Source organism: Streptomyces sp. NPDC101152 (genome assembly GCF_044768275.1).
Taxonomy (GTDB): Bacteria; Actinomycetota; Actinomycetes; order Streptomycetales; family Streptomycetaceae; genus Streptomyces.
The window spans coordinates 1-57,671 of the sequence record NZ_JBIWPO010000033.1; the positions used below are offsets into that span (position 1 = coordinate 1).

23 protein-coding genes and 6 pseudogenes (1 of these 29 running past the window's edge) are annotated in these 57,671 nt (G+C 71.0%); 22 read left to right on the plus strand and 7 right to left on the minus strand.

Translation table 11 applies throughout. The features are described from left to right. The 4 genes and pseudogenes from ACIRVK_RS31845 to ACIRVK_RS31860 all read left to right on the plus strand — a co-directional run. Positions 1-438: group II intron maturase-specific domain-containing protein (locus tag ACIRVK_RS31845; protein ID WP_404253202.1), on the plus strand; the 438-nt coding region annotated here is incomplete at its 5' end. A 135-nt stretch (positions 439-573) separates the two neighbouring features. Beyond that, positions 574-1,248, plus strand: a pseudogene (locus ACIRVK_RS31850) (RNA-guided endonuclease InsQ/TnpB family protein); the annotation flags it as partial. Positions 1,249-1,549: 301 nt separating this feature from the next. Further along, positions 1,550-1,729: pseudogene (locus tag ACIRVK_RS31855) on the plus strand (transposase domain-containing protein); the annotation flags it as partial. A 142-nt stretch (positions 1,730-1,871) separates the two neighbouring features. Beyond that, positions 1,872-2,711 carry a transposase gene (locus tag ACIRVK_RS31860; RefSeq protein ID WP_404253204.1) on the plus strand — a complete coding sequence of 280 codons (840 nt, stop codon included), beginning with the start codon at positions 1,872-1,874 and terminating at the stop codon, positions 2,709-2,711. A 264-nt stretch (positions 2,712-2,975) separates the two neighbouring features. Here the strand turns inward: ACIRVK_RS31860 and ACIRVK_RS31865 are convergent. The 4 genes and pseudogenes from ACIRVK_RS31865 to ACIRVK_RS31880 all read right to left on the minus strand — a co-directional run. After that, a pseudogene (locus ACIRVK_RS31865) lies at positions 2,976-4,096 on the minus strand (epoxide hydrolase family protein). A gap of 52 nt (positions 4,097-4,148) precedes the next feature. After that, positions 4,149-4,334 carry a hypothetical protein gene (locus ACIRVK_RS31870; protein ID WP_404253206.1) on the minus strand — a complete coding sequence of 62 codons (186 nt, stop codon included), beginning with the start codon at positions 4,332-4,334 and terminating at the stop codon, positions 4,149-4,151. Between the two features lie 57 nt (positions 4,335-4,391). After that, a complete protein-coding gene (locus ACIRVK_RS31875) occupies positions 4,392-4,547 on the minus strand; it encodes a hypothetical protein (RefSeq protein WP_404253208.1) in 156 nt (51 codons plus the stop codon). A 24-nt stretch (positions 4,548-4,571) separates the two neighbouring features. After that, positions 4,572-4,673, minus strand: a pseudogene (locus tag ACIRVK_RS31880) (MarR family transcriptional regulator); the annotation flags it as partial. Between the two features lie 431 nt (positions 4,674-5,104). Between ACIRVK_RS31880 and ACIRVK_RS31885 the strand changes: the two are divergent. Then, a complete protein-coding gene (locus ACIRVK_RS31885; RefSeq protein WP_404253210.1) occupies positions 5,105-6,016 on the plus strand; it encodes a hypothetical protein in 912 nt (303 codons plus the stop codon). 551 nt (positions 6,017-6,567) lie between these two features. Here ACIRVK_RS31885 and ACIRVK_RS31890 read toward each other — a convergent pair. Then, positions 6,568-7,007: pseudogene (locus ACIRVK_RS31890) on the minus strand (amino acid permease); the annotation flags it as partial. 120 nt (positions 7,008-7,127) lie between these two features. On the opposite strand from ACIRVK_RS31890, the pseudogene ACIRVK_RS31895 reads away from it, so the two are divergent. Next, positions 7,128-7,283, plus strand: a pseudogene (locus ACIRVK_RS31895) (metallophosphoesterase); the annotation flags it as partial. 877 nt (positions 7,284-8,160) lie between these two features. After that, a complete protein-coding gene (locus ACIRVK_RS31900) occupies positions 8,161-8,889 on the plus strand; it encodes a hypothetical protein (RefSeq protein WP_404253212.1) in 729 nt (242 codons plus the stop codon). Between the two features lie 147 nt (positions 8,890-9,036). On the opposite strand, the gene ACIRVK_RS31905 is transcribed toward ACIRVK_RS31900, so the two are convergent. After that, positions 9,037-9,672 (minus strand): response regulator transcription factor, encoded by a 636-nt coding sequence (locus tag ACIRVK_RS31905; protein ID WP_404253214.1) that lies wholly within the window; start codon positions 9,670-9,672, stop codon positions 9,037-9,039. A gap of 194 nt (positions 9,673-9,866) precedes the next feature. After that, entirely contained in the window at positions 9,867-12,737 is a 2,871-nt protein-coding gene (locus ACIRVK_RS31910; protein ID WP_404253216.1) for an AAA family ATPase, read from the minus strand. Between the two features lie 233 nt (positions 12,738-12,970). Here ACIRVK_RS31910 and ACIRVK_RS31915 point away from each other — a divergent pair, with 233 nt between their 5' ends. The 15 genes from ACIRVK_RS31915 to ACIRVK_RS31985 form a co-directional block, all read left to right on the plus strand. Continuing rightward, the gene (locus ACIRVK_RS31915; protein WP_404253218.1) at positions 12,971-15,880 is read left to right on the plus strand and encodes an AAA family ATPase; all 2,910 of its coding nucleotides are present in this window, start codon (positions 12,971-12,973) and stop codon (positions 15,878-15,880) included. 339 nt (positions 15,881-16,219) lie between these two features. Then, positions 16,220-20,188 carry a type VII secretion protein EccCa gene (gene eccCa / locus ACIRVK_RS31920; protein ID WP_404253220.1) on the plus strand — a complete coding sequence of 1,323 codons (3,969 nt, stop codon included), beginning with the start codon at positions 16,220-16,222 and terminating at the stop codon, positions 20,186-20,188. Positions 20,189-20,243: 55 nt separating this feature from the next. Next, a complete protein-coding gene (eccD, locus tag ACIRVK_RS31925) occupies positions 20,244-21,653 on the plus strand; it encodes a type VII secretion integral membrane protein EccD (protein ID WP_404253222.1) in 1,410 nt (469 codons plus the stop codon). A 13-nt stretch (positions 21,654-21,666) separates the two neighbouring features. Then, positions 21,667-23,004 carry a type VII secretion protein EccB gene (gene eccB, locus ACIRVK_RS31930; RefSeq protein WP_404253224.1) on the plus strand — a complete coding sequence of 446 codons (1,338 nt, stop codon included), beginning with the start codon at positions 21,667-21,669 and terminating at the stop codon, positions 23,002-23,004. Between the two features lies 1 nt (position 23,005). Further along, entirely contained in the window at positions 23,006-26,146 is a 3,141-nt protein-coding gene (locus ACIRVK_RS31935; protein ID WP_404253226.1) for a hypothetical protein, read from the plus strand. Continuing rightward, positions 26,143-29,505: a right-handed parallel beta-helix repeat-containing protein gene (locus ACIRVK_RS31940; RefSeq protein WP_404253228.1), complete on the plus strand. Its 3,363-nt coding sequence runs from the start codon at positions 26,143-26,145 to the stop codon at positions 29,503-29,505. Before ACIRVK_RS31935 ends, ACIRVK_RS31940 begins: the two co-directional genes overlap by 4 nt. A gap of 57 nt (positions 29,506-29,562) precedes the next feature. Next, positions 29,563-29,895 carry a WXG100 family type VII secretion target gene (locus tag ACIRVK_RS31945; RefSeq protein ID WP_404253230.1) on the plus strand — a complete coding sequence of 111 codons (333 nt, stop codon included), beginning with the start codon at positions 29,563-29,565 and terminating at the stop codon, positions 29,893-29,895. A gap of 83 nt (positions 29,896-29,978) precedes the next feature. After that, positions 29,979-30,272, plus strand: a complete 294-nt coding sequence (locus ACIRVK_RS31950; protein WP_404253232.1) for a WXG100 family type VII secretion target — start codon at positions 29,979-29,981, stop codon at positions 30,270-30,272. Position 30,273: 1 nt separating this feature from the next. Next, entirely contained in the window at positions 30,274-30,855 is a 582-nt protein-coding gene (locus ACIRVK_RS31955; RefSeq protein WP_404253234.1) for a hypothetical protein, read from the plus strand. A gap of 312 nt (positions 30,856-31,167) precedes the next feature. Then, positions 31,168-33,174, plus strand: coding sequence for a hypothetical protein (locus tag ACIRVK_RS31960; protein ID WP_404253236.1), 2,007 nt, complete (start codon positions 31,168-31,170; stop codon positions 33,172-33,174). 69 nt (positions 33,175-33,243) lie between these two features. After that, positions 33,244-36,201, plus strand: coding sequence for a hypothetical protein (locus ACIRVK_RS31965; protein WP_404253238.1), 2,958 nt, complete (start codon positions 33,244-33,246; stop codon positions 36,199-36,201). A 150-nt stretch (positions 36,202-36,351) separates the two neighbouring features. Then, positions 36,352-36,795 carry a YbaB/EbfC family nucleoid-associated protein gene (locus ACIRVK_RS31970; protein WP_404253240.1) on the plus strand — a complete coding sequence of 148 codons (444 nt, stop codon included), beginning with the start codon at positions 36,352-36,354 and terminating at the stop codon, positions 36,793-36,795. Then, positions 36,788-37,144 (plus strand): hypothetical protein, encoded by a 357-nt coding sequence (locus ACIRVK_RS31975; RefSeq protein WP_404253242.1) that lies wholly within the window; start codon positions 36,788-36,790, stop codon positions 37,142-37,144. The genes ACIRVK_RS31970 and ACIRVK_RS31975 overlap by 8 nt, the downstream gene beginning before the upstream one ends. Positions 37,145-37,300: 156 nt before the next feature. Further along, positions 37,301-38,080 (plus strand): type VII secretion system-associated protein, encoded by a 780-nt coding sequence (locus tag ACIRVK_RS31980; protein ID WP_404253244.1) that lies wholly within the window; start codon positions 37,301-37,303, stop codon positions 38,078-38,080. A 322-nt stretch (positions 38,081-38,402) separates the two neighbouring features. Next, positions 38,403-57,671, plus strand: the 5' end (the start) of a protein-coding gene (locus tag ACIRVK_RS31985) for a hypothetical protein (protein ID WP_404253264.1). The gene runs 24,153 nt beyond the window's last position; 19,269 of the gene's 43,422 nt are visible here — the first part of the coding sequence; its start codon is at positions 38,403-38,405; its stop codon lies beyond the right edge, outside the window.

Here is a 57,671-nt window from a genome sequence, read left to right on the forward strand (position 1 = left end):
GGGTGGCGTATCCAGCGTCATTGCAAGCGAGGTACTAACCAGCACTTCATCTACACCTACCCGGCCAAGAAGTCCCTTCACAGGGCGATGGCCAAAGTAAGGGCGATGTGCAGGAAAGCAGACACGAACGAGCCGCTCGACACCTTGCTGCGTCAGCTGAATCCGATGCTCAAGGGGTGGTGCGCCTACTTCCGACCGGGAGTCTCCAGCGCGACATTCGACTACCTCGCCAGTTTCACATGGTGGCAGGTAATCCGATGGATGAAGCGCAAGCATCAGGGGATCACCTGGAAGGAACTGCGCCGCCGCTACTGCGGTGGTGGCTGGACGATTCGATCCGGACAGCGGGAACTCTTCAATCCGGGACAGGTGAGCACCACGCGATACCTGTACCGAGGAGCGAGGATTCCGGCGCCGTGGAAGGTCGCCGTAGGGTGAAGATGATTCACCGCTGAGCCTCCAAGAGGGCTTGTGGAGAGCCCGTTGCCCAGAGATGGGCACGGCGGGTTCGGGAGGAGGCTCGGGGAAACCCACCGACGGCAACGTCGGCAGGGCGCCCCGGGCCGACCTCACTACCCCACCACCGAGCAGGCGGCGGAGCTGTCGCGCACGTTCGGCTGCGTCCGCCTGGTGTACAACAAGGCGCTGGAGGAGCGCACCCGGGCCTGGTACGGCGAGCAGCGCCGGATCTCCTACGTGCAGTCCTCCGCCGCGCTGACCCAGTGGAAGGAGACCGAGGAACTGGCCTTCCTGACCGAGGTGTCCTCCGTTCCGCTCCAGCAGGCGTTGCGTCAGCTGCAGACGGCGTTCGCCAGCTTCTTCGCCAAGCGGGCGAGGTACCCCCGGTACAAGAGCCGGAAGAAGTCCCGGTCGTCGGCCGAGTACACCCGCAGCGCCTTCACCTGGCGCGAGGGGAAGCTGACGCTGGCGAAGATGGCGCAGCTTCTGGACATCCGCTGGTCGCGTCCGCTCCCGCACGGATCGGTACCGACTACGGTGACCGTGTCCCGCGACGCTGCGGGACGCTGGTTCGTGTCCCTGCTGTGCGAGGACGCCGTCGCCCCGGCTCCCGCCACGCATGCGGCGGTCGGCGTCGACGCCGGGATCACGTCGCTGGTGACCCTGTCCACGGGGGAGAAGATCGCCAACCCCCGGCACGAGCGGCGGGACCGCGCCCGTCTCGCCAGGGCGCAGCGGGAGCTGTCGCGCAAGGCGAAGGGTGTAAGACCTCAACGGGAGTCCTCCCGGACGGGGCGGTCGTCGGTGAAGCAGGAAACCCAGCGGGCGACCGCTGGCATCCCCCGCCTTTAGGCCAAGGCCATGAAGTTACGGGTGGAGTCGTGTCCGCAAGTGGGGTCTGATCTGGAAAGACGCCGGACGCGAGGAGCGGAGCCCCGGTAGAACTGGCTCGTCCGCCAAGACAAGTCGTTCACAAAGACCGGAGGCTCCGCTGTCCGGACAGTCTGTCATCACGCGTGAAATCGCGGTAGCCGAAGGCGTCTTCGCCCCGGGACATCTGGGAGAGTTAACCCAGGTCGTGCCCTTCGAGATGGTCGATGCGGTCCTCGCCGAGTGCGGGGCGGTGCAGCAGCGGCTGCGGAAACTGCCGGCCCGGGTGGTGGTCTACCTGCTGCTCGCGGCCACGCTGTTCGAGGAATGCGGCTACCCGGCCGTGTGGCGCAAGCTGACCGGTGCCCTTGAGGCCCTGCCCCTGCCGACGGTGACCGCGACCGCGCTGTGGCACGCCCGCACCAGGCTCGGCACGCGCCCGATGCAGGCCCTGTTCGACCTGTTGCGCGGCCCGGCCTCGGCGGTCCGCACCGCCGGGGCACGCTGGGCCGGGCTCCCCGCAGGTCCTGCTGGTCGCCCTGGTGGCCTGCGGCACCCGCGCGGTCATCGACGCGGTCTTCGGCCCCCGCAAACCCGGCGAGCCCGTCCTCGGACACCGCCTGCTGCGCTCACTGCACCAGGACATGGTCGTGCTGCTGGACCGCGGTTTTGCCACCAACGCTTTCCTGCAAGCCGTGGCCGGCACCAGTGCCGACCTTCTGGCCCGGCTCTCCGCGCTGCGCAAACCGCCCGTCCTGCGCCGGTTCGATGACGGCTCCTTCCTGTCCCAGATCGGCACGGTCCAGGTCCGCGTCATCGAATGCGAGATCACCATCGCCACCACCGCCGGACGGCACAGCGGCGTCTACCGCCTGGCCACCACCCTGCTCGATCCCCACCGCTATCCAGCCTTCGAGCTGGTCAGGCTGTATCACGAGAGGTGGGAAGCGGAGTCCGCCTACTTCGCGATCAAGAAGTCGGTGCTTGGCCGACGCGTGCTGCGGGCCCGCACTCTGCCAGGCATCGCGCAGGAAATCTACGCCCTGCTGACCGTCTACCAGGCGATAAGGATCGCCGACGCCACCGGCACCGTCCCCGGGGCCGACCCGGACCGGGCCAGCTTCAGCATCGCTCTCCACACCGCCCGCGACCAAGTGGTCCAGGCAGCCGGCGTGATCGCCGGCACTACCATCGACCTCGTGGGCATCATCGGCCGGGCAGTCCTCAACAACCTCATGCCCGCCCGCCGACTGCGCCTCGGTCCCCGCGCCGTGAAGCGACCAATGTCCCGCTATGCCTACAAGAGCCTGCGCGTCGACCGACACACCTACAAGGCCACCGTCAGCATCGACATCGTGTTGACACCGTCCATCAGCCCGTAACTTCATGGCCTTGACCTTTAGGCAGGGGAGGAAGTCAAAGACAGGCGTTCCGCGGTGTGTTGTGTGACTGCCGGCGACCGCCGCCCGCCCGCGGGGCATGCCACCCGTGGTCGCCGAGCTGCGCGAGCGGACGCAGGAGCGGACGCAGGCGTCGCCGTTGAGGCCTGCATGACCGAAGGTCGACTCCTCGTTCGAGGGTGATGATCACCAGCGTCCGCTCGCCGAGCGCTGTGACGCGGGCTTCCCAGGGGGTGGCACGGACAGTCAGCGGAACAGGCGGAACAACCCGCGTACCTGCTCGACCAGCGACTCCGGCTGCTCCAGCGCGGCGAAGTGGCCGCCATGCGGCAGCTCCTCGAACCAGCGCAGGTCGGTGAACCGCAGCTCGGCCTCCCGCCTCGACGGGCGGGTTATGTCGCGCGGGTAGACCGACAGCCCGGATGGCGCGGTCACCTTGTCCCGGAAGTCGGCGAAGCTCTCCCAGTACAGGCGCGCCGACGACGTGGCCGACGCGGTGAACCAATAGACCGAGATCTCGTCGAGGATCGTCTGCCGCGACAACGCGTCCTCGGGATGGCCGTCGTTGTCCGTCCACGCCCAGAACTTCTCAGCGATCCAGGCGGCCTGCCCCGCCGGGGAGTCGGTGAGGCCGTAGCCGAGCGTCTGCGGCCGGGTCGCCTGGATCGCCGAGTACCCCCGGCCTGTGCGCTGCATCACCTTCTCGGCCTCGAGATTCACCAGCTCCGCGGGCGTCGGGTCGTCGAACGTGCCCGCCGCCACGGATCCCAGGTTCAGGTGCACGCCGGCGACCCGCTCGGGCGCCACCTCGCCCAGCGCGCCGGACACAGCCGAACCCCAGTCACCGCCCTGCGCGCCGTACCGTTCGTAACCCAGCGAGACCATCAACGTGTCCCAGGCTCGCGCGGTGCGAGTGACGCCCCACCCGGTCGTCGACGGCTTGTCACTCCAGCCGTACCCGGGCAACGACGGCGCGACCACGTGGAACGCGTCCGCCGGGTCACCGCCGTGCGCGCGCGGGTCGGTCAGCGGGCCGAAGACCTCCAAGAACTCGAGCACCGAACCCGGCCACCCGTGCGTGAGCACGAGCGGGAACGCATCCGGCTCCGGCGAGCGTACGTGCAGGAAATGGATGCCCAGCCCGTCGATCGTGTCACGGTACTGCGGGAACACGTTCAGCCGCTCGGCGAACCCGAAGTCATAGTCCTCGGCCCAGTGCGGCAAAGCTCCTGCGCATACGCCAGCGGCAAACCCTGTGACCAGTCGTCCACCGGCTCGCGCTCGGGCCACCGTGTCCGTCGCAGTCGTTCGCGCAGGTCCGCGATCTCGGCTTCGGTGAGGCTGACATCGAATGGCTCGGCGGACATGGCAAGCCTCCTTACTGGTCACGGCGCTATCGGAGCAGATGCAGGTGGACCGTCATCGCGGGCTCCCACGCGTGGCGTCGGGTTCGGGGCGGCGGTCGCCGGTAGGGCGCGGGGTCAGGCTGAGGACGAGTCCGGCCAGGGGGAGTGCCGCGAGCACAGAGAGGGCCACCGGCACCCGCACGATGCCGGACAGACCCGCGACACCGGCCGGACCGATCCCGCCACCCAGGGCGTTCATCGTCCTTCCGTCGTGGTCCAACATCCGGGGTCAGGCGCCTGCGGACCGCTCGGGCTGTCAGACGGGCTCATGCCGGTGTGCCTCCAGGGTTTTCTCCAGGAGTGCGTGGAGCTGCCGACGCTCGTCGGCGTCCAGTCCTGCCAGCAGTTCGGCCTGGGCCTGGTCGGCTTGGGACTGGATCTCGTCGAGGTAGTCCAGGCCCGCCCGGTTCACAGTGACGACATTGCGGCGTCGATCCTCCGGGTCGGCGCGACGGTCGACATGGCCCCCGGACTCGAGACGCTTGACGATGCCGCTGACGTCGTTGCGGTCCAGGCCGAGCCGCCTCCCGAGATCGGCTTGGCTGAGCGGGGCCGTACTCCTCCAGGGCGGCCAGCACGGCGAAGTCGGCGCGTGCGGTCAGCGGCATGTGCCGCGCCGTCATGCGCGCTCCGACCGTGGACACCTTGTTGGCCTGCCGGCTGGTGAGTGCCCTCAGTCGTGGCGGCGCCTGGTCACACACCGTTTCCCACGAACCGGTCGGGGCCCAGGCGCTGCGCTCCGCACATGCTGCGTCAGCCTGGGCAGCGGCGCGCGCGGCACCGGGCGGCGTCGGTACGGATGGGAAGACCTGCGGTCCTTCCGTGCCGCTTTCGCCCAGCGGCCCGCCACGAACCGCGAGCCCGCTCCTAGAGTCACGGCGGTGCCATCCAGCGCGGTCCGTTCAGCAGGTGCTGGACGGTGACCTTCCGCAATGCGCACCTATCCCCGAGAACTCCCGGGAGAACGCGATGAGCATCTCCGAATCGCTCCCTGGCCGCGAACAGGTCGTGTGCTACGTGCCCGCACCGCTGCGGACACACGGCGGTGCCGGCTACCGGGTGCAGCCTGTGCCGGACGCCGCCGCGCGGATCGTCCCAACGGGTGGACGGGGCATCGCCTGGGACCGGCTCCGGTTGAGGCGCACGTACGGAGACCGGTACCGCGAGGCGATGGCCGGCGTGGCACGGACGTTGCCCCAGTCCTTGGGCCCTCCGGGCGGCATCCGGCACGACCGTGTCAACGTGCTCGCCGATCTGGCGGCCGTCCACCTGTATCTGGCCGGGGAGTGGGAGGAACTCGACGAGGCGTTGTCCCAGGGAACGGTGGGCGGGCACCTGTCCCTCGCCCGGTGTCTCGCCTCGGGGCTGCGCCGGCTGGGCTCCTACCGCGGTCCGGCGATCGTACGCACCGGCACGGTAGGACCGGTGACGGAGTGGTACCGCGACAACCGGTTCGTCACGGAGCAGGGCTTCTGGGCGGCCTCGGCATCGGCAGCCATGCTGCGTGAGGGCGGACCCGGCTTCGTCGTGTGGTCGCTGACCGCACGTCGTACCGAGGTGGTCGCCCCGTACGCCCCGGAGCAGCTGGTCTTTCTGCCCGGCACGCGGTTCAAAGTGCTGCGGGTGATCGACGGGCGGCAGCCCCTCGTGCTCCTGCGCGAGTTGTTCCCGCCGGAGTCGGCCGGGCACCAGCCCGGCGACGCCGGAGAGGACGGAGCCACTTGGCTGGACGAGAGCACGCTGGCCGACCTGGAACGGATGACGGCCGACTCACGTACGGCGACCCGGTTCACGCCGCTTGCCCCTGTGGCCGCCGGGCCGCGGGGGCGGCCCCCCGGACTGATCGTCACGTCACCGACCGGCAGGCACCACACCCCCTGAACCGCGGCTTCACGCTCGGAGAAGAACAGACCGAGGGAGAAACGGACTTGGACGAACGAGCGGCAGCCCCGTGCGAAGAGGCCGAACCGGAGGAGTCGGAGGAGGTGATCAGGACCGCGTTGTGGGAGGCCTGGACGGCAAGGGGGTCGGCGGAAGGGACGGACAGGAAGTGGGGTCCCGTCGCGTACTCCGCCATGGGTCGTCGCGCGCTCTCGCCCGAGTAAGGCTGGGCCCGGCACCGATGCGTGGGCCGCTGAACTCCCGCCTCATGGTGGCGTAGCCGATGAGCGCGGCCAGGGCCGCCTCGGCCCGGGTGCTGTCCGCCGAGGTCGGCTCCGGGGCCTCGGCATCGCCCTCGCGGTTCCTCGCGCACAGGCCCGCCAGGTGGTCGCGCAGCGCGGTGTGCCGGGACACGGCGAAAGGCCGCCAGTTCCCCGGAGGTCGACGCCTCCGCCCAGATCTGCACGACCAGGCGTGCGCGGTCCGCGGACGCGCCGGGCGGCGCCACATAGGACATCAAGCGGCGCAGCAGGTCTCCCGGCGTGCCGCCGGCGCCCTAGGGTCCAGGGACCGGGCCGGTAGTCGCGACCCTTGCGCAGGGCCAGGAAGACGGGGATGCCGTAGGTGGGGATCATGCCGACCGCGTTGATCGCACCATAGGCCGCGGGCGACCACAAGGCTCCGGGAGGGCGAGCAGGAAGGGGACGACGACGGCGAACCAGACGGCCCGCGTCGGGGTTTTGGTCCGGGCGTTGACGCGCCGCCAGCTCTTCCAGCCGGGCAGGGCGGGGCTGCGGGAGAACGCGTAGATCATGCGGCTGGCCGCGGCGACCTCGGCGTTGCCGCAGAACAGCATCGCCACGATGACGATCAGGAGCAGCGCCTTTGCGCCAAACGGGCCCAGGACGTCGAGCAAGATCTGCACGGGCGGGACCCCGGTCGCGGTGTTCTGGGTGGCGGTGTAGTCCTGCATGGCGAACAGCAGGCCTGAAGTTCCCCCGCCACCGTGCTCTTCCCCGGTGGTGAGGAGCTGACGCTGGGTCCGGGCCGGTTCACGGGGCGACGACGCGTCGGCGTGCGGTGAGCTGCCTCGATTACGGCAGGTCTGCGGCAGGTCCCGGGCCACACTCACGGCGGGCGGATCCAGCCGCTCGACTACCTCGTACGCCTTGACTGGCCCGTGGTTTGTGCGGGCTGCCGGGGGCCGCCGTTACGGATCTTCGCGCCGAGCGAGGTCAGTCTCCTCATCCTGCGCTCGCCCACGTGACCGGCAGCTCATCCTGCCGCCTGCTCAGCGCGCTGAGCAGGCACTTTGCGGGAGGCGCCGATAGTCGAAACGGGCGCGTGCTCCGCCGGTGCGCATGGGCGGGCAGACCCGGGTGTACGCAAGGCCGTGATCAGCCGGGAGTGGTTGTAGTTGCGGAGGCCGGGCGGTTGACTCAGTCCCCCGGAGTGCCAACACAGTACTGCTGCTTGGGCGGATGACATGGTGCCGGTCCACGCGACCTCCGACGGCCTGCTGACGGCCCTCGACCGGCGGGCGGCCCCGAGTCCGGCAACCGTGACATCGCCGCGCAGGTGCGTGGGGTCGCTCGTGACCTCGGTCCGGTGATGGACGAGGTGAAGGCGGGGGTATGGCGCCTACCGCTGAGGGGTTCGAGACGTGTCCGGGCAAGCCGGGGAAGAACCTGCCGACGGTGGCGGGTGCTGCTGAACAGGTCACCGATGTGTGATCAGACGGTGGGGCAGGGATCGCTTGGCCGGACCGGACGAAAGCTTCAGGCGCACCCACAACGACGAGGAGACAACCGAGGATGCCACCTCAGCACGAACAGTCACACGAGACCTCACCAGGGACGGGTAGAGCCTCCCCATCGGTTCGCCGGGCCGTGCACATGACCGTTGCAGCCGGGGACCCCGGCGGTATGTTGTTGCCGCGCGCCAAGGCCGTCGCCCGGCCCGCGGGTGAGGCCGCTCCGGGGAGTCCTGCGGCCGCTCTGGCGAGTCCCGTATCCGCTCCGGCGACCGCGTCCGATGATTCAGCGGAGCCCGCCGCGGAGGAGGCGGCGGTCACCAGGCGCGGCTTGGTACTCGCCGCCGCGGCCATTGCCGGGACGGTGCTGGTCGGGGCTTCGATCGTACTGGTGGGACACACGGGTCACAGCGAGCAGTCCGGTGACCCTCTGGCGGCGCCCCAGGGCGTCACCGTGCCGACCACGCACAGCAGCATCCCAACCGACGGCCACACCTCCAGCTCTCCTTCGGTCTCGCCCACGCGCACCGCCACGGCGAGCGCGACGGCCGAGCACCGCAGCGCGCCGAAGGTGGCGGCCGAGGCCGCTGCCGGTCAGGGTGCGATCCCGGCCTCGTCCGAGAAGAGGACGTCACCGCCGACGACCGCCGCGGATGCCGTCGCACAACGGGCCGCCGCCCACCCGGGCCGGCACATCTGCTACCGGGCCTATGTCAGCGAGGTCGGCTGGGAGGCTCCGGTGTGCGACGGCGGCGTGGCGGGTGAGACCGGGAAGAATCGGCCCATCGAAGCTGTCGAGCTCTCCACGGCCGGTACGTCGGGGAACGAAGCCAACGCATACATGGCCAGCAGCGGTTGGCAGGGCGGCGGCGCCTGGAACTGGAAGGGGGCGGCGAACGGCCAGAACCTCGTCATCGGAAACCCTGGCTCGGGGGCGGCGATGAGGGCATTCATGACAAGCGTGAAATCGGGCACCATCTGTGCCAACACCTACGTCTCCTCCAACGTCGGCTGGCAGAGCACCCAGTGTGGCAGCAGCGGCGCCAAACCCGACTACCTCTTCTGCGGCTCGGCCGACAAGACGGCCAAGCTGATCGAAGCCGTCGTCTTCAGGGTGTGAGCACCTCGCGCCGGGGGGCCGTACCACCGACGTGGTACGGCCCCCGTTCCGTTCCGGCCCTCGCCCGCTGCCTGTCGAGAAGCGCCGTCCGGACCAAATCCCCTTCAGGATCAAGCCAAGCGCCAAGGAAACTGGCCCGAGTCGCCGTCAGATGAGCCCCGTACGTATGGCGTAGGAGACGGCGTGGGCGCGGTTTCGCAGTTGCAGGCGTTTCATCAGGCCGTACAGGACGTACTTCACGGTCCTCTCCGAGTACGAGAGCTTCTCCGCGATCTCGGACAGTTCCCGGCCCTCGGCGACCAGGCGCAGCACATCCACCTCGCGCTGGCTGACCCCGGACGCCGTCAGCCCGCGGGGGGTGAGGACCTCACGATGCGTTCGCTGGACCTGTTCCATCAGCCTGCCCTGGAGCGTTGGCGGAAGGGATCCGCCGCCCTGGGTGACTGTCATCAGTGTCCGGGTGAAGACCGCGGGAGTGAAGGAGTCGCGCCACAGCACGGCGCGCACCCCGTGGTCGACCGACGCTGAGACCTCGGCATGCCACCGTCTTCCCGCCACCACCACGAAACGGGCGTCGGGGCGGTTGCACAGGCCGGGCAGCATGTCCAGGACTGAGACGTCCATGGTGTCCACGGCCACCACGGTGACGTCGGCATCCTGGCTGCTGCTGATCTCGGACAGCCTCCGGTCATGCTGAAGGCAGCTCACCAGACCGACCCGGACAACGGGGTCGGGTGCGTACACGGCGACCTGGACCACGTCGCTGAGCATTTGCTGAGGCATCGGCCCTCCCTCACGGGAAACGGTGTTGCGTATCCACGGCGATCAGGAGGGCGATGTTGTCATGGACGTATCCTCGGTTTCCGCTCCAGCGACCCCCTCCGGTCTAACAGCAGGGAAAGCTGCCACGAGTCGCACCCGCCGTTCCGCGCGGCCGCGACCATGCGCGGCGCCGCTCCGGAAAGGGCCCGTCGCGATCAGCGGGCCGCGGTGAGCACGGCCGTCGCGACCTTGGTACGGGACCGAAGACCGGTGCGCGTGAACAGCCGGGTGATGCGGTGGGCCACCGCATTTTCGCTCAGACGTAACACAGTGGCAACCTGCCTGTTGGTCAGCCCCTCGGCGATGAGCGTGGCCAGCAGGTGGTCGTTCTCCGTGGTCGCCTGCTTTCGGCCGGGCACGGCGAGCCCGGCGTCACGCAGTGCGGCCCTGGCGCGGTAACGCCACAGGGCGGCGCCGGTCTCGCCGAACAGCTCGTACGCCTCGTACAGCAGTGTCTTCGGCCCCGCGCCCGCGATGGCGGCGGTGGCCAGCGTGATGCCCGTCTCGAACGGCTGGCTGCGCGACCGGGCCAGGTCCACCGCTTCGCGCAGGCGGTCGCGGACATCCTCGGCCGGGTCGCCGCCCAGCACCCGGGCCGACGCCAGCAGATACAGCAGCCGTGACCGTCCGCTGCCCATCCGCTCGGCGAGCGTGTGCAGTCGGCTGAGACACGCTGACGCGTCGGCGTGCCGCCCGGCTTCCTGCGACACGACGGCCAGCGTGGCCCACAACTCGTCCGTGGCGTAGACGCATTGGCGTTCGTTTGCCGCTTCCAAGCCGCGCCGCAGAATGCCGGCCGCTTGATCCAACTCGCCGAGGGCCCGCAGCACCTCGGCCTCGCAGTGGTCCAGGGTGTGCTCCAGCGGCCCGGGTTTGCGGCCGCGCACGCTGTCCAGCAGGCGGCTGGCGCTGGTGGTGCGGCCCCGGGCGAGCAGGATGGCCGCGGTTCTGGCGGCCAGCAGATGCTGGTTCGGCGCCGCGTCGAATGTCCGGTCGTGCGCCAGTGCCGAACGCGCCGTCTCCATGGCCTCGTTCCAGCGGCCCTGTAAGTGGCAGAGCAGGAAGCGGCTGGTCGCCCACAGCACCTCGGAGGTCATACCGCGAGCCGACAGCAGGTCTTCGGCGCGTCGCAGATCGCCCGTGCCGAGGAGATGATCCAACTGCATGACGGTCATCGAGTAGACCCGTTCCGGGGGCAGGCCGTCCAGGTCAGGGGCGTCCAACGAGCGCAGGAACCTCTCTGGACGACCCACCACGTATTCGCAGGCCGCGCGGCACAGCTCGGGGTGGAATCGGTAGGCCGGATCGGTATTCCACACCGCCTCCGTCCGGTCGAGCAGAGCCAGCGCCTCGGGCCACCTCTCCAGCAGGCACAATGCAATTGTCCGGCCCGCCACTTCGGTGAAGGCAGGCAGCGGCAGATCGTCCCACCAGCGCTGCTCGGCCATCCGGGACACCCGCGCCCAGTTGTCGTCGGCCGCTGCGGCGCTCACCGCCAGCACGCCCGTCTCCTGGAGGTCCAGCACGCTGAGGCCCTCGCCCGGGTTGCGCAGGATCGCCTCGGTCTGTGCCGTCGAAGCCGCGTAGTCGCCGTTGAGGTAGGAGACCTTGGCGTACTGGAACAGCGCGAGATCGCGTGCGGACGGCTGGTCGGTCAGGAGCGCGGCGGTCCCCAGCCACCGTGCGATGGCCTGCGTCCCGGGGGCGGGGTGCAACCGGTCGGCGGCCGCTACCAGTTCCGTCGCGGCGCGGCTGCGGTCGAGCAGGGTGCCCGCGTCGGCGATCCGGTCGGGCAGGTACCACACGGCGTCCGCCTCTTCAACGAGGAGGGCCGCCGTGTGCGCTGTCTCACCGGCCGCCCACAGCGCCTCCACCGCGGCGGCCGAAAGGCGCCGGCGCTCAAGCGGGCCGAGCCGCTCCCGGACGGCGTGCTCCACCAGCGGTACGCGGAACCGCCAGCCGAGTGCCGGGCTGTCGGCGTCGTGAGAGGGCAGTTCGTCGACGATCCCGGCGTCGGTCAAAGCGCGGATGCCGGCCTCGATGTTCGCGTCGGACAGCCCACTGGCCGCCGCGCCCAGTTCCACCGCCGCCCGGCCGAGCGGCCACAGGATGCTCAGCGCCGCGGCCGCCGTCCGGTGCGGCTCACCCAGCGCGTCCAGGGCCGCGATGAAACGATCGTCGTCCGAGAGCACCGGTACCGGGGCAGTGCTGTCCAGATATCCGTGGCCATCGACCACCCGTATCGCGCCCTGGTCGGCCCACCCGGTGAGCAGGGCGTCCACAGCGCCCGGAATCCCGCGGCTGAGGGAGTAGGCCAACTCGCTGAGTCGGCGGTCGGGCACCGCCTGCAACTGCTGACTCACGGCGGCCGTGACGTCCTCGGGACCGAGGCGTGCGAGGCTGACGGTGAGCACCGTACGGTTGCGCGCCAGCCGATCGACCGCCCGCCCGGAGCCGGAAGACCCGCCCACCGGGCCGTGGTCGACCGCCGTGAGCACCAACCGGGCACCGCCCGCGCCGCGTTCGGTCCTGACCCTGCCGAGCAAGGCGATGGAAGCGGAATCGGCGAGGTGGACGTCATCGACCACCACGACCACGGGAACCGGCTGCGCCAGCGCGGCGGCCAGGGACTCGCGAACCGCCGCCCGGTCGCCCTGTTCCACGGCGGACAGCACGTCCGCGGCCGATGTGCCGGACGGACGCCACCCGGCGGTACGGGCCCGGTGTTCCTCCAGCGCCGTCACCATCCGCAGTGTGAGCAGCAGGGGGTGCTCGGCGTCGCCGGGCACGCAGGGCAGGAAGATCACTACCACCCCCTCCCCGCTCAGCTGTTCGGCGGCGGTTCGCACCAACGCGGTGCGCCCGGCACCCCGCTCTCCGCGGACCAGCACCGGACGACGGTCGATCGGATCGCGGACGCCGCCGAGTACCGCGTCCAGCTCTGAGCGGCGGCTGGTCAGGCACGAGCGCACCAGACGCGCCGCCGTACCGCCGCGGACCATCTCCACACCTGACGGACCGTCCACTGCCGCACCGCACCTTTCACTTCACTTGTCTGGCCGACGAACTCGCCGTACAACCCACCGCGGACCCGGTGGGTCGGGGCCTTGCGCCGTCGGCCATTATGGCTGCCCTCGGCGCGGGTGCTCGGGTCCCTCGTCCGACCGGTCGGCGATCGCCACCGCGGCGGCAGCGGCCGACGACGCGGTCCGCAGGCCGCGTCGCCGGAACGTCGAGCGGCGGGACGGTACAGGGGCTGATGAATCTCCCCGTACGCCCGTGCAGTCCCGGCCAGTACCGAACACACCAGGAGGGGCTTGTGCAGCAGCACTCCTTACCTCTGATCGGCAGGAAAAAGGAAGTCCAGGAGGTGGCCGGGGTTTTCCGCGCCACCGGCACGGACACGGCACGGACTCTGCTGGTCACCGGTCGAGCAGGGAGCGGTAAGACCGCCGTGGTGCATCAGGCCCGGCAGACCGTGGCGGCCGAGGGCGGCAAGGTCCTGCGGCTCGACTGGGACGCCGCCGAGAGCCCGCCCGGCCCCGCCGCCTTGGCCGACATGGTGTGCGGTGTGCTCGCCAAGATCCATGACGGCCGGCTACCGGTCCGCGTCACCACCGTACGCAGGGTGCAGTGGCGGTCCTCCGGACGCGGCGGTGACCTGCCACTGTTGTCCGTCATGGGCGAAGTGCTTGCGGACGCGGCGCACTTCGTGCCGTTCGCCCTGCTTCTTGACGGCGCCGAACGGATGCCGCAGCCGACCGCGTCCGCTCTGGCGCTGCTGCTGCGCGCGTTCCGCCCGGCGGGGATCCCGGTGGTGATCGCAGGCCGCTCGGCGCCCGCCGGGTTCGGCGGTGGCCCGTACCTGTCGGCGGCCGCCGACCAGGTACTCGATCTGCCGCCGCTTTCAGCGTCCGTCATCGGCGGGCTGATCGCCCGGCGACTGGGCCGACCCGTCGAACCGGGTCTGGTGGCGGCCGTATCCCGTTCGCTGGGACCGCTGGCCGGCAACCCGGGGGCCGTGCTATCCGTACTGGCAACGCTGGAGGAGCGCGGCGGGCTGCTCGAACTGGACGGCCTGCTGTGTCTGTCCGAGCCGGAAGGGCGGCTGCGGCTGCGCACCGACGTGGCGGAGCTGGGCCGGCTCGGGTGGCCGGACGCCCCGCCCGACGCCGAAACGCTGGAGACGGCGAGCGTGTTGGCCCGGCTGCTCGGCCGGGCGCCACTGTGGCTGGAGGATCTGAACCACGTGACGCAGCCGGCCGGCCCCCAGGCCGAGCCCGTCGGCCGGACGGTGGACCGGATGGTCAAGGACGGGGTGCTGGCCGTCGACCGGGTCGGCCGGATCACCTTCGCCGTCCCCGCGCTCGCGGCCGCGCTGCGTTCCCTGCCCACCAGCCTCGACGCGCGGGTCGTGCACGCAAGGATCGTCACCGCCGTGACCGACCGGCTGGGCGCCGCCGCCGCCGGCACCTGCCATCCGCGGCTGAGCGACCACGTCCACGCCGCGGGCCGGATCCTGGACGACACGCTCGCCGTGCCGCTGCTGGTCAACGCGGCCCGCAGGTATGCCAGGGCGAACGGGCCGCGTGCCGTCCGCGCCTGCCTGTCGGCGCTGCGCCGACTGCCGCCGGGCGACCACAGAACGCCGGGCATACTGCGTGACGCCGCCGCGATCGGCCTCGGGTACGGCGGCCATGCCGAGGTGCTGGCGCTCGCCGAGCCGCTGCTCGCCTGTCTGAAGGCGCCGCACGGCGCGGACCGGGGCGGCCTGCAGAGCGCCACCCGGGCGTGGGCACTGGCGTCGCTGCACGAACATCGGTTCGGGTACGTCGACGGCGCGGAACGCCTATACCGTGCGGAGCTCGGCTGGATGCCCGCCGCCGCCCCGTTCGCAGCGCTGAGTGGCCGGTACGGGATGGGCCCGGTGCATCACTGGCACGAGCCGGAAGACGGCGACGCCGACGAGTCCGGCGGCCCACTGCCCTCGGCGGCCGAACTTCGACTGCTGGCCGCCGCAGTGGGCGACGGCGCCGGGATCGAACGCGCCCGGCGCGCTCTGCCGAAGGACGCCCTCGACGAGACCGCCATGGACCGGCTGCAGGGGGCCGCCGCCTACGGTGACCTGGCGGACGCCCTCAAGGCCGTGCTCGGCGACCGCTATGTCGGCGCCGGCGCCAGCACCGCCGGCCGCTACCACAGCTTGGTGCGCGACTACCTGGCGGGGCACTGGGACGACGCGCTGTCGGTCGCCCTGCGCATCGAGGCGCGTGGCCGGTCCGAGGGCATGGGCGAGGTGTGCCAGCCGGCCAGGGCGCTGGCCGCCGAGATCCATGGCGTACGGGGAGATCTGGCACAGGCCCGCGAATGGCTTGGTCTGATCCCGGAATCCGTCACCCATCCGCTGATCGCCCGGGTGCGGCTGGGCGTGATGTACCGGTCGGGCTGGGCCGACGAGGCCTTCGCAGAGGCATGGCGCGGCGTGAAACAGGCGCGCCAGGACGGGCTGCTCGCCGGCCTGGACGGGCTGCTGCTGCGGATCATCTCCTTCGGCATGCTGGAGGAGAGCAGCGTCCCCGCCGCCCGTCGGGCGCTGGAGGAGCTGGAGGCCCTCAACGAAGAGGCACCCTCGCTCATAGCCCGGGAAGCGCTGCTCATCGGGCGCGGCGCTGTGCTCCGCGACGCGGACACCGCGCTGGCCGGGCACCGGCTGGTACTTCAGCGCGGCGACCGGTTCCTGGCCGTCTTCAGCGCCCACAGCATGGCGAAGGCCAGCGACGACCCCCGGCCCTGGCTGGCCGAGGCGGCGCGCGACGCGGGACGGCTGAAGGCCGGACGCAACGTCCGCGCCATGCTCGGCCAGTCGGCGCGGCGGCACAACATGCCGTTGCCCAGGAGCCGTTCGACCAGCGAGGAGTTGAGTGAGCGGGACATCCGACTACTCGAGATGGTCAGCGACGGGGCCACCAACCGGCAGATCGCCGCACGGCTGGCATGCAGCGAGAAGACCGTCGAACAGCGACTGACCCGGCTGTACCAGCGCACCGGGTGGCGCTCCCGGGTGGAACTGGCCGCCGCCTGGCTGGACGGCACCCTGGCCCGGCTCGGCCCGGTGCCGGACGCGCAGCCGAGGCCTACCGCTGCGCGGTCCGCCCCGGGGGAGACCTGAACGGGCAGGCAGGATCCGTTGTCCCCACGGACAACGTCACCGCGCCGGGGCCGGTGCGGCCCCACGCCGTTTCCTAGGCTGGGTGGGCAATCCCCCTGCGGCCTTGTGGACCAACAAACCTGGGGCCTGTCCGGAGTTTCCCCGTGGGGGAAGGAGCGGCGTTCGGTGCGTGCGATCGGCGTGCCGGGCGAATGCCCTGGTAGCGGAGTTACTCGGGCGTTCGGCCGGTGCGGCGAGCGTGCCTGCCGGGCGTCGCGACGCCGCGGGGAAACTCCGGACAGGACCCGAAGGCCGTCCAAGGGCGGCACGGAACACCAAGAGCCCGCAGGAGACGGTCCGATGAGCACTGTGGTCGTGAAGCGCTCACCGCGTGTGCCCGCTCCGGAGGCTCCGGAGGGCCGGATCGAACTGGCCGAGCCACCGGTCCTCGGCGAGCCCGCGACCGCGGACTTCACCTCCGTGCTGGTGTACCTGCCGATGGCACTGGGCATGGGCGCCATGGTCATGATGTTCACCGTCGGTACCAGTTCGCCGTCCACGTACATGATGTCGGGGATGATGGGCGTCGCCATGATGAGCATGGGGCTCGGTCAGGTCGGCCGACGCGGCGCCGAGCGCAAACGCCGGATGCGTGCCGAACGCCGCGACTACCTGCGCTACCTCGCCCAGTTGCGTCAGCAGGTCCGGCGGGCCGCGGCCGAGCAGCGGGCCGCGGCGTACTGGGACAACCTGCGCCCGCAGGACCTGTGGGCGCTCGCGTCAGGGCCGCGGCTGTGGGAGCGCAGGGCGAGCCACGACGACTTCGCGGCGGTGCGTATCGGCCTGGGCACGCGCCGCGCCAACCTGGTGCTGGTACCGCCGGAGACCAGGCCGGTGGAGGACCTCGAACCGCTCTCCGCGATCTCGCTGCGCCGGTTCACCAAGGCGTACCAGTCGGTCAGGCACCTTCCGCTGCCGGTCCCGCTGCGCCGCTTCACCAGCGTGGAGTTCGCCGGCGAGGGAGGTGCGGCGCTTGCCCTGCTGCGGGCCATGATCGCCCAGCTGGCGGTGCTGCACTCGCCGGACGAGCTGCGCATCGCGCTGCTCACCGACGCGGTGGGCCGTACCGAGTGGGACTGGCTGAAGTGGCTGCCGCACAACGCCCACCCCCGCGAGGAGGACGCCGCGGGACCGCTGCGGCTCGCCGCCGACGACCACGAGGCGCTGCTGGACCTGCTCGGCCCCGAGATGACCGACCGCCCCGACCACGAGCCCGACGCCACACCGCGGGCGGGGGAGCCGTTCGTGGTCGTGCTGGCGTACCGGGTGCACATCCCGGAGACCTCCCGGCTGCTCGGTGCGGGTCTTCGTAACGTGGTGCTGCTGGACGCCACCGGCGCGATGACGGGCGGACCGCAGGTGCTGCGGCTGAACGTGCGCGACGGCGAGGTGGAGTACCCGGCGGGCGAGACCGTGGTGACCGCGGAGGCCGACGGGCTCACGATCCCGGAGGCCGAGGCCCTGGCGCGCGTTCTTGCCCCGATGCGCACCAGCGGCGGCCTCGACTTCGTCGAACAGCCCCTGGAGACCGACTTCGACCTCAGCGCACTGCTGGGCATCCGTGATCCGCGCTCCTTCGACGTGGCCGCCCTGTGGCGGACCCGTACCCCCCAGAGCGCCCGGCTGCGCGTGCCCATCGGCATCACCGAGGACAACGAGGTGCTGGAGCTCGACCTCAAGGAGTCCGCGCAGGCCGGCATGGGCCCGCACGGGCTGCTGATCGGCGCGACCGGCTCCGGCAAGAGCGAACTGGTGCGCACCCTGGTCATCGGCCTGGCGGCGACCCACTCCTCGGACGTGCTGAACTTCGTGCTGGTGGACTTCAAGGGCGGCGCGACGTTCCTGAACATGGACCGCCTGCCGCACACCTCCGCGGTCATCACCAACCTGGCCGACGAGCTGCACCTGGTCGACCGGATGCGCGACTCGCTGAACGGCGAGATGATGCGCCGTCAGGAGCTCTTGCGGGAGAGCGGCTACTCGTCGCTGTACGAGTACGAGAAGGCCAGGCTCGGCGGTGCCGCGCTCAGCCCGCTGCCGTCACTGGTGATCGTGGTCGACGAGTTCTCCGAACTGCTGGCGAACAAGCCGGAGTTCGTGGAGCTGTTCGTCAGCATCGGACGCCTGGGCCGCTCCCTCGGCGTACACCTGTTGCTCGCCTCGCAGCGTCTGGACGAAGGCCGTATCCACCGCGTCGAGGGCCACCTGTCGTACCGCATCGCGCTGCGGACGTTCTCCTCCATGGAGTCCCGCAGCGTGATCGGCGTGGGCAGCGCCCACGAGCTTCCCTCGGCGCCCGGCAACGGCTATCTGAAGGTCGACACCACCAACCTGGCCCGCTTCAAGGCCGCCTACGTCTCCGGGATCTGCCCGGTGTCCGCCACCGCCGCCCTGCCCGCCGAGCTGGTGCGGGGCGCAGAGGAGGTGGTCGCCTTCGGCATGGAGCAGCGCGCGCCCCACTTGGCGGGCGCCCTGGCCGCCGCCGAGGAACACCTCGCGCAGCAGCCGGAGCCCCGTTCGGTCGAGCCCGCCTCGGACGACGAGGAGAGTCTGCTCGAAGTCCTGGTCAACCGGCTGGAAGGGGCAGGTCCGCCGGCCCGTCAGGTATGGCTGCCGCCGCTGGACTCCTCACCCAGCCTCGACCAGCTGCTGCCCGGCATCGTCCCGGACGCGCAGCGCGGCATGAGCGCGAACGACTACCCCGCGCTCGGCGGACTGCGGGTACCGCTGGGCATGGTCGACCGGCCCTTCGAGCAGCTGAGGGAGCTGCTGGTCGCCGACCTGTCGGGCGCCGACGGCCACCTGGCGATCGCCGGGGCGCCGCAGACCGGCAAGTCCACCATGCTGCGCACGCTGATGCTCTCCCTGGCCCTCACCCACACCCCCGTGGAGGTGCAGTTCTACTGCCTGGACTTCGGCGGCGGCGGTCTGCAGTCCACCGCGGGACTGCCCCACGTCGGATCCATCGCCACCCGCATGGAACGCGACCGGGTGCAGCGGACCGTCGAGGAGCTCACCCAGCTGCTCGAGGCACGCGAGCAGCGCTTCACCCGTTTCGGCCTCGAGTCCATGACCGCCTATCGTGAGCTGCGCCATCGCGGCGAGATCGACGACCCGTACGGTGACGTGTTCCTCGTCGTCGACAACTGGTCCACACTCAGGCAGGACTTCGAGGAGCTCGAGCCGCGCATCACCGATCTCGCGGCCCGCGGACTGTCCTTCGGACTGCACGTGGTCGCGTCCGCGGTGCGCTGGTCGGAGCTGCGGCCCCGGACCCGTGACCTGTTCGGCACCAAGTTCGAACTACGGCTCGGCGACACCGTGGAGTCCGAGGTCGGCTCGAAGCTCGCCGCGAGCGTCCCCCACCAACCGGGCCGCGGCCTGACCAAGTCGGCCAACCACTTCCTGTGCGCCCTGCCACGGCTGGACAGTTCGCCGAAGACCGACAACCTCACCGCCGCGACCAAGGCCGCCGTGGCCGAGATCGACACCTTCTGGACCGGCCGCCCGGCCCCCGGGGTGCGCCTGCTGCCCGCCAGGCTGCCTCTCGACAAACTGCCGGCCCCCGACGGCGACCTGCGGGTCTGCATCGGCTGGGACGAGCAGCGGCTCGCGCCGGTGTGGCACGACTTCAACGCCACCCCCCATCTGATGGTGTTCGGCGACAGCGAGACCGGCAAGACCAACGTGCTGCGCCTGGCGATCAACGCCATCACGCGCCGCTACCCGCCAGAGGAGGCCCGCATCCTCCTCGCCGACACCCGTCGGGCCCTGCTGGGCGACGTGCCGGAGGAGTACCGCGTCGGGTTCGCGGTGGACGGCGAGGCGCTCAGCCAACTCGCGGGCAGCGCCGCGGTGTCGGTCGGCAAGCGTGTTCCCGGCCCCGACATCGCGCCGGAACGCCTTCCGCGACGCGACTGGTGGACCGGGCCCAGGCTCTTCGTCCTCATCGACGACTACGACCTGTACTCCGCCGCCCCCGGCTCCGGCTCCCCCCTCAACGCCCTGGCACCGATGCTGGCCCACTCGGTGAACATCGGTATGCACATGGTGATCTCCCGCTCCACCTCCGGTGCCTCCCGCGCCATGATGGACCCGGTCCTGCGCCGCATCTGGGAGCTCGGCAGCCCGGCCCTACTGCACTCCTACCCCAAGGAGGAGGGCAAGTTCATCGGCGAGGCCAGGCCACGGACCCTGCCACCCGGGCGCGCGCAACTCGTCACCCGGCGTGGTGTGCGGCTGATGCAGGTCGGTTACGCCGGACCGTGACGGCCCGACAGGACACCCGCCCACGGCGCCGCACTCCACGCCCCTCAGGAGCACCATGACAACCCCCGTATCCGCTCCCCGCACCCCCGGGGCGGTGAGCACCGAGGTCTGCCGGCTGACCATCGCCGGACCGGCCGGCCGTGCCGATCTGGCCGTCCCCGTCACCACCCGTGTCTCGGCCCTGCTGTCGGTGCTGATGCGCCACATCCCCACCGATCCGGCCCGCCCGGCCGGCGCCTGGGTACTGCAGCGTCTCGGCGAGGCACCGCTGGGCCTGGACGCCACACCGCAGAGCGCGGGCCTGTACCACGGCGACGTGCTGTACCTGCGGCCCGCCGACGACCCCATGCCCGAGCTGGAGTTCGACGACGCCGCCGACGGCGTCGCGCACGCCGTCGGCTCCGAGCTCGACCGCTGGCGTCCCGAGCTGACCCGCAGGCTGTTCCTGGCCCTCGCCTGCCTCGTGCTGGCGGCCCTCGCCGCGGCCGTCCCCTGGGCCGGGCACGGGTCTTCGGTGCCGGTGCTCTACGGCGTCGCCACCGTGGTCCTCGGTGCCGGCTGCGCCCTGGACCAGCGGCGTCCCGCCGACCGCGCGACGGGGCTGATCACCGGGATCGGCGCCTGTGTGTTCGCCGGACTGACCGGGCTGAGCGCCGTGCACGGCACCGCGGGACTGCTGTCTCCCCGGCACACCGACGTCGTGCTGGGAGCGGGCGCCGCGGTCCTGGTCTCCGCCGCCGTGCTGTCGATCCCGAGGCTTCCGCTGGCGGCGACGGGCACGACGCTGCTCACCGCGGCCCTGGCGGCCGTCACCGGATGCCTGGCCGCCTCCTCCGGCTGGAACGCCGCCCACAGCACCAGTACGGTGGCGGTCGTCTTCTTCCTCTTCGGCCACCTCGCGCCGCGGGCGGCGCTGCGCCTCGCCCGCATCCGTGTCCCGCAACTGCCGCGCAACGCCGAGGAACTCCAGGAGGACATCGACCCCCTGCCGGAGCACCTGCTCACGCGGCGCGCCGCGACCGCCGACGCCATCCTCACCGTGGTCAGCGTCTCCAACGGGCTGCTGTGCTCCACCGCGTTCGTCCTGCTCGCCGGGGAACGTGGCTGGATCGGCTGGTTGTTCCCGCTGGTCTTCTCCGGCGCATTGCTGCTGCGCTCGAAGAGCCTGCAGGCGCCCTGGCAGCGGATCCCGGAGGCCTTCGGCGGAGTCCTGGGCCTGCTCACCGTGGTCCTGTCGTGGTCGGCGTCGGCCTCGTCCCTCGCAACCCGGTCCGCGCTGCTGCTCGGCCTGCTGGTCGCCGCCGTACTGCTGCTGGTCGGCGCGTGGCGGCTGCCCAGAGTCCGGCTGCTGCCGGTGTGGGGCCACACCGCCGACATCCTGGAGCTGCTGACCGCGCTGGCCCTGTTGCCGCTGCTGTTGCAACTCCTGCACACCTACGCGTACTTCCGCGTTCTGGTCAGCTGAGGAGACGACAGCGGTGCAAAGCCGACGCGACCACCTGCACGCCTACCAGTTCGCCACCGGCCGGCTGGCCTCGGCGCTGGTGTCCGGCGACCCCGGAACCGGTGAGGCCCCGATGCGCCGGTCCGGGCTCGGCGCCGCCTTCGGTGTCATGGCCGCGGCCCTGCTGGTCGTGGTCGCCGTCGTCTACGGACTGCTCAAGCCGGTCAACACGCACTCCTGGGCGCGAACCGGCGCCCTGATCGTGGAGAAGGAGACCGGCACCCGCTACCTCTACCTGCAGGGGCAGCTGCACCCCACGGCGAACTACTCCTCCGCGCTGCTCGCCCTCGGCGGCACCCCCAGCGTGCAGGACGTCTCGCGCGCCGACCTGGCGGACGTGCCCCGCTCCACGCCCATCGGCATCCCCGGCGCCCCCGACGACATCGCCCAGCCCTCGGCACTGCTGACCGGCGCGTGGACGGACTGTCTGCATCCCGGCTCCGGATCCGGTGAGGTACTGGACTTCGACCCGCGCTCCGCCCGGCCGATGCCGGCCAACGCCCGGGTCCTGGTGTCCGGTCCCGGCGGCACCGAGTACGTGCTGTGGCGGGCCACCAAGTACCCCGTCGGCGGCCGGACCGCGCTCCTGGCTCTCGGCCTCGACACCGAGGAGCCCGTCAAGGCCCCTTCGGCCTGGCTGGACGCCCTGTCCACCGGGACGGCCATCGCCCCCGAAGCGATCCCCGACGCCGGCAAGGGATCGCGGACCGTGGCGGGCAGCCCGGCGTACACCGGACAGTTGTTCCGTACGGTTGTCGGCGGCGACATCCACCACTACGTCCTCGAGAGCGACGGCATGGCTCCGCTCACCGCCACCGAGGCGGCGCTGATCGCCGCGGCGTCGGGCGGCCGGCAGCTGCGGCAGGTCTCTCCCGCGGACATCGCCGCCGTCCAGGCCTCCGCCGACGACTCCCTCCTGCACCGCATCCCCGACCTGCTGGCCGACACCGACGTCACCGCCGACGGCGGGGCGGCGCTGTGCCTGCTGCAGTCGGTGCACGGCTCCCGGCTGAGCACTTCCGTGGTGCGGGAGACCGGCAGGGCCACGGCCGCGGGTTCCGCGATCCTCCTGCCGCCGGAGCACGCGGTGCTGGCCACCCCTCCGAAGAACCCGTCGGACCTCCACACGCCCGACCCGTACCTGATCACCGACCGGGGGCTGAAGTACCAACTCGTCGGCCAGGCCGCGGATGCGCTCGGGTTCGGCAGCGTGACACCGAGAGTCCTGCCGCAGTCCACGCTGGACCAGATCGGCAGCGGCCCGCGGCTGAGCCGGGCCCAGGCCGCCCAGGCCGTTCCGGGGGCGAACTGAGATGGCCCGTCCGTCCGGGGAACGCCCCACCCTGCGCGCGGAGTTCGGGCACCGGCTGTCCGCGAGGCTGGCCCGCGCGGCCCTGCGCACCGGCGGCCCCGCGCTGGAGTCCAGGAACGTCGGAAACGCGCTGCTGGTCCACCCCCGCGGCTTCGTCGACAGCCGGGCCCTGAGGTTCACACAGCGCCTGGCCGCCGACCCCCACCACACGCTGGTCGTCCTCGACCTTCCCGCGAGCCCGCAGGACACGGTGTGGGAGACCGTCGCGCGGACACTGGACCGCAGGGGCCAGAGCTTCCGGCTGGTCCCCGGCCGCGGCACCCGGGACGACGTCAAACACGCCGCGCAGTGGCTCGCCGACCGGCTGGAGCGCATCGTGCTCGCCCCGGACGGCGCCGTGCTCCCCGCGGCCGGCGGCGCGCTGTTCGTCCCCGCCCACCACGGCCTGGGCTGGCTGCGCTACCGGCCCAACCTGCCGTCGGTGCCGGAGGCCCGGCGCTTTCCGAAGCCGCAGTGGGAGTCCTCCGTCCCCGACCAGCCGCGGCCGACCGGGGCGGGCGGCATGGTCGAGCCGCTGCCCGGCGGCGTGTGGATCCGGGGCACCTGGGAGGACGCGGCGGCCTCCGCTCACCGGCAGCAGCTGATGAACCTCCTGGCCGCGCGCCCCGACGTGCTCGGGGTGGCGATCGGCAGCCCGGGGACGTCCGCCCTGCCGATGGAGGAGATCGCCGCGTTCTGGCACACCCTTGCCCCCGACGTCCGGCGACGGGTGCGGTTCATCCCCTACGGCCCGGTGGCCGTACCCGAGGGGGAACCGCTCGGACAGGCTCTCGCCGACCTGCTGGACCAGCGGATCGCCGTGTGCGCCGGTATACCGGTCCCCGGCGCCGACAACGAGGTGCCGCAGGTGCGCACCCTCCAGCGCGACGGAACGCTCGGCTGGCGCCCGTACGCCGACGAGTTCGGGTTCACGCCGCGTTCGCGGAGCGGTGGCCGGGCCCTGGCACCCGTCCCTCTCAACACGCGGGCCCCGGTGGGGGCCCTCCCCGCCGTCGCGCCCGGTGTCTACGAGTACGCGCCCGATGTGGTCCTGGAGGTCGTACAGAGCGGTCTGTGGGTGCGCTCCCCGGCCGAGCCCCCTGACGGCAACGCGGTGCGTTCCTCGCCGGCCGACCCGGCCTACCCGGCTGTCCTGTACGACGGGACCGATCCGGTGGCGGCCGAACGCCTGCGGTTCACCGCCTACGAGTTGCTGCGCGGCCTCGACCCGTCGTTCGGCCGGCACAGCCGCGTCATGCCGTCCAGCGAGGCGGGCCGCCTTCCCGACGGGGGCCACCCGCTGCCCGTGGCCGGCGTGACGCGGAGCGGGTCGGCGTTCACCGCGGCCGGGTCGGTGAGCGGCCGCGGCCTGGGCGGCTCGTCGAACGGTCGGGAGTCCGCCCCGCTGCCATCGGTGGACGCGGCCACCTGGGCCGATCACCGTCCCGCGCCCGTGTCGGCGCCTGCGCCCGTGACCGTGCCGGCCCCGGAGTCCGGTTTCGCAGCCGGGCCCGAGTCCGCCCGGCCGGGGCAGCAGCCGTCTCTCGCGCCGAGGCCCGGCCCCCCGGACTCACAGCCGCGGACCGCGCAACCCAGGCGGGAGGTTTCCGTTCCCGACACCGAGCGGCCGGTGCCACCTCCCGTGGTGTCCGCACCCGAACGCGTGGCCACGAGCCGGGACACCAGCGCGCAGCCGTCCGTCCCGCCGAGCCCGGCGGTGCCACCGGTGTCGTCCGCCTCGCCGGTGCCGGTTGCTTCCGCCTCGCCGGTGCCGTCACCTGCCGTACCGCCGGTGCCGGCTGCTTCCGCACCACCGGTGCCGGCTGGCTCCGTGCCCCGGGGGCCGGCTGCTGCCGCGCCTCCGGTGCCACCAGCCCCCGAACCGACGGCGCCACCCGCCTCCGTGCCCTCGGCGCCGGCGGCTCCCGTGCCTCCGATGCCACCCACCCCCGTACCCCCGGGGCCGGCGGCTCCTTCCCCGGCCACGCGCCCTGAGCCGGCGCCGGGACCCGCGGTGCCGAACGAGCCGGTCGCCGTGGCCGCGCCGCCCGGCGCGCCCCGCATCCGCCTGGAGTCGCCCACGCCGCAGCCGGTGCGGCCGAACCCGCAGCCGCCCGCCAGGCCGGCGGACGTTACGCGGGACAGTGCCCAGGCCGACGGCGGTCCGGCCCCCGAACCGGCTGCCGTCCCGACGCCGGAGGGACCCACACCGAGGGCCGGCGACGCCGTCCAGACGCAGCCCAGACCGACAGCCGCCGCCAGCGTGGTGCCGCCACAGACGGGCGTCGACCGCGAACGGGACTGGGTGCGGCGCTCTCTCGGAGAGCGCTACGACACCGCGGCGGCCTTCGTCTCCCGGGTGCTGTCCGAGTCGCCGGGGCTGCACGGCGGGCCACGCAGTTCCGTGGCCGACGCTCTCACCGACCTGGCGGCGGTCCGCCTGTACCTGTCGGGAGCGACATCGGCGATCGATGTCGCCATCCGGGCCGGCACGACCGGACCGCACGTCCCGCTGGCCCGCTGCGCCGCCGGCGGGCTGCGCCGTCTGCCGTCGTACCGGGGCGCCGCCATGGTGCGTGCCACGCTCACCGCGGCGGAGCGCGGCTGGTACCAGGAGGGCAGGCTGGTGGCAGAGAACTCGTTCCTCATGGCTTTGTCGAGCGTGCGCCGCGGTATGCCGGGCAACACCGATGTCCTGCTGTGGTCGCTGACGGCGCGCCGGACCGCCCTGGTGGCGCCGGACTTGCCGGACCGGGTGCTGTTCGCGCCCGGCACCCGGTTCAAGGTGCTGCGCGTGCAGGGTGGTGACCGGCCTGCCGTCATGCTGCGTGAGCTGGCCGCCTCCGAGCTCGACGAGCACGGCCGCGCCGATGGCAGGCGCGTGCCGCTCGACGAGATTGCGCTGACCGGGCTCGAACAGTTCCGCGGCCTGTGGAAGGAGGCCGAGAACGGCCCCGAGGGGCAGGCGGGTGAGCCACTGTCCGAGGAGGACGCGGACGCGCTGTGCGCCGCTCCCGGGTTGCAGATCCCAACCGGTGGGCCAGGCGGGCGGCAGCCCGCACCTTCACCCGGTACCGTGCCACAGAAAGGGGCGAAGCCGTGAACCGGCAGGTCCTGCGCGTTTCCGCGACTCAGTCCGGCGCCTACCGCACCGTGTCCCAGGCGCTGGCGGCGGCCGGGGACGGTGCGTTGATCGCCATCGCGCCCGGCACCTACACCGAAGCGGTCACCCTCACGCGCGCGGTCACGCTGTCCGCCGACGGAGCTCCCGGAAGCGTGCGGCTCGAGTCACCGGTGGGCAGTACGGTCACCGTGGACGCCGAGGCGGTGCAGCTGTCCGGGCTCACCCTGTGCGGTTCCGACGCGAACGTGGCGGTCCTGGACGTCCGTCGCGGCCAGGCGGCACTCGACGGCTGCATCGTGGTCGGCAGCACGGCGTGGGCTGCGGTGATCGCCTGGCAGTCCGGCCAACTGGCCGTCCGCGACTGCGCGATGAGCAATCCCGGGGGAGCCGGGATAGTCGTCACCGCCGCCACCGCCAACACCGTCGAATGCACCAGCGTCACCGATCTGGGCTCCTCCGCCGTCGTCGTCGCCGAGAGCGGACGCCTCACGGTGCGCGGCTGCACGCTCGAGCGCATCCGCGGAAACGGCATGTGCGTCAACGGCCAAGGCGGCATTACGGTCGAGAACACCAAGGTGACGGCGAGCGAGAAGCCGGCGATCGTCGTGGAGCAGCAGGCCAGGGCGGAACTGACGGGCCTGACCGTCACCGCGTCCACCAGCCTCGACGCGTACCTGACCAGTACCGGACTGACCACGCTCACCGACTGCGCCCTGAGCCGATCGGGCGGACAGTCGGTGCACATCAGCGGCGGAGCGGGTCCACTGCTGCGCAACTGCACGATCGCCTCGGCCGCGACCAGCGCACTGCAGGTGACCGGCGGTTCCCGACCGCGCCTGGAGAACTGCGAGATCAACGGCACACCAGTTGCCGTCCTGGTCGAGGACAGCAGCCAGGCCGCGTTCCAGCGGCTGCGCGTCCAGGGCGCGGCGCGGACCGCCGTACAGCTCAGCGGCGGTGCCACCGCCACCTTCCAGGAACTGTCGGTCTCCGGTGGTTCCGCCGGGCTGCGGGTGACCGGCTCCGCCCGCGCCGAGGTGCGCGACAGCGACATCGACGCCGACCAGGGCACCGCTGTCGAGCTGAACGACGGTGCCACCGCCCGGTTGGAGGGCGTGCGGCTGCGTACCGCGGGCGACTGGTGCATCACGGCGTCCGGTGGAGCACGGGCCGAGGTGGAGTCGTCCGCCGTCGCGGACGCCGGCGTCCTCGTCGGCACCGACGGCGAGGTGGTGCTGCGGGACAGCGAACTGTCCGGAGCCCGCGGGGACGGGATACGGGTGCTCGGCGGCGGCACCGTCGCCGCGACCGGCTGCCGAGTGCACGACGCCAGGGGGCACGGCGTCAACGTGCAGGCATCCGGCCGGGCCGACCTCAGCGACTGCAGGATCACCGACAACATCGGCGACGGCATCCGCAGCAACTCCGAAGAGCCGGTCGGCGTCCAGCGCTGCGACCTCGCCGGCAACGGCGGCTCGGGCGTCAACCGGCTGCGCGGCGGGGAGGACGCCGACGAGCCGGTGCAGGCCGGCCTGCGGTCGCAGCGGCCCGGCGCGGACGCGCAACGCGCCCCGGCTCCCTCGGGCCGCGAGCGCCGCGTCGCGTCCGGCAACAGCACCGGGCCGCTCGCCGAACTCGACGCCCTCGTCGGACTGGAGAGCGTCAAACGCGAGGTCACCGGTCTGATCAACCTCAACAAGATGACGCAGCGGCGCGAGGAACTCGGCCTGTCCATGCCGCCGATGAGCCGCCATCTGGTCTTCGCCGGCCCGCCCGGCACCGGCAAGACCACCGTGGCCCGGCTCTACGGCGCCGTCCTCGCCGAACTCGGCATCCTCACCCAGGGCCACATCGTCGAGGTCTCCCGGTCCGGGCTGGTCGCCCAGATCATCGGCGGCACGGCGATCAAGACCACCGAGGTGTTCAACAAGGCGCTCGGCGGCGTGCTGTTCATCGACGAGGCGTACACCCTCACCAACCAGGCGCGAGGCAGCGGCCCCGACTTCGGCCAGGAGGCCGTCGAGACGCTGATGAAGCTGATGGAGGACCACCGCGACGAGATCGTCGTCATCGTCGCCGGATACTCCGAGCAGATGAACCAGTTCCTGGAGTCCAACCCGGGAATGGCCTCCCGCTTCGCGCGGACCGTCGAGTTCCCCAACTACGAGGTTCCCGAACTCGTCACCATCGTGCGCGGCCTGTGCGTCAAGCACTACTACGAGCTCGACGAATCCGCGGAAGACGCCCTCACCCGGTACTTCGAGAACATCCCCAAGGGGCCGACGTTCGGCAACGGCCGTGTCGCACGCTCGGTGTTCGAGACGATGATCAGCAACCAGGCGTCGCGGCTCGCCGGCGACCCGCCGCACGACACCGCCGCGCTCAACCGTCTTGAGGCGGTGGACATCGGGCCCGTCCCGCAGGCCGAGCGGGGCACCACTGCGGACGCCGAGCCGGAACCGCCCCGGCGTGCGCTCCCGCAGGCGCCGGCGGACCCGCCCCCCGCCATGCGCCGGCTGGCCGCGATGTGCGGCCTTCGCGACGTACGCGCCGCCCTGCTGAAGCGCACCAACGAACTGGTGGCATCATCCCGCGACGGCAAGCCTCCCGTCCCGGCCGCCAACGTCGTCCTGGCCGGCGAGCAGGGCAGCGGCCGGCGCGCGGTGTCCACGCTGTACGCGAAGTGCCTGGCGGAGACCGGGGTGCTGGCCAACGGTGTGGTGTACCGGGCCGGCCTCTCGCAGATCCCCACCCGCTGGGCCGAACAGGCGGGCGTCTACGCGGCCACGCTGTTCACCGAAGCCGAGGGCGGAGTACTCGAGTTGGAACTCGACGAGCCCTTCGCCACCCGGCCGGACCAGGAACGTTCCGCGGTGTGGGAAGCCGTGGCCACGGCGGCGGCTCGCGCACCGCGCACCGTACTCCTCCTCCGCGGCGCACACGCCCGGCTCAGCGAGGCACTGCGGGAACGCGACGACGTCGCCCGTTGCTTCGCGGAGTACCTGCACTTCCCCCCTTACACCGCGCAGGAGCTCGCCGACCTGGTCTCCCGCCGGCTCGGCGCGCGTGGTTTCGACGTCGACGAGGCCGCACAAGGGGCCCTTTCCGCCCGACTGGCCGAGCGGCCGCCCGCCGACGGAGCATGGGGCGCGCACCGGTTCGCCGACCGGCTCGCCGAGCGGGCACCGTCTCCCGTGCTCCGTCTGAGACAGGCTCCTGGCGCCGCCGCAGGGTCCGGATCCCCGACAGCACCGGACGCGCGGGCACAGGCGCGTGTAGCGGAAGGCAACGAATCGCACGCACCGTTCCTCGCCGGCACGGCGCCGGGCCAGGCTTGAACCACTGTCGGCCGCGAGTGAGGCGGCGGCATTCCATCCGTACGGAAAGGACGAGCGATGGCCAATCAGCAGACGCAGGTAGACATCGCGGGCATGAAGGCCGCGCATCCTGCCTTCGAGGGTGCGGTAGGCGAGGTCATGCGTGTGCACGACGGCATGAGCGAGCATCGGGACACCCTGGCGAGCAGCTGGCACGGAGACGCCGCCCAGGGGTTCACCGGGGCACTCGACGACTGGCTGGCCCACTGCAGGACCGTTCACCAGCAGCTCAAGCTCGTCACCGACAAGCTCGGGCACCACACGGGCGTCTACGAGGGGGTCCACTCCGACACCCTGGACCAGGCGCAGGCCCTGAAGCAGACCATGGCCGCCGGCCTGCCCGGATTCTGACCGGGACGCGGTAATTCGCGGCCCGTCCACCGGCCGTCCAGCCCAGCTCCGGAACACACCTCGTCGACGAAGGGAAGCACGTAATGACGACGTACTCGGTGAACTTCGAACACATGCAACACGTCGGAAACGAGATGGATTCCATCACCCGGCAGATCCATCAGACGCTCACCGACCTGGACACCCATGCCAGGCAGAGCCTCGCCAACTGGACGGCCGACTCCCAGGAGGCCTACCACCGCGCGAAGACCAAGTGGGACGCCGCGGCGGCGCACATGCACGAGCAGTCGCGCGCCGCCCGCTTGGCCCTGGGACAGATCCACGAGCACTACCACAACGGTGAGAGGACCGGCGTCAACATCTGGGACGGGAACTGACGTGGCTGCGGGAGGCGCGAACATCGTCAGCCCCCAGGCAAGCCCCCAGTCCAAGACGCCGCAGCAGTACAACGGGGGCACGTACACGGACGGCAGCACCGGCCAGATCGACCAGAGCACGTTGCCCACGGTCCCGAGAGTTCCCGGCAATTCGGCACAGGGCGCAGGCGGCCAGACCTCGGTGGACACTTCGTCTCTCAAGCAGTTCGCCGACAACATGGACACGTTGGCCGGAACGCTTGGCGTGGCCAGGACGCGCGTCGAGAACCTCCAGCCGGTCGCCTGCGGCACGTTCAACGAAGCGAAAACCCTGGCGCAGGCGGTGACGGGGGACAACGGGCTGCAGCAGAACTACAGCAAGTCGCTGCACCTTCTGCGGCAGGCCCTGATGGACACGGCCGACTCGATGAGGACGCTGGCCGGCAAGTACTCGTCGATCGAGGAGGTCAACCAGAAGGCGGGCAGCGACCTGCAACAGCTCATTCAGAAGGCGCAGAGCGACACCCAGGCGCTGGGACAGGGGCAACAGTCCCAGGGTGCGAACGGGAGCAGCTACTACTCCGGGCAGCAACAGAACCCGTAGGGATCATGACGGGCTGTGCTGTCCAGACCAGGCACAGCACAGAGCACACCACGGGCAGTGACTCCGGCAGCGCGTGGCCCGGTGAGACGTCACCGGGCCACGGCTCGTGGGCCGGACCTGCCGTTCCCCGGGCCCGCGAACACCCGAGGAAGACGTTACGGATCGAAGGCATCGGCGACTTCGGAAGCCGAACGGCACGACGAACAGCAGATGCCCCCAGCACGCGGGGCTCGACACAGGGGATGACGGCGCAACGTCCGTAAGACGGGCGGTGCGCCTTGCGAGCGTTGGGTGGACGGGAGCGCGCACAGCATGTCAAGCGGCAACGGCGGGAACGGCAACGGGAACGACGGAACCGGGAACAGCAACGGCGGAAGCGGGAGCGGCAGCGGCGGAAGCGGGGGTGGCAGCGGCGGAAGCGGGGGCGGCAGCGGCGACCCCGCCGGTGAGTACGGCGACTGGACCTGGAAGCAGGTGATGAAAGCCGTCGTCGGTGAGGACGCCGACAATCCTGGCCAGAACCAGCCCTCGAACCCGCAGACACTGCAGAACGCAGCCAACACCTTCTGGTACGTGGAGCAGGTACTTCAGGAGGTGGGTCAGAGTATCGCCGACCAGACCGAGGCGCTTGCGGGTCAGAACGGGCCGTGGCAGGGAGAGGCAGCCCAGGCCTTCAGCCAAGCGATGCAGGCGCTGTCCAAGGATGTCACCAACATGGCCGACGCCTTGTCCGGCGGCAAAACCGGCGACTACAACGTCCCACAGCAGTTGGCGAACAACGCACAGCACCTGTGGGAGGCGATAGCGAAGCTCCGGGACATTGACAACTGGTACGCCCGCCAGGCCCAGGAGATCAACCCGAACGCCGTCATGGATGACGGCCGGGTCATGGTGAGTAAGATCAAGGAAATCCCGGACATGATGGGCAAGGACATGCGTCAGGTGCTCATCGCGTTGGCGCGCCATTACAAGCTCAGCACGGACAATGTCGAGTTGCCGCCTCAGCCCACAAACCCGGCCGGCAACGGCTCCGGTCAGGATCAGGGTCAGGCGACGCCCCGTCAGGCCTACGGTCAGGATCAGGCGACGCCCCGTCAGACCTACGCCCAGGATCAGGGTCAGGGTCAGGCGACGCCCCGTCAGACCTACGCCCAGGATCAGGGGTACGGCCAAGGTCAGGGCTACAACCAGGGTCAGGGTCAGGCTGGTGGTGATGCTCTGGCTCCGAATCCGGATGCGCAGGTTGAGCAGGGTGTGCCTTCGGATGGTCCGTATGTGTCGGGTGAGGGGCAGTCGGGCGGGTCGGCGGTGGGTCAGACTGGTGGTGATGCTCTGGCTTCCAGTCCGAGGGCGCAGGTTGAGCAGGGTGTGCCTTCGGGTGGTCCCTATGCGGCGGCGGGGGGGCAGTCCACAAGTCAGGGCCAGGGTCAGACTGGTGATCTTGCTCCGGCTCCGCAGTCGTCGGTCGAGCAGGGTGTGCCTTCGGGTGGTCCCTATGCGGCGGCGGGGGGGCAGTCCACAAGTCAGGACCAGGGTCAGACTGGTGATCTTGCTCCGGCTCCGCAGTCGTCGGTCGAGCAGGGTGTGCCTTCGGGTGGTCCGTATGTGTCGGGTGAGGGGCAGTCGGGCGGGTCGGCTGTGGGTCAGACTGGTGGTGATGCTCTGGCTTCCACTCCGAGGGCGCAGGTTGAGCAGGGTGTGCCTTCGGGTGGTCCGTATGTGTCGGGTGAGGGGCAGACGGGCGGCCTGGCTGTGGGACAGACAGGTGGGCAGGGTCTTGAACAGCTCACCTATCCGAACAGCAGCCCCTATGGGTATGGGTCCTACGCTGCGGGACAGTCTTCCCCGGCCGGAAGCCAATACAGTGGCGAGACAAGTCGGAATGAGCTCACGCCGACGTACGCCAGCAGTCGGCCGAGGATGCTCTACCGCCAGGAGACGGCTCAGCCCACTGGCGAACAGCAGTTGAGCGCCCGCGTTCCCGCCAGGCCGAGGATGGTAGTGGAGGTGCCTGCGTCAGCGCGGATGGAGATGGCGCAGCAAGTGGTGCCCGCGTCGCCTCGTCTGGAGGCGGTGCAGCAAGTGGTGCCCGCGTCGCCTCGTCTGGAGGCGGTGCAGCAAGTGGTGCCCGCGTCTCCCCGGATGGAGATGGCGCAGCAAGTGGTGCCCGCGTCTCCCCGGGTGGAGGCGGTGCAGCAGGTGGTACCCGCGTCGCCCCGGGTGGAAGTTGCTCAACCGGAGGCGCTGCTGCCGCCGTTGAGGCCGGAGGAGCGGACGGTGCGTGAGGAGAACCAACCCGCGGGACTGCCTGGTTTCTGAGCAGTTGTCCCGTACGGCACGTGACATGTCACGTTCATAGGGTGTGCGGCGAACGGGAGCACGGACGGCATGGCAGACAGCAGCACGAACGGAAGCGGCGGCGGTGGGTCCACTGACTACCAGGACTGGACCTGGAAGCAGATCAAGAAGGCCGTCACCGGTAAGGATCCCGACCAGCCGGCGGACGATGCGTCCGCCTCGCAGCTGTCCAATCCGCAGTCGCTCCAGGACGCTGCGGACACCTTCTGGTATGTGGAGCAGGTGCTGCAGCAGGTCGCCCAGAACCTCGACGGTCAGACCCAGGCGTTGAGCGGGCCGAACGGGCCGTGGCAGGGGGAGGCGGCGCAGGCGTTCAATGCCGCCATGACGTCCCTGTCCAAGCAGGTGACCGACATGGCCAACACGCTCTCCGGCGGAATCACCGGTGACAACAACGTCCCGCAGCAACTGGCCAACAACGCGCAGCATCTGCGAGAGGCCATCTCGAAGCTCGACGACATCGACGTCTGGTATGCGAACCAGGCTCTGAAGATCGACCCGAGCCTGAAGATGTCGAACGGCCGGGTCGAAGTCCACAAGCTTCCGCAGGTCGTCAACATGATGACCAACGACATGCGGCAGGTGCTCACCACCCTGGCCGGCCACTACAAGGTCACTCAGGACTCCGTCGCCCAGCCGAACATGCCCAAGAACCCCACCAACGGCAACCCCTCCTCATACGACCCCAGCTACACGGGTCCCAACTCCTACAACGGTTATCCCCCTCCGAACTACAACGTCAACGACCCCTATTCCAACGACAACTCGAAGTACAACTCGCCGAACTACAACCCCAGCGACCCCTACTCCAGCAACAACTCGAAATACCAGGCGCCGAACTACCAATCCGGCGCACCGACCCCTTATGGCGGTGGCGGCACCCCCAGCTACAACGACCCCAGTCTCAACGCGAACGGGCCCAACGCCGGAGGAGGCATCCCCAGTTACAACTCCAACTCCCCGAACGACGTGGGCGGCCCGCAGCAGTCGGGGGCGAAGACCGATCCGAACGTCCAGCCCTACAACGCCCCGACGGACCCGTCGGGGGCGGGGAGCCTGGGCAGCACACCGGGGAACAGCCCGCTGGACCAGAACGCCGCCCAGTACCCCGGCGACACGTCGACAGGGCAGTCCGGTGCCGGCACCGGCACACTCAATCCCGCGATGGACGCGGCGCTCAACCCTGGCTCGTCCAACGGAGCCACGGACAACGCTGCTGCCGTCGCTCCGTACCCGAACGTGGGATCGACCGCTGACTCACCTGCGGGCTCGACGGCTGATCCCAAGCTGTCCCAGAAGAAGGCCTCCCCGTACTCCGGCGGCCTCAACCTGGACTCTCCGGGACTCGGCGACAGCGGGCAGAACAGTCCCGCGAACGCCGACGTCGCCGCGTATCCCGGCGGGAGCATGCCCAAGGTGGACACGTCCGGGACGTCGGCACCGGGCTCGCTCTCCGGTTCCCCCGACACGGGCCTGGGCTCCAACTCGCCCGCGCTCTCCAACTCCGCACTGGAGACCGGGGCGCCGGCACCGAGCGTGAGCGGGTATCCGGGTGGGTCGGCTCTTGGCGGAGACAGCATGCCGTACATGCCGATGGGCGGTATGGGTTCCGGTGGTGCGGGCGGTGGCGGATCGCAGGGATCTCCTTCCGGTGCGTCCGGGTTGCTGGGCGGGGACGCCGCGCCGTGGCGTGGGTCGCCCTCGTTGTCGGCTGCGCCGGGTGACGTGACCGGTGGTGCCGGCCAGGGGGGTCCCGGCCTCAGCCTGCCGCAGGACCAGCTGGCGGCGAACGGGGTGTCGCCTTCGCAGGCGAGTCCTGCCGAATCCGGTATGCCGATGATGCCGATGGGCGGCATGGGAGCCGGCGCAGGGAACGGCGAGCGGGAGCACCAGCGTTCCGACGCCTCCGGCCTGCTGTCCGGCACGTCCGAGCCATGGTCGGCCGCGGCGGTGGGAGGATCGGCCGAGATCGGCTCCCCGCAGGGCGCGCCGCATGAGGAGGGGCACCTGCAGCTACCCGACGCATATGGCCTGTCGGGTGACCTCTCCCCGGAGGGGTCGGCACAAGCGGCGCTGTCCGGCTCGCAGTCTTCCGCTTTCTCGGCGGAGGAGTTCGCCGCCGGAATACTGGAGGGGATGTCGTTCGCCGCGGCAGCGGGAGCCGCCGGGGCAGGCACGGGAGAGGGGACCGGAGGCAACGGCAACCACGCGCCGCAGGCCGCCACCTCGGCGTGGGGAGAACCGGAATGGGGCGTACCGGACTGGGGAACGGCCGAGTACCTCCTGCCGGCAGGACCGGCGGAAGGCGGGCAACAGCCGGCCCGGGGCGCCCGGAAGGCGGCCGAAGATCCCACGCTCGAGGAGCGGGCGGTGCCGCAGGCCGAGGAGGTCGCCGGGACTTCACCCGAGTCGGCTGAGCGCCGTGGTGAGTCGGGAACGCACGGGCACCACCAGGCGCCGCAACCTGCCTGGCAGGAGCCGGTCCACGAGGCACCGGCGGGGGACCCGGCCGCTGAGGCAGCGGTTCCCGAGGGCGCCGGGGCAGACGACGTGACGACGTGGGATTCGGCGCCGGGCTTGTTCCTTCCGCTGTTCGGCGTGCACCGGCCGGGCGCTGACGGTGATCAGGGCGCGTCGACCGAAGCGGACAGGCAGGGTGCCGCCGCCGTGACGACGGTCGCGGCCGGTGCGTTCGCGACAGCCCACGCGATCGGCGGTAACCGGGTCCCGGACGAACCGGTACGGCCCGCTTGGCGGCCCAAGGCGTCCGGCAGCGCGCTGGTGGAGCTGACGTGCGCGTTGGACGAACCGGAGGAGGAATCCGGTGCCCAGCAACCTGAGTCCGAGGACGCAGCGGTGGCCGCGGCCAAGGGCAACGGCAAGGGCAACGGCAAGGGGCGCGAGGACGAAGAGGAGGAGGTCCAGAGCAGTTTCGCCGACCTGTTGCGCCAGAGCGAGGACGCGTGGGGTGGGGGAGTCTTCGGCTGACGGCACGGTCAGCGCCTTCGGTCCTGTTGCCCAGGCAGGCAGACGCGGCTGTACGTGAGTCCATCGAGGGCCGTCCGGGCTTGGCCTGCGGGTGCCGCCTCGGCTTGACTCGGCTGTCCAGGCAGCGGCGCGACGTTGGGGAGAGCCAGGATGTCGTCACCGTACGACCAGCAGATCGAGGAGTTGCTGGCCGAGTACCGCGATGCGCGTGAGCAGGCGGTCGAGACTCGTCGCCGGATCAACGAGGTGCAGGCGACGGCGACCGCCCCGCGGCAGGTGGTGAAGATCACGGTGGGGGCTCAGGGCCAGGTGACGGCGTTGGAGTTCCCCACGGCCGCGTACCGGGACCTGCCGCCGAAGGAGCTGTCGAGAGTGATCATGGCAACGCTTGAGCAGGCGCGTGCACAGGCGATGGCGAACGTCTCCGAGGTGACGCTCGGTCGCCTGCTCGGCGGGGTGTCGCCGGCCGATCTGCTGCAGGGGCGTGTCGATCCACGCTCGCTGCTGCCGGAGGAGCTGGAACTGCCGGAGGTCGTACGGGCGTACGTGGAGCGCGGGCTTGGTATGGCGGAGGGAGACGGCGACCGTGGGTGAGCAGCAGCAGTCGTCGTGGAACGGAACGCTGCGCGTCGACACGGACCTGATGAGGCATGCGATCGGCAGGCTCCAGGGGCTCGCCGATCGGCTGAGGTCGGCGGGGGAGCAACTGCAGAGCACCAGCGAGTCGCTCAGCGGATGCGAGGGTGACGACAAGACGGGAAAGAAGTTCGACGGGCAGTACCAGGGGCCCCACCACGACGTGGTCACGGCCGCGTTGCAGGGCGGCTCGGTGCTGCAGGACTCGACGGGGCAGGTGGCCGACATGGTGAAGGCCTTCGAGGCGAGTGAAGAGAACGCGGCTGCCACCGGTAACGCGCTGAGGTCGCAGGTGAATCCCGGTTGAGCTCCTCGCCCGTGACGCACCAAGCGGTGGTCCGGCTGGTGTGAAGGACCCGGCAGGAGACAGTGGGGCAGGCCACAGCAGGCCTCTTGGGCCCGTGGGCAGCGCACCGCCCCGTGCGGTCGGACCGATAACTGGCAGGAGTGGACGGTGGAAGAGATGAGCAGCGCGTCGGAGAACCAGGCGCCGCCGCGGGCGCAGGTCCCAGCGGCAGGGGAGGCGGAGCCCGGCACCGAGGAGGCCGCTTCGCGGGACGAGGGGGCCGGTGACGAGATGCCGCCCGTTCCCGACCACATCCGCGAGGCGGCTCGGCAGGCACCCGACCACTGGTTCGGGATGATCGACCCCACCTGGTCGGGGGACGGGGTGCCGCCGGAGTGGGCCATGGTGGGTCAGTGGCGCTCCGACCTGGACGGCGAGATCGTGGAGTGGCGGGACAACGAGGACTACCGTCCTTCGCCGGCCGCGCTCGGATGGCCGGAGCCGACCGACCCGGTGGACGCGGCGGTGCAGCTCGCGGCTACGGGTTACGGCCCTGCGGAGGACGTGACACGCGCTCTGGCCAAGGCCGAGGTCGCGGTGTTCGTGGCGCCGGGCGGTGGGCTGCTGGCCGCGGTGGCGCCGGACGACGAGTCGCCCATCGTGCCCGTCTTCACCTCGCCGGAGTACCTGCACGCCGCCGGCCGCCTGTCCTTCCGCTCCCTCATGGTCCCGGAGTTGCTCGATCAGCTCCCCGAGGGCCATCTGATCTACCTGAACGCCTCGGGTCCGGTCAGCATGACGGTCGAGTCGGACGTGCTGCGCGAGGCGGTGGAGGCCGCTTCGGACGGCGACGGGGAGGACAGCTGGCTGGGTGACCTGGACGACATACTGCCCGCCGCGGAGCCGGCAGGCGGCAGCGTCGGTGTCACCGATGTTCCGGCCGGCGACGCCATCTGACGCCGCGCCGCCGCACCACCGTGAGCTGCGGCGCGGGCCTGCGTCGGTGCGCACGGGCGGGCAGACCCAGGTGTACGCGAGGCCGTGATCAGCCGGTAGGGGTTGGAGTTCCGGCAGCCGGGCGGTTGAGTTGAGTCCCTCTTGATGCCAACACACGTACTGCCGCTTGGACGGATGACATGGCGTGGGTCCACGCGACCTCCGACGGCCTGCTGACGGTGCTCGGTCGGCGGGCGGCCCCGGGCTCGGCTCGCGACCGCGCACCGGTGCACGGTCGGCCTCGGCCATGTGACATGTCGACGGGTGGTGCCGCGTGAGCATCATGTTGCCGTCTGGTCTGCAGTGGGTGGCCAAGCTCGCGGGTGGGGACTGGCCGAAGGCCGACGAGGACAAGCTGTGGGCTCTGGCGCAGGCTCACCGTGACTTCGCCGCGCAGGTGCGGGGGGTCGCCGGTGACCTCGGTCCCGTGATGGACGAGGTGAAGGCGGGGATCACCGGGCCTACCGCTGAGGCGTTCGAGGCCTATCTGAGCAAGTTGGCGAACAACTTGCCGGCCGTGGCGAAGGCTGCCGACCAGCTTGCCGACATGTGTGACCAGACGGCGTTGCAGGTGCAGTACGCCAAGATCATGACGTTGATGACGCTGGCGTGGATGGCGGCGGAGATCGCGTTTCTGGCGTGGTGGGCGCCGGAGGCGGTGCCGGGGATCGTTGCCGCGGGGCGGGCCGCCGTGGGGATGATTCTGCGGCGGTTGCTGGCGGCGGTGGCGATCAACACGGCGGCGGCCGCGGTGATGGATGCTGTCACCCAGTTGATCCAGTTCGCCGAGGGGCGTCGTCATCACTGGGATCTGAAGAACAGCGAGATCGCCTGGGGTTCGGGGGCGATCAATGGGGCGATCACGGGGGCGTTCTTCGGAATCGGGGGTGCGGTGGCTCCGAAGCTCCTGGACTCCTTGCTGGGCAAGATGGTCACCGGTGGTGCCGGTGGCGCGGCGGGCACGGCGGCGTCCGACTCGGCGTTCGGGCTGGACGGGGATCCGGGGTTGGGCTTCCTGGCGGGTGCGCTGGGCGGTGCGATCGGTCATATTCCGGCGCTGCGTGGGAGCAAGGGCCGGGACGGGGCGGGCGGGGAGGCCATCGACAAGGTGCCGGACCTGTCGGGGGGGCCGGGGCTTGCGGGTCTCGGCGACGGGGCCTCCCGGGGACTGGGCGCTTCGCAGGGCGGGGGAGACAACGGGTCCCCGGACGTTCGGTTGGAGGAGTCGGGGCCGGGCACCGGCGGCGTGCAGCCCGCCTATCAGGAGGGCGGGTTCTCACTGGAGAGCGGTGGCGGCCTGCCGACGCAGGGGCAGGACGGGGCCGGTGGAGCGTTCCGCGCGGGCAGCGGACAAGATGCGCCCTCGGAGGGTACGGCGGCCCCCTCCGAGGACGGGTACGGCGGAGCCGAACCGCCGTCCGTCCGGACAGAAGGGGCGAGCACGCCGCCGGACAGCAGCACCGGCAGTGAATACTCGAGCGTCCCTCGCGGCGGGAACAGCTCTGCCGGGCCGGAGCAGGGCGGTGGGAGCGACCACTCCTCGGTCGGTGTGGCGGCCGGGGACGGGGAGCGCCGGGCGCCGAGTGTGTCGGATATGTCGGATGTGCCGAACGGGGCGCTCTCGGACGGTGGGATCTCGTCGATCGACGCGGCGGACGCGCCCCCGCCCACGACCCGTACGGTGGTTGAGCAGGGTGCGGGTCGTGGGCTGTCGCAGGACGGTCCCGGGGGCAGGGCCGTGCGCGACGGCGGGCAGGGGACCGGCACTTCCGGTGTCTCCGAGCCGCCGGCGTTGACCTCGGGTGCGCTCAGCCGGGTGCCCCGGCTGGAGAGCGGCCCGGTCGAGAACTGGCTTCGGAGCACGGAGTCGTCCGGTCCGGCGGCGCCGGACACCGGGGTCCCGGGCGAGCATGTCACGCTGCCGCCGCCACCGGCCCCTGAGAGCAAGGGGCTGCCGGGGTTCGAAACCACTTTGACCGGGGGGCCGTCGGGTCCCTCGGATGTGTTCCACGAGACTCCAGCCGTGCAGGAGCCGGCCGTCCATCACGTCGATGGTGCTCAGCAGCACCCGCAGGAGACGCCAGTTGCGGCGTCGGCGGCGCCGACGGGGGGCGCCGAGCCGCCTGTGCCGGTCCGCCCGGCTACCGAGGGCGCTTCCGCCCCTGTCGGGCCGGAAGGCGGTTCTGCCGCCGTGCCGAATCTGCCCGGGGTGCCGCGTGGCGAGGTGCCTGGTAGTGGGGTGGGACATCAGCCGTCGGCGGTCGGGGAGAGTTCTCCTGCCGGGGTGCCTGGTGGTGGGGTGAGGCATGAGCAGCCGCCGGTGGTTGAGGAGGGTGCTGCTTCTGCTGGTGGAGCGGGACACGAGCAGCCGCCGGTGGTTGAGGAGGGTGCTCGTGGCGGTGGGCAGTCGTTGCCTGAGGTGCCGCGTACCGAAGTGGTGAGCGGGCAGCCGCACACGGAGCCGCAGGCGCTCGGGGGCCCGGGGGGCCGGGGGCCGGAGGGCGCCCCGGAGTCCGGCGTCGTCCCGGCACCTGGGACATCCGGTGCCCCCACGGCAGGTGCCCACACGACCGCTGCCCCCACGACCGGTGCGGCGCGGCCCCCGGCTGCGCACAGTGAGTCCGGCGGCGATCCCGGCGCCCAGCCGGTGCCCCGCGCCACGGCTCAGAGCGACACGCCGTCGCCGCGCGTGACGGAGGATCATGAGCACGGCGGACGGCCCGTCGTCACTGAGCAGTCTCCTGTCGCTGCCGCCCCGGAACCCGCGCCGCGGGGCGAGGTACCTGTTCCGCCGCGCTCGGCCGAGGGGACGGCGCCCACCGCCGGTACGGTGACGGCCGGCCGGCCGCCGGAGGCCGGGCCGGGGCCCGGGGGGCGGCCGCAGTCGGGGCTCGGGGCCGGGCGGTCCGAAGACGTTTCCGATCCAGGCGGGACGCAGGTTCCCTCCCGTTCGGTGGAGCAGCCCGGTGGTGCGCTGAACCAGGTGGCGCGGCCGACGGGGACGCCCCAGGCCACCCACCAGGAGCCGACCCAGCGGATCGAGGCCGCGACCGACGCCAACGACGGGACCCAGGCGACCCGTCACCTGGGCGAGTTGCCCGAACGGGGTGACACGTCCGCTGCGGCGAAGGCCGGCGAGGCCCAGTCCCCGTCTGCCGAAGCAGTGCGGCGCGCGGGGCAGGAGGACAGGGGCACAGGGAGTGGTGTCGTCGGCCATGGGGGAGACGACGTCCGCACGCCGTCCTCCGGGCACGGAACGTCCCCGCACGAGACCGGGGCCAATCCCGCGCACGAGAACCACAACCCCCCGCCCGGGAAGGACGGGCCGACGGATCACCTGTTCACCACTGCGGGCCCCGACCCCCTCTTCGTCGCGCGGGCCGACCAGTGGGACGCCTACCGCAGCAACCGCGACGCCCGTACGGACAAGTTCTTCCGCCTCCAGCGGGACCTGGGCAGGCCCGACGAGGCCCTGAGCCACGGCTACGCGAACTTCGCGCAGAAGGACCTCTTCGGCGGCCGGTACCTGCCCAAGGACCACCCGCAGGCACAAGCCGATTTCCACCGCGCCGTCCTCGACGACTTCAAGCAACACTGGCAGGCGAAGGGTTCCGGCCCTCTAGACGCGGCGAAGTGGGCCGCCGCCTACGAGAAGCACATGGCGAACGCCGACCGCTTCTTCGCCAACGCCTCGTCACGTCACCGCGAACTGGAGAACATAGACAAAGACTTCAGCAAGGCGGTCGACCAGGCGCGCGAGGGCGACGTGTTCGGCGGGCGGTATCTGCGCGAGGCGGAGGGTCTGCCCCGCCGGGAGGACTACGAGACCGACCACCACAGGGAAGCGACCTACGACACCGACAACGGCAAGCCGCGTCCCGGCGAGGCCGGTTACGTACCGACGTCCCTGTCCCATCTGCGCGCCGACACCTTCGCGCAGGTCCGCTCGATCGTCGACAAGGCGCACAGGGAGTTCCCCGACGACCCGGTGGCGCGGCTGGGCTCGATCGACCGGCAGATCACGGCACTGCGCGAGCACCTGCCGCAGCGGATCGCCCTGCTCGCCGACTCCTCCAGGGAGGTCGAGCACGCCACGCGGCGACTGGACGACCACCTCTTCCCCGATGACCACGAGGACCGGTCCGACGGGCGGGGGGCCCTGGACGAGGACAATCTTGCAAGGCTCCGCGGGGAGTTCCAGGACGACCTCCACACGGCCTACCAACGGGGCCGCAACGCGGCCGACTCGGGCACGCGGGCGGAGCGGGCCAGGAAGGACTTCGAACACACCTGGCAGCAGCACCTCGACCGGGTCTTCGAGACCCTGGACAGCCGGATCGGGCACGCCGAGTTCCGGCAGTTCAAGAACGCCGATCTGCATCGGCAGCTGAAGGACGCTTTCGACCGGTACGAGGAGGGCTCTTTCCGACCCGTCGGCCAGGAGGCCCGGGACCGCCTGACCAAGGAGCTGACCCACGCCAACGAGAAGGCGGTGGACGAGCACTGGTACGACCACTCCAACAGCCCTGACAGCCGATCTCACGTTCAGCCCCGGTGGGACGGCGACGGGAACCGGCCCGCCCGCTCCTACGACGACAACCGCGCCCTGCTCGATGCCCAGATCGAGGCGAGGATCGACCACGAACTCGCCCTGCGGGACAATCTCGAGCGCGCCGCCAAGGCGTTCCATCCGCTCGGTGGAAAAGCGGGATCGGACGCCCCGAAGGGGGCGAGGCTCGCACCGGCCGACGCGGTCGTCAAGGACGACTTCCGCAACGAGACCGTCCGCACCTACGACAAGATCTTCGCGCCGCACGAGCACAACATCGACGCGTGGTCGCACCACGAGAAGGACCACGGGGACACGTTCGGGAACACCCTGAACTCCCTTCCGTCGTCCGAGCCCCCGGTGGCAGGGCCGCACTCGCCCGAGCCCGGAACCCGGCCGGGATCGGGACCGGAATCGGCACCCGAGAGCAGGACCGAGACCGGACCAGGGCCCGAGGACCATGCGCAGGTGGGACCCGAGCCCGGACCCCGGCCTGGAGCGGAATCGCGATCGGCGCCCGGGACCGGCCAGGATCACCCCGGCGGTGGGCAGCTCGCACAGGCGACGGTCCAGCGGCCGGCCCCGTCCCGGAACGCGCCCGTCATCAGTCGATCCGCCGACCGCACCGAGGAACAGGCCCTCCACGAACCCGTGGAACAGGCCCTGCACGAGCCCGCCTCGCGGGAGCAGCCCACCTCCGCCCCGTCGCAGAACCAGACGGCGGGCCACGCCGAACCGGAGCCCCGCACCACCGAGGCGGGGGCAGCGGGCGCCCACGCCGACGCCGACCAGGTACGGCTCACCTCGCAACAGGAAGAGGCGGTGGCACGGGCGGGGACGTCCGGTACCGCGGAGCAGCGCATCGCGGCATGGCAGGACTACCAGCGGGCCTCGGACGCGCTCAAGAGCGCCCAGCAGCGCGCCGACGAAGCCGTGCGGAACCAGGACCGGCCGGAATGGCCGCAGTGGAAGGTGCGGCAGGCCATCGTCCAGGGGGCTTTGTCATACTTCGACCAACAGCGGGCCACCGGTGTTCTGAACAGTCTGGGCATGCCCCCGGAGCGGGTCCATGAGTACATGGCGTCCGGCGCTTTCGACTCGCCCCGTGAACCCCTTCCCGAGCAGCCGCACATCGCCGGCTTCCCGCTGCCCGAGGACGCCGTGCACGGTGAGGGTCCGCAGAGCGTCGACGCCCTGCTCGGTTCGCCGGTGCCGCAGGATGCCGGTGCCCGGGAAACGAGCGCGCCGCCGGTAGCGGACACCCCACGCCCGCAGCAGGAGGAACGGGACCACCCCGCGGCCGATGCCGCTGCCCTGCCCCATCTCGCCGAGGTCAACGAGAGGATCTCGGCGCGTGCCCAGGCCTACGCGGACTTCGAAACCCGGCGCGGCGCCTTCCCCGGTCTGTGGGCGTCTGACCAGGTCGGGCCCATCCGTGAGTGGTACGCCGACGCCCGGGAGGGGAACCCGGCCGGGGGCGGGGAGCCGCAGTCGCACGAGCAACTGGACCAGCAGCTCGGTCAGCGTCTGGGACAGCTGAACGACCAGGCGGCCCTGCGCCAACGCACCCGCGCCCTGTTCGACGAGGAGATCCGCACCTCCTACAACCCCCTCCTGCTGCCGTCGGAGTTCACGAGTTCCACCCGGTTCACCCAGCTCGTGGACGGCTTCCACCACGCGGTGATGGACAGCGCCGGTCCGCAGTCCGTCGCCCCGGTCCCGGACGTCCAGGCCTCGCCCGACATCCTCGAGCGGTTCCGGCAGGAGTACCGCCGTGCGGCCATCGACGCATGGAACGAGGAGCGGTCCTTCGCCCAGGCCCTTGGTACCCGGACCGGTACCGGCTCGGAGGGCCGGACGGACCAGAGTCAGGAACCCCCGCACTGGGATCCTCTGACGCGGTCGTGGTACCGGCGGCAACTGGCGGAACTCCAGAAGCAGTACGTCGCCGACCGTGCCGCGGCGACCGCCTCCGCCGACGCGGCGGCCGAGCAGCAGCGGCTTGATGAGCAGACTCGCCAGACAGCCGAGTGGCTCAAGGGCCGTGCCGAGCAGACCGTCCGAGCCACGCAGCTGTTCGACCGGCACACGCAGACTCAGGGGCCGAACAGCGCGTGGGGCCCGCGGGTGTCGTCCTGGTACGACCGCCAGAAGGCCGCGATCACCGAACCGCTGATGCGTCGGCTCACCGTAGAGGGCCCGGCCGCTCTGCCCGATGTCCAGCGGGAGTTCGACCAGCGTGCGGCCGCCCTCCAGCGGATCGCCCAGTCCAGGGACACTGTCAGTCAGGACTTCGACGCACTCCTGGCGCAGCAGGGCCTGCGGACCGGGCAACTGCACGACAGGATCACGTCGTCGCCGCTGTGGACGGCTGACTGGGCCGGGCGGCAGATCGACGCGGCGTGGCAGAGCTACCTCCAGGCGCGCGAGGCCGCCACCGCGACGGATGGGGCGTTCGTTCCGGCGCCCTCCCACATTCCGGCGGACGACTGGCGCGCCGAAGGCTGGCGCGGCGAGCAGGAACGGCGGCACACCGAGTACGGGCAGTGGCTGGACCAGGCCGCAGCGGCGGCGGCCGAGGGGGAGCAGCACGCCGCGCAACGGCAGGAGTTCGACGACGCCTTCGACGCGTGGGCCGCCGACGGCGACCACGGGCTGCGGGGGTCCGAGCTCGACCAGGTCCGGGAGCGGGTCTGGGAGCACCGGGGACACGGGCACATGACCGACCCCGGCGACGAGGGCGCCCCCCAGCAGGAGCCGCGGGACGCCTTCGACGAGGAGGCCGTGCGGCAGACCGCGCTGGCCCGGGGCCGCGCCGAGTTCGAGCGGAGCCTGCGGGCCTGGCTCCAGCGGCTGACCGGTCCCGCAGCGTCCCTCCCGTACGAGGTGACCCCGGAGATCGCCGCCGCGGTCGGTGACCATGTGCGGGCGTCCTTCGAGGAGCAGTTGGACCGCGCCGTCAACGACGTCTTCCCGCTCGGCTCAGGTGCACGCGGCGACCTGGCCGCCCAGGTGCGGCAGGCGGAGCAACGGCTGGGCGAGATGGCCGGCACGCTGCCGGACCGGTTCGAACTGCGCGCCGGATACGAGTCGGAGCAGGCGCGACTGACGGCGGAGTTCGACAGGCTCGCCGACTCCTTCCACCAGCACCTCGACGAGGACAGCCGGGCGCTGCTGGCGGCCCTCGACCCCGAAGCCACCGATGGCCACCAGACCGGCGATGCCCACCAGGCGGTCGGGCCGGCCAAGGGCGCGGCCGGTACCCAGGTCTCCGCCCCTGGCCGGGCCGCCGTGCTGGGCCGGGCCCGCGCGGCGCTGCACGCGGCCTTCACCGACGTTTTCGGACCCGTGGACACCGCCGAGCACCTGCCGGACGACGTGGCCGGATCACTGAGCCGGTGGCGCTCGCGGTTCGAGCAGGTGGTCGCGGACCTGCCGGCGCAGCTCGCCGCTCAGGCGGCCCGTGAGAGCGCGATACGGGGCGCGCTGAACGCCACTGAGGCAGCCGTGGACTCCTGGGCGGCCGAGCCGCCCGCCCAGAGCGACACGTTCAGGCAGAGGTTCGGCGTCGAGTCCGGCCCGGTGCCCAGCCCCCTGCTGCGCGGCCTGCAGACCAGCGTCGCGGAGGCGGTCAACGACCACTTCGAACAGATCTTCAGCGGCACCGGCCCCCACGCGGAGCTGTTGCGGGATTGGAGGGACACGTACCGCGCGCTCACGGACCAGAGCCGCATCCACACCGTGCTGCTTCGCCACCAGGCCCGCAACGCCGCGACGGCGACCGCGCAGACCGCCTTCGCGGAGCAACTCGCGGCGTGGCGGGAGGCCAATCCGGACCTCGAGTTGTCCGAGGCCGACGTCGCACGGGCGAAGGCGGGGTGGGACGAGCGGATGCTGTCCGCCTTCGACACGGTCTTCGGCGCGGAGGCCACCACGCCCGCGGATCTTTCGAGCCGTGTGCCGGGGTGGGACTGGCAGATGACACGCGAGGCCGGCAACCTCGCGTCCCACTTCACCTTCGAATCCGGCGTCGCGGAGGCGCTGAGGGGCGCGGACAGGTCCTTCGAAGCGCTCAGCCGCGACCGGGGCGTCGACGGCGCCACGCTGGAGGAGATCCGCGACCAGTTCGCCACCGACTTCGTCGACGGTTACCAGCACCACTTCGCACCGCGGCCACTGCCGGGTTCCTGGGCGGACCACGCGGTCGCGAGCGCGGAGCGCTCGGGCACCGCACGGACCTCCGGCGGCGAGACCGCTGAGTCGGTGTTCTCCGTCGGCGACGAGACCGATGATCTGGTGGTCTTCGGCGCCGACGAGGCCACCGAACCGGTGTCCTCCAGCATTCCGCAGGAACCAAGCGACGGGGTCCTGGCACACCGTGGTGACACGGAGCTGTTGTCCACAGCCTTGCAGGCCGATCCGACGGACACCGTCGGCATGACGCTGCCGCCGCTTTCGCACGACACGGCGGTCAACCAGCAGGAAACGGTTCAGCAGGGGACGGCACACCCACCGACGAGCGCAGCGGCGAGCAACACCGCCGGCCTTGCCGCGCACCTGCTGGGGCTGTCGGCCGACGCGCGACACCGGGAACTGGCGGTGCTTCCGGAGGCCGATCGCGAGCACCTCGCGTCGGATCCGGACGTGGTCGAGACCCTGCGCCGCCAGCTTCCCGCTCTGGAGTTCGCTTCGGTGGCCGCACATCTGATGGTGCGGGTCCCGGCCGACGTGGATCAGCCGGTGTCGGCTCGCAACGAGGCGCAGACGACGATCGCGCGGATGCTGCGTGATCCGGATGTGGCGGCAAGGCTGCTCCGGGGCGGCACGCGAGTGGTGGTGGTGCCCAGGAACCAGCCGCTGACCTCTCTGGAGAAGTTCGAACATCTGTCGGGGCAGAAGGTCTCCGAGACGGACGCTCGCAAGTGGGACGAGATCCGCGGAGCCGGCAGCCTATGGACTGCGGTCACCGAGGAGAACCTTCTGGGCGAGACTTCAGAAGCTCCTGGCGCTCACCTCTATGCGGACGGATACGGAACGACTCCCCACGAGTTCGCGCACACCATCCATCTGCATGGACTCACCGAGGAGCAGAAGCGGCTCATCGACCGCGTCTACCGGAGCAAGTTGGCCCCGCCGAAGAAGGGCCGCCCTCCGGTGCAGTGGCCGGACGGGCCGCTGCGGGCGGTGGCCGGTGGCCCGACCAACTACTCCTCCCAAAACGCGTTGGAGTACTTCGCGCAGCTCAGCACGGCGTACCTCGGCGCGAACGGCGGCCTGGACTTGTATACCAAACTGCCGCGCAACAACGGATGGCGGTATGTGGTCAAGCACGAGAAGCCGCTGCTGCCGCTGCTGCGCAAGCTCTACGGCCCGCCCTCGCGCCACGCGGAGCCGGAAACGTTCAATCCGGTTCGGCGCACCGCGGCTGAGAACGAGATGTACGAGGTCCAGCGGGCGTTCTGGGACGACGTGGAGAACACCTACCGTCCGCAGCCTCATGAGCCCGTTCCTCCGGTCGTCGAGCAACATGCTGCCGGTCAGGACGTTGCGGGCCAGGACGCAGGTCCCGGGAGCCAGACCGTGGTGGCGCCGCCGTCTGCGGAGGAGGCCGGGGAGGAACTGCCGAGTCTGGTCGAGTACGACGACCAAGGCGAAGCCACCGGGGTTCTGGAGTGGCCGGACATCCTGGCCTCGTCCTGGTATCAGGGGTTGCACCCGGGTCAGCAGCAGCGACTGCGTTCGGTGGAGGACTTCAGCGGTCTGCGCGACGCGCTGGAGCAGACGCGTAACACGGTCGTCGCGGCGGTGGACGGGGGTGCCGGGCATGAAGACGTCGAGTTCCTGACGAACGCGCTGCGGCTGCGGCGCAACCTCAGTGCGTACGACCCGGCGATGCTGCCGATGCTCCCCCGGTGGATGGCACCGGCCAAGAGCGCGGGGCAGCTGTCGCTGATCTCGGGCTCGGTTGCCAGGTTCGGGCAGCATGTGCCGTACACCGACCTGGTGGTTCCGCATCCGGGGCCCTGGGCGATGGGTGAGGGGCCGAACGGTCTGGCGCAGCTCCTGGAGCACGTCATGGGGCCCCACAGCAGGGCGTGGGTGCTGACGGACAACGAGCAGCCGGGTGGCAGTCAGTCGGACGAGCTGGCGGCGCACATCGAGGCGATCAACGAAAGCAACCGCGACACCCCGGGGTACGTCCCGCTGCAGGTCGGGATCCATCAGCCGGAGATCCAGTGGGACGGGCATCGCCAGGTGACCGATGTCGGCGGCGTGCCGCTGGTGATCCGTCACCAGGGGCCCTTCCGCCTGGTCGCGGTGGTTCGCGGCGCCGAGTCACCGAGCACGCAGTCGGCCGACGCGGCCGCTCTGCCGCCCCCGCCTGCGGTCCGTCAGCCCCCGGAGGCCGTGGTCGACCAGGACCGGCAGGACCCGGCGGACGGCCAGGGCTCGCTTGTTGATCCGTTGGTCCATCGGGTCGCCAGCCGTGTTGGAGATGCGTGGATTCGGGCTTCTTTCCCGGAGGCGGAGTGGGCGGTGCGTGGTGCGGCCTATCCGTATCTGGGTGAGCTGACGACGTTCACGCAGCTGGCTGTCGATCCGGAGACGGGGCAGCGGGTCAGTAGACAGCTGCCGTTGCCGTGGCTCTCGCCTCTCGGTGTTGGTGCTGCCGCGCCGAGGGTGCACTTTTGGGGTTCGCATGCTGTTGCCGGGGGGTTCGGGCTGGCGGAGCCAGGTGGTGCGATCCGTCGGGTGGACGGCAAGACGACCGGTGGCATGCTGAACCGGCGCAAGAGTTTCGCGGAGTTGCCCAGGACCGACATCCTGGTGCTGCTCGCCTGTGATCCGGTCGAGGCGCAGGGTGTGAGGGACGAGACCGGGATGCGTGTTTTCGTTCCGGGTGGCCGGGTTGCTCTGCTTCCGCCTGCGCAGGGCCGTCCGGCGGAGTTGATCCTGCTCGACGACGACCAGGGGCGACCTACCGACTGGCGGGAGCTCCGGCCGCAGCAGCCGTTGCCGGTTCCGGAGCCGGCGACCGGGGCGGCGGTACTGCCGCCCGGTGAGTGGGTGCCTGCCGGGGCTGTTCCTGGCGAGGAGTACCAGAACGCCATTGGTCTGGAGGTCGAGGACCATCACATTCTGGAGCCGGCGTTCGGAGCGCCCGACATCCCAAGAAGCACGGTCCTGGCCAAGGGGCCGGGTATCAAGGTGGTCCTGGACACGTCGGCCTTCCATCTGCGTGGCGACGGCCTTTGGTATCCGGGGTACGGAGAGGCGGCGGGCCCGGGCCAGCCAGTGCCTGAGACGATGACTTTTCCCATCGCGGAGTTCGTGGTCGATCCCATGGCGTTGCATCCGGGTGAGCCGCGTCAGAGCCTGGGTGCCGGATTGGCGGCACTTGCGGAGGGCCGCAGGGCGCTGCGCGAGACCGATGTGGCGGGTAGCCCGAAAACCCTGGAGGAGCTTCTGGGGCGCCTGAAAGGGTGGAAGGTCGAAGATCCGGGGCGTTGGTTCACCGTCCAGCCCAGTGCCGCTGGTGCGGACTACCCGAGCTACGTGCAGCCCACGCTGGGCACTCCGGACGACGGCCTCAGGATGGTTCAGGAGGTCGCTTTCCGGCGGCTCATCATGGGGTCCCTCCGTCCGTTCGTCACCTTGGGACGGGACTTCGGACAGCAGATCGCCGCACTGTTCGTACGCTACTACACCGGCGAGAGAGTGATCGGGAGCCAGATTCCGTTCCTGTCGATGATTCCGGACATCGACGAGGTGTGGGGATACGGCTGGCTCTTCTTCACCCATGTCGGTGCCCGACCGGTAAGGGAGACGTACCCGGTTAATGAGACGTTCCGGGACCCGCCGCTGCTCAAGAACATGTTGGCATCGGCGTCCAGGACGCAGTTCGCCGGCCTGGTCGACCATCCGGGGATCAGGGAGGACCTGCGGCCGAGGACGCTGGAGTTCCTCGACCGGAAACGCGACGCCGTCCAGGCCCTCTTCGACACCATGTTGAAGAACCTGATCGCGTTCTACCGGCGGCACGGGGGGAGGGAAGGCGCGCCCGTCGACGCCGAGTACCTGTCCCTCGTGCTGCGCGGGTTGCCGCCCTCCGATCACCCGATATACGCCGAGGCCAGGAACACGGTCCAGCAACTCCCGCCCTCATCACCGTTGCGCCAGATACCTCTTGAGGCGGCTGTCGCGCAGATGATCCATGCCCTGTCCACGGAGATGTTCGGCTACCCGGTGCTGGACGACGGCCAGGGGCAGCTGGCGAGGCGCCTGGTACTGCTGGAGCTTCGGCACTTCGGCTTCAGCGGGCAGCTCATGAGCGACGAGGAGATTCAGCAGGCCGCCGAGGAGCTGGCGGCCGTGGCACGAGCCGCCTACGAACGGTCCCTGCAGTTCCCGGAACCGCTGTCCGACGAACAGCTACGAGAGGTCGTCCGGCGGATCACACAGCATCGCGTGGTACGTGCCTTCGCCCCCTTACTGGATAGAGCGAGCAAGCAGCGCATGCCGATGTCCGGCGGCGTCCAGACACCGCTGACCGCCTTCGAGGCGCAGTCCATCGCGGAGAGGCTCGGCGAGTTCGTCGTGCGGGGAACGCCAGTGGAACGCGCCTTGTACGAGCGGCTGCGGACACTGGTGCAGGACGTGGGGGACGCCGCGCGGGTGGAGCCGCCGAACCCCGGTGCCCTCAGCGACCAGGACCGTCCGCGGGTGCTCGCCATCGTCCGGGAGGCCGAGTCCGTTCTTGCGCTGCTCGACCCCGACGCTCGGCCCGCCGTGGCGATACCCGACGACGAGGACGTCATGTCGGTCGACGAGGACCCGGAGGAGGCGACCGCACGTTCGGCAGCCGCATCGAAGCCCGCGGGTGACGATGCCGGGTCCTCCGCCACTCGTGTCGCGGAGATTGCACAGGGGCCGATGCCGAACGCTGTCGTTCCCACGGAGGCGGCTGCCATCGTCCCGCCGCCGGTTCTGTCCCCGGGACGACGGTTCTTCGTGGTGGCTGCCGGCCGCCCCGAAGAGGTCCTCGCCGACGGCCTTTTACCCGATGGTGAGAACCTGGACATCGTCGCCTACGCCCAGGCGGGGGAGGAAGGGCGTGCCGGTTTCGGCTTCGTGAGCGCCTTCGGCTCGCGGGCGGCGGCTTTGAGGGCAGCGGCTGCCCGGCGTCTACGCAAGGGATATGTCTGGGAGATCGACGCGCCGGGCGGCATCGACGTCGCGGCGACGCTTGGCGGCATGCACCAGGACACCAGCCGGGACGAGGTTCTCTTCGCGGGCGGCGTCGCACCCCGCTTCATCAAGGGTGCCTGGGTGATCGTCCCGGGCGTAGGGGAGAACGCGCTGCGCGAGTGGGTCCCCAACCTGAACTACAGGGCCGACTCCGACGGCCCGGCCGCGAGTGCACAACAGGCGCCGGCCACCGCGATGCCCGCGGCCGGCTCCCGCCGTACGGAAGCCGAGGTCGTCCATCCTTCCGCTGTCCACACGAACACGCTGCACCCCCAGGCGAGCGCCGGGCCCGTGCCGGTCCAGAGTCCGGTTGTGGTCGCGCCGCCACCGCCGCCGAGCACCGTGCAGCAGGGCGGCGCAGGAGCCCCGCAGAGCGTGACGTCCGTCGGCGGGGCGGCTCCGGGTGCCTTCCCGGCCGTGCACGAGCCGCGGTTCCCCGGCTTCTTCACCGGGCCCCTGCGGACGGCCTACCTGGAACGCTCGGCACGCTACGGGCAGGCGGTGGCCCGGACGCTGGCGGCAGATCCGCTGGTCCGCGAGCACCTTCAGATGGCGCTCAGGAACGTCGTGCGGAAGTTCCGGAGCGTGCCCGGCGGACTGACGCCCACCATCCTTCGACTGCTGCACAACCGGTCCTCACTGACCGGTTTCGATGCCGTCGCCGCAGAAATGCGCCTGCTCGATTCCGCCAACCCGCCGCCGTTCGAGGAACTGATCAGCTCGTTTCACCGGGTGGCACCGCACTTCGCGTGGGCGGCACAGGTGCCCGCCACAGTCGGCATCCGGCCGCTCAGCGCCGCGTGGGACGGCGAGATGCGGAGACGCGGTTACCGGGGATCACGTGAACTGACACCTCCTCAGCTTCAGCAGGCATGGGACATCGAGTTGATGCTCCGCGTCCACCGGCATCTCGGGCGGGACTCCGGTGACGCGTTCATGTTCCGGGACGCGGTGGCGGGATGGTTCCTGTCGCGTCCGGACGCGTTGCCGTGGGAGTGGTTCCTGGACGTCTCGCACCGGGTGGGGTTGTGGGACAGGCAGGTGGAGCCCGACCCGTGGCTGACGGACATGTCCCGGGTGCACGGGTGGATGCACGGCGATCTCGATCCTCGGGGACGGCTGCAGCACGGCAGCCTGGCGGGCGACCCGGCGCTGCGCGACGCACTGAAGCCACCGCATGTGTTGCTGTACGCAGAGCAGACTGTGCCGCTGCTGAGCGCGGAGGTCACCGGGCCCGGAGGGTGGTTCGATCCCGGCGTCGTCCTGGGGCACGGTCTGAGCCAGGTCGTGGGGCTGACCGAGCCGGCGGCGAGTCTGTGGCGGGAGCGCCGGGAGGCGCTGCGCGACTTGCTGCGCAACCCGGCCACCCTGGAGGCACTGCGACAGCTCTCGCCCGGGCACTCCATGGCGCTGACGCTGGTGTCCGGTCCCGACGCGCGGCTCTTCGATCCTGGAGTGCGCAGGGAAGGGCCGCGGGCGCTGGAGCGGCTGCGGGAGCTCATCCGTACGGCGGGCGCGGAAGCGGATCCTGAGGACAGGTCGACCTGGCCGCTGCTGATGCTGCGCGACCCCGCTGTCCGGGCCGTGATCGGCCGGTCCGCCCCGGCAGCGGAGGTGAGGGCGGCGGTCGCCGCGTTCGCGCAGAACGCGGACGAGCTGTTGCTGGCCGAGGTGCGCGGCCATGCGTCGATGGCCGAAGAGGCGCTGGACACGTTGCCGGCGAAGCCTGCGGACGGCCGCTCGGCGCTGTACGTCCGGACTGCGCCGGGACCGCTGTTCGGAGGGACGAGCATGTACCCGGGCGACGGCAAGGAGATGCAGCTCAGCGCGTTCCGCCCCGGGGCATCCGACCGTGCCGCAGCGCTGAAGGACCTCAGTGAGCAGCTCAGGCGGGGCCAACCGGGGACCCGGCACGGGGTAGTGCTCGAAGTCTTGCGGCCGCTGTCGTTCCGTGAGACGTCGGTCTGGTCGCTGACGCCGGGGAAGCGCACGGTGCAGTCTCCCCAGACGACGAGACTGCGGACCCTGGGACGCACCTACGGCAGGGACGGGAGGAGCGGCCTGTGGTACGAGCACATCTTCCTCACCGAGGTGCCGCGGCCGACGTCCAAGATCGCCTGGGACAACGAGGTCCTGGTCCGGGACATCCGCACGCCTCACGGGGTGCTGTTCGGCCACTCGAGCTACACCGCTCGCGACATGCTCGACCGCGGGGCTCCCTTCTCGCGCTTCGCTGAAGTGACGCACCACAAGCTCTGGGACAGCCAGAAGAGGACGACGGTCGGCCCGTCGCGGCCCTGGCCACTGCCGTCCGGAATCGAACCGCAGACCGGCAAACCATGGTTTGTCATCAGTGCCGCGCACGGCTCGCCCCACTCCGTCGCCGTCCTCGGGCGGTTCGGTCCCAAGCTCCTGAGCGGCACGCAGAGCGGGGCAGAGTTCGCCCGGCGGCTGGCCGAGGCGGGGGTAGCCGACGGCACGCCCCTGCTGCAGTGGCAGTGTTCGGTTGGCAGCAGGCGCCCCGGCCTGCCGTCGGTGGCGCAGCAAGCGGTCGACGAGCATCCGCCGCAGCGCGCCTCCTTCGCGGGAAACACCACCGTCGCCAACTACCCCGTTGCTTCGGACCATGTGTTCCTCATGCCAGGTTGGGGCGCGGCACCCGGCCTTGAGTTCGTGAAGGTCCAGCCGCGGACCCAGCCCCGTGCGGGCGCGCCGGTGCCCTCGACCGAGTCGTACTTCGCCGGTCAGGCAGCGCGCTACCCGATGGGTGGCCCCGAGTGGTTCGCCGCCACGAACATCTACGATGCGGCGCTTGCCGAGCGGCTGTCCCAGGATCAGGCCGCGCTCAGCCTCATGCGCGAGGTCGTGAAGGCGATCGCGGACACCGGCCGGTACGGGGTGCCGGTCGACGCCCACCGGCCCGGGGTGTCCCTGGACGAGTTGACCGACATCGCACGCGCCGCCGCACACACCAGTTATCCGGGTGCCGCAATCGCGAAGGGCATCGACCCGGCGGCGCGGGCACAACTCGCCATGGAGCGTGGAATCCAGTTGCATGCGGTCGACATGCCGAGCACGCTGCCGCTGTACTGGCTGTACCGGGATCTGGACCTGCCTGCTGAGCGCTTCCCCGCGTTCGTGCGGGCGGTGTTCGGCTGGGGGCTGACCAGGCGGCATCCCCTCTTCCTGCTGTTGTTCGATCTGCAGCGGTCCGGGATGAGCGCGAACCGGGCGGCGCTCACCGCGGCGCTGGCCGGCAACGGTCCGCATCTGTACGGCCTGGTCGACACGATGTTCGCGCCGCGTGACGGGCTGCCAGCGGGTGATCTCGCGGATCGCCTGCGTCCGCCGCACTGGCGGATGCACACCGAAGGCATGGCCTACCTCGCGGCGGCCCCGGACGGCGTCCAGGTGCCGCAGGGACTGATGCGGGCCGTGCGGATGCTCTCGGCATCCGAGGACGTGCCGCCGATCCCGGTGGGTGAGGGGTCGCAGCTGGGCGCGGACGGCTGGGCGAACCGGTACGCCGCGGCCCGCGACTGGAACGACGGATCGCTGGACCGCCTCGACCCCGCGCACATCATCGCGTTGTACCTGCTCAGCCACGACGACAGCCGCATGTTCCTGGAATCGGGTGCCGACCAGCTCCCGTTCGCCCAGGGCACTGCGATGCTCGCGCCGGTGGTGCGGGCGGAGATCGACCGGGCGGTGGACGGGACACGGCACGGTCAGGGTATGCCCCTGACACTGCTGCTGCGGCATCCGGCTCTGCACAGCGAGATCGAACGGATCGTGCATTCCGCTCCGGACAGCGACGAGTTCAACGACGCCCACCAGAAGTTGCTGGACAAGGTTCCTCTGCTGGCCCACTTCCTGCGTTACCAGATTCCCGCCCACCTGGGGCTGGCGGCGGAGGGACTGGCGAAACGGCCGCCGGTCAACCGCTCGGTGTATCTCGCCTTCACGTTGCCGGCCGAGGGGGCGGGCTCAGCCCTTGGAAGGCTGAACGTTTCACAGTTCCAGCAGGTCAGGCTGGACGAGGCGGAGGCACTGAGGGAGCTGGGAACGGTTCAGCCCCCGGCTCTCCGGGTCGTCGTCGAAGTGGCCGGCTCCACGGCCCGTGACGTCACGGCACTCGCGCACGACCCCAGCCGGAGTCAGGTCCGGTACGCCGACGCGACCGAGCTGGCAGTGACATCGCGCGAGACCCGCACGGACAGCGAGGGCAACACCTATGAGCTGCTGCGGGCCGTGGAGCTGCCGTCGGTGGACCGGCGGAGCGCGCTGGAGGCGGTGAAGTCCGTCGCCGAAGCCGCGGAGACCCAGGTCGCACCGCTGCCGGGAAGCAACGCGCTCACCCGGAGTCCCGCCCACGAGCACCCTGCGCAGATGTCCTCTGCGGTCGCCACCACATCACAGGCGCCCGCTCAGCTGTCCTCCGGCGTGACGTCACGGATGCCGGACGTGCTGCCCCAGGAGTCCCCTGCCGACCGGCGCCGGGACACCGGTCCCGAACCGGTCGGAGACGTACCTGATCCCTGGCTCACCAACGCGCCTGCCGCCCCGGCCCTTCAGGCCCCAGGGCACATGGCGCTCCAGCAGGCGGGACCGTCGCAGGTGTCGGCACCTCACCTTTCGGATCCCATGGTGCGATTCCCCGACCTGTATTTCAGGAACCGGTCCAAGTGGCTGAAGACGGGACTCGACTTCGAGCATGGGATCGGCCGTGTGATGGCCGCGTCCAGAAGGTGGCGCGTGGCCGCCCAGCAGGCTCTCGCAACGCTTCGTTCCCGCCTGGTCATGGTCCCCGCCGACTACCGCCTGTTCTTCCCGTCCGTTCAGCTGACGGCCTTCGGCGCCCACTGGGAGTACCTGAAACTGATGTCCACTCAGAGTCCACCGACGCTGAGTGCGGTGATGGAAGCGTTCGCACGAGGAGCGGCGGTCCACGCGCGGAACAGGCAACTGCCCGCGCCGGCTCCGGCGGACCGGGCCCTGGCCGCCAGGCTGACCGCACTGGGCCATCCGCTCGTCGACGAGCGCGCGGCCGAGAAGGCGGAGCGGATCCGCGAGGCCGAGTTGCTGATGCGGGTCTACCAGGACCTGAACGTACCCGAGGGGAACCCGCTTGCCTTCCGCAACGCGGTACTGGGCTGGATGCTGTCCCAGGACCCCGCCCCCACCCTGGCGGAGCTCCTCGGCGCGGCTCAGCGGGCCGGGGTGGCGGAGAAGGACGGCTCGCAGCTGCTGGAGCCGGACCTGCGGACAGCATCCTCCGTAGAAGCCGACGCATCCCAGCTGTACGGCCTCGTGCCCTTCCTCTTCGACCCTGCACAGCAGCTCCACACGGGACCGCTCGCCGGCGACGCAGTGCTCATGGCTGCTGTCACGAGACTGCCGCACCATGTCGCATACGTCGAGTGGGCCTGGCACCTGGTCGGTGCACAGCTCACCGGTGGCCCCAGCCTGGAAGACCTCAGAAATGAGATGCAGGACGGCGTCGTCGGCGGTTCCGTCACCCGCCAGGGAGCCGACGCCTGGTTCCCGCGCCGGGACGCCTTCCGGCGGTGGATGCGCAGGTACCGCCGCGCCCACCCGACAACCCGGACCGCCCACCTGGTGGCGCTGTTCCTGCTGGGCGGAGATGACGCCAAGCTCATGGACAGTGGCATCACCGCGGGAGGAGCACCGGGGCGGGACCGGCTCCGCAAGGAGGTACTTTCCCGGCTGACGGGCCTGGACCAGGGGGCGGAT

Excerpts from the sequence above, each read along its gene's own strand:
- ACIRVK_RS31870 (WP_404253206.1), bottom strand. The coding sequence starts at position 4,334 with ATGAACGCCCTGGGTGGCGGGATCGGTCCGGCCGGTGTCGCGGGTCTG.
- ACIRVK_RS31885 (WP_404253210.1), top strand. The coding sequence starts at position 5,105 with ATGAGCATCTCCGAATCGCTCCCTGGCCGCGAACAGGTCGTGTGCTAC.
- ACIRVK_RS31905 (WP_404253214.1), bottom strand. The coding sequence starts at position 9,672 with ATGCCTCAGCAAATGCTCAGCGACGTGGTCCAGGTCGCCGTGTACGCA.
- ACIRVK_RS31915 (WP_404253218.1), top strand. The coding sequence starts at position 12,971 with ATGAATCTCCCCGTACGCCCGTGCAGTCCCGGCCAGTACCGAACACAC.
- eccCa (WP_404253220.1), top strand. The coding sequence starts at position 16,220 with ATGAGCACTGTGGTCGTGAAGCGCTCACCGCGTGTGCCCGCTCCGGAG.
- eccD (WP_404253222.1), top strand. The coding sequence starts at position 20,244 with ATGACAACCCCCGTATCCGCTCCCCGCACCCCCGGGGCGGTGAGCACC.
- ACIRVK_RS31935 (WP_404253226.1), top strand. The coding sequence starts at position 23,006 with ATGGCCCGTCCGTCCGGGGAACGCCCCACCCTGCGCGCGGAGTTCGGG.
- ACIRVK_RS31945 (WP_404253230.1), top strand. The coding sequence starts at position 29,563 with ATGGCCAATCAGCAGACGCAGGTAGACATCGCGGGCATGAAGGCCGCG.
- ACIRVK_RS31950 (WP_404253232.1), top strand. The coding sequence starts at position 29,979 with ATGACGACGTACTCGGTGAACTTCGAACACATGCAACACGTCGGAAAC.
- ACIRVK_RS31960 (WP_404253236.1), top strand. The coding sequence starts at position 31,168 with ATGTCAAGCGGCAACGGCGGGAACGGCAACGGGAACGACGGAACCGGG.
- ACIRVK_RS31965 (WP_404253238.1), top strand. The coding sequence starts at position 33,244 with ATGGCAGACAGCAGCACGAACGGAAGCGGCGGCGGTGGGTCCACTGAC.
- ACIRVK_RS31970 (WP_404253240.1), top strand. The coding sequence starts at position 36,352 with ATGTCGTCACCGTACGACCAGCAGATCGAGGAGTTGCTGGCCGAGTAC.
- ACIRVK_RS31980 (WP_404253244.1), top strand. The coding sequence starts at position 37,301 with ATGAGCAGCGCGTCGGAGAACCAGGCGCCGCCGCGGGCGCAGGTCCCA.